Consider the following 50,638-nt stretch of genomic DNA (forward strand, 5'->3'; position numbering starts at 1 on the left):
CCCGCCGGCGGCGCGCCCGGGGGGCCGGGCCCCCCCCCCCGGCCCCCCCCGCCCCCGGGGGGGGGGGGGGGGCGGGGGGGGGGGGCCGGGTCCCCCCCCCCCCCCCCCCCGCCGTGCATGATCACGGGAGCGCGGGGACCGCACCCCGCGACGACCTCAGGAGGCCCCGTGCCCGAGCCGCAGTCCCCGTCCGAATTCCCCGGAGGGCGCGCCCTCTTCCGGCTCTCGACCGAGGTGTCCCACCTCAACCACGGCTCCTTCGGAGCCGTGCCGCTGCCCGTGCAGGAGGCACAGACCGCCTTCCGCGCCGAGCAGGACGCCGACCCCGACACCTTCTTCATCACCGCCCCCGACCGCGTGGCCGCCGCCCGCGCCCGCGTCGCGGCCCACCTCGGCGCGGACCCCGAGGGCCTGGCCTTCGTCGCCAACGCCACCGAGGGCGCCAACACCGTCATGAACTCCCTCGCCCTCGCCGAGGGCGACGAGATCCTGGTCACCGACCACGGCTACGGCACCGTCAGCGCCGCGGCCGCCCGCCGCGCCCCGCTCCGGACCGTCACCCTGGACCCGCTGCTGCCCGACGAGGACGCCGTCCGCGAGACCGTCCTCGCCGCCGTCACCCCGCGCACCCGGGTCGCCGTACTGGACCACATCAGCTCGCCCACCGCCCGCCTGGTCGCCGGACCCCGGCTGCTGGCCGAGCTGGCCGAACGCGGCGTGACCACCGTCGTCGACGGCGCCCACGCCCCCGGGATGCTCCCCGACCCCCTCGCCGGCGGCGCGGACTTCTGGTTCGGCAACCTCCACAAGTGGGCCTACGCCCCGCCCGGCAGCGCCGTCCTCGCCGTCGCCCCCGCGCACCGCGCCGCCATCCGGCCGCTCGTGCCCTCCTGGGAGGACCACCACGGCTTCCCCCGCTCCGTGGAGTGGCGCGCCACCGACGAGTACACCTCCTGGCTGGCCGCCCCCGAGGGCCTGGACCTGCTGCAACGCCTCGACGCGGCCAAGGTGCGGGCGCACAACACGGCGCTGGCCGCCCACGGCAGCGCGCTGCTCGCCGAACGCCTCGGGCTGCGGCCGCTCCCGTACACCGAGGGCCTGGCCATGCGCTCGCTGCTGCTCCCGGCCGGCACCGCGCGGACCGTGGAGGAGGCCCGCGCACTGCGGGAGGAGATCGCGGCCCGGCTGCGCACCCGCGTGTTGATCTGGCCCCGCGAGGGCGGCGGCGGGATCCGGCTGTGCGGTCAGATCTACAACCGCCCCGAGGAGTACGAGCGCCTCGCCGACGGACTCGGTGAGCTCCTGGGCCGCTGACACGCGGGAGGAACGGCACAGGGCCCCCGCGCGGCGGCGCAACCGGGGGCCCTGTGCAATGTCACCGTGCAGTGTCACATGTCGGATTGAAGCGTCACGGGCGGCGCAGCAGGTACGTGTCCATGATCCAGCCCTTGCGGGTGCGCGCCTCGGTCCGCAGCTCCTCGATCCGCCCGGACACCTCGGCGAGCGGCCCGGACACCAGGATCTCGTCCGGCGTCCCGACGTAGGCCCCCCAGTAGATGAACAGGTCCTGGTCGAGGTACTTCGTGAACGCGTGCCGGGCGTCCAGCATCACCACCACGTCGTCCACGTCCTCCGGCCAGCCCTCCGCCAGCCGCCGCCCGGTGGTGATCTGCACCGGCCGGCCGACCCGGTTCAGGTTGGTCCGGTGCCGGGCCAGCAGCGCGGACACGCTGCTGATGCCGGGCACCACCTCGTGCTCGAACTCCACCCGGCCGTGCCCGTGCACCTCGTCGAGGATCGCGAGCGTGGAGTCGTACAGCGACGGGTCGCCCCACACCAGGAACGCGCCCGTCTCGCCCTCCGCGAGGTCCTCCGCGATGAACCGCTCGAAGATCCCGGCCCGCGCGCTGCGCCAGCCGTCCACGGTCGGCGCGTACTCGGCCGGAGTGCGGTCCCGGTCGGGGTCCCGCCCCTCCACCAGCCGGTGCCCCGGCCGGGCGTGCGCGGCGAGCATCTCCCGCCGCAGGTCCGTGAGGTCCGCCTTCTCCTCACCCTTCTCCAGGATGAGGAACGCGTCCGCCGCCCCGATCGCCTTGACCGCCTGGAGGGTCAGGTGGTCGGGGTCGCCCGCCCCGATGCCAATCACAGAGAACTTCTTCACCCGGCCGAGTCTGCCCCATGCACCCCCGGCCCCGGACACCCGGGGCAACCCCCGCCGGACATCCGGGCGACCCCCGGCGGGTCCCCGCAGGGTCCCCGCCGGCCCCCCGCACGGCATCCGCCCGCGGACACCCCCGCATCCGGCCCGTGGACACCCCGGCCCGCCGCACGCCCGCTCGCTATGCTCCGGCCCATGCGCGTCGCCCTCTTCGTCACCTGCGTCAACGACGCGCTGCACCCCGGCACCGGCACCGCCGTCGTCCGGCTCCTGGAGCGGCTCGGCGTCGTTGTCGACTTCCCGGCCGCGCAGAGCTGCTGCGGACAGCCGCAGTACAACACCGGCTACCGGCACGAGACGGAACCCCTGCTCCGCCGCACCGCGCACGCCTTCGCCGGCTACGACCACGTCGTCACCCCCTCCGGATCCTGCGCGGCCATGCTCCGCGAGCACTACCCCCGCATCGGCCGCCGGGCCGCCGAGGAGGGCCGCGGCACCGAACTGGCGGAACTGGCCGCGGACCTGGCGCCCCGCACGTACGAGCTGACCGAGTTCCTGGTCGACGTGCTCGGCACGGTCGACGTCGGCGCGTACTACCCGTACACCGTCACCTACCACCCGTCCTGCCACGGCCTCCGGAGCCTCGGCCTGGGCGACCGGCCCCGGCGGCTGCTGGCCGCGGTGGAGGGCCTGGACCTGCGGGAGCTGCCCGGCGCCGCGGAATGCTGCGGCTTCGGCGGCACGTTCGCCGTCAAGAACCCCGACGTCTCCGCCGCCATGGCCGCCGACAAGGTACGCGCGGCCCTCTCCACCGGCGCCGACGTCCTCTGCGGCGCGGACAACTCCTGCCTCGCCCACCTCGGCGGCACCCTGCGCCGCCAGGGCGCCCCACTGCGCACCCTGCACCTGGCAGAGATCCTGGCGAGCACCCGGAAGGACCACCGATGAACGGCGGCACGTACCTCGGCATGCCGGCCTTCCCCGACGCCGCCCGCGAGGCCGTCCGGGACACCACCCTGCGGGCCAACCTCCGGCACGCCACCCACACCATCCGCGACAAACGGGCCCGGGCCGTCGCCGAACTCGCCGACTGGGAACGGCTCCGCGCCGCCGGCCGGGCCGTCAAGGACCACACACTCCGCCACCTCGACCACTACCTGCTCCAGCTGGAGGAGGCGGTGACCGCGGCCGGCGGCACCGTCCACTGGGCCGCCGACGCCGACGAGGCCAACCGCATCGTCACCGGCCTCGTCCTCGCCACCGGCGAGCGCGAGGTGGTGAAGGTCAAGTCGATGGCCACCCAGGAGACCGGGCTCAACGAAGCCCTCGAGGCCGCCGGCATCGCCGCGTACGAGACCGACCTCGCCGAACTCATCGTGCAGCTCGGCCACGACCGGCCCTCCCACATCCTGGTCCCCGCCATCCACCGCAACCGCGCCGAGATCCGGGACGTCTTCCGCGCCGAAATGGGCCACTGGGGCCGCCCGGCCCCCGAAGGCCTCGGCGACACCCCCGCCGAACTCGCCGAGGCCGCCCGGCTGCACCTGCGCGAGAAGTTCCTCCGGGCCAAGGTGGGCGTCTCCGGCGCCAACTTCATGGTCGCCGAGACCGGCACCCTCGTGGTCTTCGAGTCCGAGGGCAACGGCCGGATGTGCCTCACCCTCCCCGAGACCCTCATCTCGGTGGTCGGCATCGAGAAGGTGGTCCCCACCTTCCGCGACCTGGAGATCTTCCTCCAGACCCTGCCCCGCTCGTCCACCGCCGAGCGGATGAACCCGTACACCACCATGTGGACCGGCACCACGGACGACGACGGCCCCCGCGCCTTCCACCTGGTCCTGCTCGACAACGGCCGCACCGACACCCTCGCCGACCCCGTGGGCCGCCAGGCGCTGCGCTGCATCCGCTGCTCGGCCTGCCTCAACGTCTGCCCCGTGTACGAGCGCGCCGGCGGCCACGCGTACGGATCCGTCTACCCCGGCCCCATCGGAGCCATCCTCAGCCCCCAACTGCGCGGCACCGGCAGCGAGATCGACGCCTCGCTGCCCTACGCCTCCACCCTGTGCGGGGCCTGCTACGAGGTCTGCCCGGTCGCCATCGACATCCCCGAGGTCCTGGTGCACCTGCGCGAGCGCGTGGTCCAGGGCGGCAATGTCACACGTGACGGTGTACGGGTACAAATCCGCCCCGCCCGCGGCCACGCCGCCGAACGCGCCGCCATGCGCGCGGCCCGCTGGACCTTCGACCACCCCGGGGCCCTCCGCGCCGGCGAACGCCTGCTCGCCCGCACCCGCCGGTTCCACCCCCGCCGCCTGCCGGGCCCCGGCCGCGCCTGGACCGACACCCGCGAGCTCCCGGAACTCCCGCCCGAGTCCTTCCGCGACTGGTGGCGCCGGCACGACCACGGGGGAGGGGACGCATGAGCACCCGGGAACGCATCCTCGCGCGCATCCGCCGCGCCCAGGGCGAGACCGGCCCGCCCGGCCCCGCGTACGCGGCGGACGTCCCCCGCGACTACCTGCGCGTCCACGGCACCCGCACCCCGGCCGGGACGGCGGACCTGCTCGCCCGGAACCTCGCCGACTACCGCGCCCTCGTCCACCGCACCGACGAGGACGGCGTGGCACTCCTGCTGGCGCGACTGCTCGCCGCCCACGGCACGGAACAGGTCCTCGTGCCGGCCGGCCTCCCGGCCCACTGGCTGGCGGCCGCCGACGCGACCCGCGTCCACGAACGCCCCGCGCTGACCCTGCACGACCTCGACCGGATCGACAGCGTCGTCACCGGCTGCGCCCTCGCCGTCGCCGAGACCGGCACGCTCGTCCTCGACGGCGGCCCCGGCCAGGGCCGCCGCCGCAGCACCCTCGTCCCCGACCACCACGTCTGCGTGGTGCGCGTACCCGGCCAGGTCGTCGACTCCGTCCCGCAGGCCCTGGAACGCCTCGACCCCACCCGGCCGCTCACCTGGATCTCCGGCCCCTCCGCCACGAGTGACATCGAACTGGACCGAGTGGAGGGCGTACACGGCCCCCGGACCCTGGAAGTCGTCCTGCTTGCGACAGACTGACCCCATGTCCGCACATATCGCCCTGACGGCCCTCGTCGTCCTCGACTACGACGAGGCCATCGACTTCTACACCCGCGCGCTGAACTTCGAGCTGGTCGAGGACACACCGCGCCCCGACGGCTCCCGCTGGGTGGTGGTCCGCCCGCGCGGCGCCACCGAGGCCGCCCTCCTGCTGGCCCGCGCCAAGAACGACGAACAGCGCGCCCGCGTCGGCGACCAGACCGGCGGCCGGGTCGGCTTCTTCCTGCACACCGACGACTTCGCGACCGACCACGCCCGGATGACCGCCGCGGGCGTCCACTTCCTGGAGCAGCCGCGGCACGAGCCGTACGGCTCCGTCGTCGTCTTCGAGGACCTCTACGGCAACCGCTGGGACCTGCTCCAGCCCACGAACTAACGCCCGAGCCCCCGGGGCGGCCCCCCGCCGCCCCGCAACCGCGGAGCCTCGGCCGCCGCATCCACCACCCCGGCGCCCGAGGCCCCGGCGACCGCATCAGCGTGACCGGCGGCCGGGGCCACCCGCGCCGCCAACTCCCGCGCCCACCCGACGAGCCCGTCCAGATCCAGCCCGTACGGCCATCGCTCGCCCGGCAGCTCCGCCAGCCCCGCGGCACCCCGCAGCAGCAGCCGGGCCCCGCCGGTGGCGTTGCCCCGGGCGGCGTGGGTCAGCCCCACCGCCAGCTGGGCCAGCGCCCGCCACAGCCCGGCCTCGTCCGCCGGCCCCGACTTCCAGGCGTCCTCGAACACCTCGTGGGCGTGGAACGGCATCCCGGCGTCCAGCAGCCGCTGCGCCTCCCGCACCGTCTCCTCCGGGGCCCGCACCACCCCTTCGGGCCCCCGCGGCACCCCCTCCGCCCCGTACGGCAGCGGCCTGCCCAGCCCGTCCCGCGGCCGCGCGCTCCGCGCCCGCCCCTCACCGTCCCGGTCCCGCCCGTCGCTCCGCTCCACACCCCCATCCTGCCCCGCCGGGCAAACCGGTGCTGGCGCACCCCCCGACGTGCGGTAATGTTCTTCCTGCACGCCGCACCAGGGGGAAGCCCCAGGTCAGCGAGCATCGGGACGTGGCGCAGCTTGGTAGCGCACTTGACTGGGGGTCAAGGGGTCGCAGGTTCAAATCCTGTCGTCCCGACTCGAAAGAGTCGTGGGCCGAGGGGCCGTTTCAGAGTCATCTGGAACGGCCCCTCGGTCATTCTCGGGGACCAGTGCGCCCAACGCCCCGGCCGCCGCCCGGACGCTGCCGCGGCCGCCCCTGAGGGCGACGGCGGTCAGCGGGACAACTGCGGTCTAGGAGGGGGCACTGCCGGCGGCGGGCAGGACCTGTTCGGCCCAGATGACCTTGCCTTCCGGTGTGTACCGGGTGCCCCAGTGCTCGCTGAGCTGGGCCACCAGGAACAGTCCGCGGCCTCCCTCGTCCGTGGTTGCGGCGTATCGCAGATGCGGGGCGGTACTGCTGCCGTCCCACACCTCGCAGGTCAGAGTGCGATCGCGCAACAGACGAACGCGAACTGGCGCGGCGGCGTACCGTATGGCATTGGTGATGAGCTCACTGAGGATCAGTTCCGTCGTGAAGGCGAGTTCCTGCAGGCCCCACTCCTCGAGTTGCCCGGCCGCGTGGGCGCGTATGGCACCGACCTCGCTCGGGTCGAACGGTACGTCCCACTCTGCGACCCGGCCGGGGCCCAGCGTCCGCGTCCGGGCGATGAGCAGCGCGATGTCGTCGGCCGGCCTGCCGGGGAGAAGGGCGTCGAGCACGGCGCGGCGGCTGGCCTGCGGGTCCCGGACGGGGTGGCTCAGCGCCGTGCGCAGCTTTTCCACACCCACTGAAATGTCCCGGCTCCGCTCCTCGACCAGCCCGTCGGTGTACAGGACGAGCTGACTGCCTTCCGCCAGGTGCAGGTCCATGGCCTCGAACGGCATGCCTCCCAACCCCAGCGGGGGGCCGGCCGGCAGTTCCGAGATCGTCGTCGTGCCGTCCGGCGCGACCACAAGCGGTGGCATGTGCCCCGCCCGCGCCATGGTGCAGTTCTGGGAGACCGGGTCGTAGACGGCGTACAGGCAGGTCGCGCCCAGCACACCGCCGTCGTCCGAGGGCGTGCTGTCGCCTTCCTGGTCCATGCGCTGGACGAGGTTGTCGAGACGGGCGAGGAGTTCGTCGGGCGGCAGATCCAAGGAGGAGAAGTTGTGCACGGCCGTGCGCAGCCGCCCCATGGTGGCCGCGGCGTGCAGGCCGTGCCCGACGACGTCTCCGACGACGAGCCCGACGCGGCTGCCCGGCAGCGGGATCACGTCGAACCAGTCCCCGCCTACTCCGGACTGGGCGGGCTGGTAGAAGTGCGCGACGTCCACCGCGCTCTGCTCGGGCAGATCCTGCGGCAGCAGGCTGCGCTGGAGCGTCACGGCGAGATGGTGTTCGCGGGTGTAGCGGCGGGCGTTGTCCATGGTGACCGCGGCGCGGCCGACCAGCTCCTCGGCCAGGGACAGGTCGTCCTCGTCGAACGGTTCCGGCTTCTGCGACCGCCAGAAGTTGACCACCCCGAGCACGACGCCCCTGGCCTTCAGCGGAGCCGCGATCAGCGAGTGGATCCCGTAGTCCACGATCGCCGATGTCCGCGGCGCGTCCTGGGCGTGCCAGCCCGGCGCGTCATGGAGATCGGGCACGAGTTCGGCTGTGCCCGTGCCGTATCCGCGGGCCTGCGGCGTGGACGGCAGGAACTCGATCAGGCTACCGAGTGGATACAGCGGGTGATCGGAGCGGATGCCGCTGACCGCCGTGCGCCGCATGTCGGCGCCCGGGCCGGGCTCGTCGCCCTTCAGCACCGGGTCGGCCAGGTCGACCGTGACGAAGTCCGCGAACTGGGGAACGGCGACGTCGGCCAATTCCTCCGCGGTGTGGACCACGTCGAGGGTGCTGCCGATGTCACCCCCGGCGTCGTACAGCAGCTTGAGCCGCTTGCGGGCCGTCTCCGCCCGGCTGCTCAGGAGCTGCATCTCGGTGGAGTCGCGGATGGTGACCGCCGAGCCCTGCGGGCGCGTGGGCCGCTGATTGACCACGAGCAGCCGGTCCCCGGCCTCCAGCACCTCGTCGGTGGCCACCCGGCCGGACAGCAGCAGTTCCGCCATCCGGCGATCCATGCCGACCTCGTCGACGGGGCGTCCTTCGGCGTCGTCCGGCAGGCCGAGCAGCCGTCCGGCCTCGTCGTTCGCCAAGAGCAGTCGTCCTTCGCCGTCCGTGATCAGCACCCCTTCGCGGACGGAGTGGAGCACCGCGTCGTGGTGCTCGTACATGCGGGTCATCTCCTGCGTGCCGAGCCCATGGGTCTGGCGGCGCAGTCTGCGGCTGATCAGCGCCGTGCCGACGGTGGCCAGGGCCAGACCGATGGCGATGACCAGGAGGATGACCGGAAGCTGACTGTCGGCGATGCCGGTCACGCTCTCCACCGTCAGACCGGCCGAGACCAGGGCGACGACCTCGCCCTCGGGCGAGGTGACCGGGACGATCGCCTGGATCTCCTTGCCGAGCGGCCCGTCCACGCTCTCGGTGTGCACCTGGCCGGCGAGTGAGGGCTCGATCGTGCCGACGAATCGCTCGCCGATACGGTCGGGCTGGGGGTGGCTGTAGCGGATGCCGTTCGTGTCCATCACCACGATGAAGTCCACGCCTGCGTCCTTGCGGGTCTCCTCGGCGAGGGGCTGCAGGATCGCGGACGGGTCCGGCGACCTCAGCGCATCCTGCAGGCCCAGGGAGTTCGCGAAGGTCTGAGCCACGGACACCGACCGGTTGCGCGCTTCACGGTCGATGTCGTACCGCGACTGCAGCACCAGGGCCAGCAGGGCCCCGGCGGCAAGCAGCACCACGATCGCCACCTGGAGGACGAAGACCTGTCCGGCGACGCTTCCGAATCTTCTGCCTAGGTTCGACCGCACCGGCACGCCGGGCACGAGAGACGAGACGGGCTCACAACCCCAGTTGTAACACCTCCTTGCGGCCACGGCCCCCGGCGTTCACGCTACGCATCAGGGCCGCGACACAAGGTTCCCACCGCTGCGGGTCAAGAAGATGGGCGAGTTCCGCGCCCCGGCCGCCACCCCGCGCACGGACAACGGCACCCGGCTTCTCATCCCTCAGGCCTCACCGGTCCCTCTTTCGTCGCCCGGCAGGATGCTGACGAACGGCACCCCGGTGCGGGGATGCGCCATGACTTCGGCTTCGACCTCGTACACGTCGGACAGCAGCGGGGCCGTGAGGACCTCCTCGGGCCTGCCGGTGGCGATGATCCGGCCGCCGGTCATCACGCCGATGCGGTCGCAGAAGGCCGCGGCGAGGTTCAGGTCGTGCAGGGCGACGACGGCCGTGACGCCGAGCCGCCGGACGAGCCGGAGGGCGTCCAGCTGGTGGCGCAGGTCGAGGTGGTTGGTCGGTTCGTCCAGGACCATGGTCCCCGCGCGCTGCGCGAGCGCGCGGGCGATCAGGACCCGCTGCTTCTCCCCGCCGGAGAGCCGGTCGAAGGGTGCGTGGGCGAGTGCGTCGACGTGGAGTTCGGCCAGGGACCGCGTGATGATGGCGCGGTCGTCCGCGTCATCGCCGGCGAAGGCCCGCTTGTGCGGGGTGCGGCCCATGGCCACGACGTCGTACACGGTCAGCTCGAAGTCCCCGGAGGTTTCCTGCAGTACGGCCGCGAGCCGCCGGGCGAGCCGCTTGCCGGGCATCCGCCGGACGTCCTCGCCGTCGAGCAGCACCCGGCCCGCCGAGGGGCGCACGGCCCGGTAGAAGGTGCGCAGCAGGGTGGACTTGCCGGCGCCGTTGGGGCCGACCAGGCCGACCACCTCGCCGGGTGCCACGTGCAGGGATGCCCCGTCCACGAGGGTCCTGCCGTTCACGCGGACGCTGACGCCCTCCGCGTCGAGACGACCGGGTCCCCCGGTCGGTCGCTTCGTCACCGTGCCGCCTTCCGTCGCATCAGCCAGAGGAAGAAGGGGCCGCCGACCAGTGCGGTGAGGATGCCGACGGGTACCTCCTCGGGGCTCATGAGCGTGCGCGCGGCCAGGTCGGCGGAGATCAGGAAGGCAGCCCCCAGGAGGGCCGCTGCGGGCAGGGCGCGGCGGTGGTCGGCGCCCACGAGGAGCCGTACGACGTGCGGCATGATCAGTCCGACGAATCCGATCTGCCCGCTGACCGCGACGATCGTGCCGATCATCAGGGCCACGAGCGTGAACAGGGCGCCGCGGAAGCGGTGGACGTCGAGTCCGAGCGCCGCGGCAGCCTCCTCCCCGGCCAGCAGGAGGTTGAGCGGACGGCAGACGCCGAGGAGGACGGCCGTACCGAGCAGGACCGCACCGGCGGGGATCCACACCGTGGTCCAGGTGGTGCCGGCCAGTCCGCCGAGCATCCAGCGCAGCGCGGACTGCGTCTTGTGCGGGTCGTTGGAGGTCACGATCAGGAAGCTCGCCAGCGCCGACAGCACCTCGGCCGTGGCCACGCCGGCCAGGACCAGCCGGACCGTCGTCATCCGCCCGCCGGAACGGGCGAGGAAGTAGACGGCGACGAGAGCGGCCAGGGCGCCGCAGAACGCGGCCACCGGCAGGGTGAACAGCCCGAACGTGGTCAGGCCCAGGACCAGGACGAGCACCGCACCGACCGACGCGCCGGACGACACGCCGAGCAGCATCGGATCGGCCAGCGGATTGCGGACCAGGGCCTGGAGCGCCATGCCGGCCACCGACAGGCCCGCGCCGACGGCTCCGGCCGGCAGGACCCGGGGCAGCCGGACGTCGACGACGATCGTCTCGCGGACCGGGGTCCACGTGGGCTCGGCGAGGGCGGGGTGCACGCGGTGCAGCAGGATGCCCCACACCTGACCGGCGGGGACGCTGATCGAACCCGCGGCGATGCCGGCCGTGACGGTACCGGCCACCAGGACGCCCAGGAGGCCCAGCACGATGCCGTAGGGGATTCCGGGGCGCCGCGCGGAAGGCGGCCGGCCCTCCTCGCGAAGGCCGGCCTCCCCGGCCGCCGGGGCCTTCACCTTGGTCACCGGACGCGGCCCGGGTGCAGCTGCTTCGCCAGGGACTCCACCGCCGCCGGCATCCGGACGCCGAGCACCGTGGAGGCCAGGGGGAGGACCGCGAACCGACGGTTCTTGATCGCAGGCACGTCCTTCAGCGCGGGATGCGCCAGCAGGAACTTCTTCTTGTCCTCGACGGACTGGTCGCCGTAGTCGTAGATGACGACGGCGTCGGGAGCCCGCTGCGCGACCTGCTCGAACGACACGTCGGCGAAGGCCTTGTCGAGGTCGGAGAAGAGGTTCACCCCGCCCGCCCGCCGGATCATCTCGTTGCCGATGCCCTTGCCGCCCGCGGTGAACGCGCTCTTGTCGCCGCTGTCGTACACGAACAGCTTCACCGGGATGACCCCGGCGAGCCGGGCCTCCACCCGGTCGAGGGTGGCGTGCAGCTTCCCCAGCCGCGCCTCGGCCCGCTCGGGCACACCGAAGATCCTGGCGAGGGTGCGGATCTCCTCGTCCATGGAGGACGCGTCCACCGGGCCGGTGGGGCATTCCTCCGTGTTGAGGTGGGTGTTGATCCCCGCCTTGGTGAAGGCGGCCCGGCTGCGGCCCTCCTTCTCGTCGAAGGTGGAGGACCACCCGCCGTAGACGAAGTCGGGCTCGGCCGCCAGGAGCGCTTCGAAGGAGGGGTACTCCTTCGAGAGGACCTTCACGCCGCCGTACGCGGCCCGGTACTCGGGGAGGATGCTGTCGTCCAGGTAGCCCGTGCCCACCATCGACCTCTCCAGGCCGAGGGACAGCAGGACCTCGGTCGCGTGCTGGTTCAGCGAGACGGCGCGCTGCGGCGGCCGCCGGTACGTGGTCTTCACCCCGCAGTTGTCGATGGTGACCGGGAAGCCCTTGGCGGGCGGACCCGCCGGCGACGCTGCGGAGGGCGTGGCGCCGCCCCCGCAGCCTGACACCAACAGAGCCAGGGCAAGGGCGGAGAGTGCAGGTTTGGCGTGGTTGCGGGGCATGGATGGTCCTCTCACCGCAGATGGATCGGGCAAGCCGCCCAGGGGTGCAACGGGCCGGCACGGGGCGGGGAGGGCTCGCGGGGTGCACGCGAGGGGGCACGGCGAACCGGCGCAGCGCCCCGTGGGGCGGCGCGCGGCGTCCCCGCCCGACCGTGGGAACGGCGTGTGGGCCGGCCGCTGCACCGCCGGTGGAACGGCGGGGGGAGCGGCCGGTCGCCTACGCGGGGACCGGCCCCGGTACGTCGAGGGCCGGGACGGGGCGCGGTCTGCCGTCCGAGTCGACCGCGACGAAGGTCAGGCGCGCGGTGGCCACTTCGGAGGCGGGGCCGGAAGCGTTCCAGCGTTCCGCCCGGACGGTGACGGCGACCGTCATCGAGGTCCGCCCGGCGCGCTCCAGCCCGGCGTCGACGCCGAGCAGGTCACCGGCGCGCACCGGTGCCAGGAAGGACATGCGGTCCACGGCCACGGTGACGGCGGGGCCGTCGGCGTGGCGGCCGGCCGCGGCGGCGGCCGCGTCGTCGATGAGCTTCATCACCACGCCGCCGTGGATGGTGCCGTACAGGTTGGTGTCGTGCTCGCTCATGATGTGGGCGAGCGTCACCCGGGAAGCGTCCGGGCTCTTGGAAGCGCACTCCACGGCGCCGGCGGTCCGGTCGGCCACGTCAACTCTCCTTCGCGAGTCGCGGCAGAAAGGCCCGGGAGGTCGTCCTCCGGGACCCCGCGCACGGCATCGGCCGGGCACGGGCAACGGGCAGGTCTTCGGACTCGCGGGCACGCCTGCCGGTCTCCCGGCGGGCACCTACTGGCCGTCGCTTCCCAGGACCTTGCGGTCCCAGTGCGTATCACGGCGGTCGTTCCCGCTCACCGCTGCGGGGCAGTCCCGGATTCCCACCGGGTTCCCTCTTACGACGCGTCCCGCCACGGAGGGCGGGGGCGAACCAGCTGCGCTCACACCCTACCCGTGACGGGACGGGCAGCGTTCCCGCCGGCCATCGGGTGGAGTCCTGTCGTTCCGGCCCTGCGGAAGCGCAGGTCGGAGGCCGGTCTCTCACAACGGCCGGGACGGCTTCTGAGAGGGAAAGCCGGTCGGGGCGGGGGGGGGGGGTCACGGCGGCACCGGGCCCGGGGGGAGCGGGGGCCGGGGGGGTTGATACACCCCCCCCCTGGGGTGGGGGTGTGGGGGGGGGGGTGCCGGTACCCCCCCCCGGGGGGGGCGGTTTTTTGTGTGGAACGGCGGGCGGGCCGGTTAACTCTCACCCCTCCCCCGGGGCCCCACGTCTCTCACGGGAGCAGTGGATAGACCTCCCGCCACCTTGTGAGCTGCTTGGCCGTCGTGTCATCGGGCGGGATGAATTCGAGCAGCCCGAGCGCCGGCTTCAAGATCTCCTTGATCCTACGGAGAGCGGCGATCTCCCGCAGCTCGCGGTGCTGCCACCCGCGGGACATGCTCTCGGCCTCGTCAGGCGTCACGGTGATCTCACCGAGGCCGCCGGCCGCCTGCATCCGTGCATCGACCAAGGGGACCCCGGATACCTGCGGCACGCGGTGCAACAGAGCAAGCGTCAGGTTCATGCCTCGCAGCAGCGTCTCGCGGGGTGGGATCTTCCCGGACCTGTCGGCCGCGTGCCATGCCGATTCGACGGCATTCGAGTAGAACTCCCATTTCCGTGGATCGATTTCCACCGCATGCTCGATCAGCCCGTCGGCCAGTCGTCCCATGACGGCGAGCCACGTGTGCACGTCGAGTTCGGCGAACCGCGGGGAACCGTCGGAGAACCGGATGGCCAGTTCGTCCAGATCCAGCGCACAGAGTTCGTCGGCGTAGGTCACGGGAAGACGATCCCATGGTTGGCGAAGGCCCGGCGCCCGATCTCCAGGCTTCCCAGGGACGGCCTGAAGTGCCCGCTGTGGTTGTTCAGCTCGGTTCCGAAGTAGGTACCGCTGAAGCCCACGACCATGGCCTCTCCCGCAGCCAGCACGGGCTCTCCCCGGCTGAGAACGGAGTGGTAGATCTCCTGCCCCTGGACCCTCTTCGGCACCACGACGAGCGTTCCGTCCTGAAGGACGGCCCACTTGATCATCTCGCCGTCGTCGATCGCCCTGTCGAAAGCGGCGGTTCCGGGGACCGAGGGTGTCACGCCGAGCCTCTCCGCACTGCGCAGCTCCGCGGCCAGGGCGTCGGGCATCTGGTTGGGGAACGGACCGCACAGCTCATCGTCGTTGTGGACGAGGACCGGCGTGCGGCCGGCCAGCACGTAGTACGTGTGGAGGTCGTTGACCGTGAGGTTGTAGGCGGGCTGGAGGCCCTTCCAGTGGCTGACCTTGCCGATCTGGACGGTGGTGCCGACGGGGGTGCGCAGGGCGTCGCCGACGCGGAGGTCGGCGGCGTCGGTCCAGCGCTTGCGGTTCTCCACCCAGTACGGGTGGTGGTCGGTCGAGGTGAGCGGGGCGGCCGACGCGTTGCCGGCGAGTTCGATGTCCGTGAAGTCGCGGTCGTCGGGCGTGTGGATGGTGGCTTCGACGGTGCGCGGACCGGTGGTGCCCGTGAGCGGATCCGTGGCCGTCACGAGGTCGCCGATCACGACCTGCTCGATGGGCTTGGTGGTGCCGTCGCCCATCAGGACGGGCGTGCCGGCGGGGAAGCTGTTCTTGCGTCCGCAGGCGGGCGCCTTCTTCCACAGGCTGGACAGCTTGTCGAAGAGGTCCTTGGCCTTCGGGCCGTACTTCTCCGACCAGCGGGCGGCCTTGATCGGGGCGGCGCCCCAGCCGAGGACCGGGATCGCGGAGGCGCAGGAGAGGGCCGCGTCGACCCACATGCCCTCGCGGCCGCTGGGCGCGAAGTGCTCGATGGTGCCCTCGATCGCGTACAGGCCGCAGTTGGCCAGGTCCGCGATCTCGCCGAGGCCGGGGAAGAGGCCGAGGATGTCGAGGCTGATGTGGAGGACGTCCATGGGGTGGACGCCGAACTCGGGGGCGAGGACCATGACGGGTCCCAGGGGGCCCTGGACGACGAAGCTGAGGGCGGCCATCCCGTAGGTGAGCCACTTCTGCTTCTTCTTGGCGGCCTCGGCGCGCTGCCGCTCCTGCTCGGCCTTGACGTACTGGTCGTGCATGTAGCGCTGGACCGTCGCCTCGTACTTGCCGCGCGCGTCCTGGGCGCTCATGCCCGCGTTGCGGGCCGAGTCGTAGGCCTGCTGGGCGGCCTGGTACGCGCTCACCGCGTACTCGGCCGCGGTCTCGGCGGAGGCCTGCGCGGACGCCGCGGAGTTCGTGGCGCGCTGGGCGCTGCGGGCCGCGTCGGCCTCCGCGGTGCGGGCCTTGGCCGCGGATGCCGCTGCCGCCGAGGCGGAGGCGGAGGCGCGGTCGGCCGCGTCCTGGGCGTCCTTGGCGAAGCCGGCGGCCTTGTCGGCGTAGCCGGCGGCGGTCTGGGCGTGTCCCTTGGCCTCGTCGGCGTAGCCCTGGGCGTTGGACGCGGCCTGGGCCGCTTCGTAGGCGTCCTGGTAGGCCTTGGCCTCGATCTTGGCGGCGTCGGCGATGATGCCCTGGATCTGCGCGACGTGGGCCGCGTTGAGCTCGTCGCGCCGCTTGGCCCGGAACTGGCCCGAGACGATGAAGGTGCGCAGCTCGGTGTCGGGGCTGGCCAGTGCGGTCTCGGCGGCCGCCTTGACCTCCGGGGTGCCGCCCTCGGCCAGGCCGGCGGCCTTGACGCGGTCGTCCTCGATGCGGGCCTGGTGCTGGCCGGAGAGCAGGAACGCGGCCAGGGCCTTGGGGTCGGCGCTGTCCAGGGCTGCCTTGGCGGCCTCCTTGACGCCCGTGCCGCCGGCCTCGGCGATCCGGGCGACCTCGATGCGGTTGTCCGCGGCCGCGGCCTGGTACTGGCCGGTGGTCACGAAGGCGTGGATGGCTGCCGCGTCGCCCGCGAGGGCGGTGGTCGCGGCGGTGCGGACGTCGTCGAGGGGGGAGTTGACGGAGAGCTGGAAGGCCGTCTCGCGGTCGTCCTGCTCGTCGGCCTTCTTCCAGCCCGTCGCCGCGTACTCGACCACCGTCGCGTCGTCGCCCGCCAGGGCGGTTTCGGCGGCGGAGCGGCCCCACGGGCCGCGGATGTCCAGCGCGGTCAGCGCCAGCTTCCGGCCGGTCTCCACGATCTGCTCCGTGCCGGCGCCCGGCTGGGCGGCCTGCTCGGCCAGGGTCTTGAACTGGGCGTCGAGCTTCGCCGTCTCCTGCTGGATCCGGGCGGCCTCGGCCTTTCCGGCGTCGTACTTCGCCTTGGCGTCCCGGGCGTGGTTGACCTGCGTCCTGGTACGGGCGGCGACCTCCTCGGCCTCGGTGGCGCGGGCCGCGGCCTGGACCTCCCCGGCCTTCTTCACCGCGGCGCCGGCGGCCTGGGCCGCCTTCATGGCCTGCTCGGCGTTGAGCTTCGCCTGCGTCGCGGCCTTCTGCGCGTCGTTGGCGTACTGCGCGGCGTTGCGCGCTGCGGTGGCCGCGTTGCGGGCGTGCGTGGCAGCCGACCGCGCCGCGGTCACGGCCTCGCGCGCCTGCGTGGCCGCCGCCGCCGCGTTCTGCTGCGCGACCTGGGAGGAACGCCTGGCCTCGGCGGCGTGGCGCCGCGCGGAGTCCGCGGCGGCCTTGGCCTCCTGGGCGCTCAGCCCGGCCTGCTGTGCCCACTCGCCGGTCGTCTCCGCGTTGGTGGCGGCCGTGGTCATGTCGTCCACGGCGCCGAGCGCGGCCTGCAGGGCGGCGTTGGCCTGGGTGAGCGTCTTCTGCAGCGCCTCGGCGGAGTCGGCGATCTTCTCGGCCTGGACCGCCGCGGCGTCGGCGTCGGCGGCGGCCTTCTCGTTGACCTTGCCGGAGGCCGCCGCACTCCATGCGCGGCCCGCGGCCTCGGACGCGTACAGGGCGGCCGTCGAGGCGTTGTGGGCGGCGATCGCCGCGGTCTGCGCGGCCGCGTTCGCGGCCCGGGCCGAGGCGATGGCGGACCGGGCGGCCGATGCGGCGCGCCGGGCGGACTCGGCCGCCCGGCGTGCCGCGTTCTTCGCCCTGACGGAGTCCTTCTCGGCGGCCCGCATCTCCTCGGCCGCCTTGGCGGTCTCCTCCTTCGCCAGACGAGCGGCGTTCTTGGCCTTCTCGGCCTCCTCCTGCGCGCTCTTCTTGGCCTTCTCCGCCGCCACGCCCGCGTCCGCGGTCTGCTTGGCCAGCTCCGTGATGGTGGCGTGTTCCTGGTCCTGCGCCCCGGCGATGTACTGCCCGTACGCGAGGAAGTCACGGACGTCGTCGATCGTGCCCTTCAGGGCCGCCGCGGCGGCACGCCTGGTCGCCGGGCCCCCGGCCGCCTCCAGCTGCGCGACGCGCACCCGGGCGTCGTCGTCGCGCTGGCGGAACTGTCCCTCGGCCAGGAACGCGCGGATGTCCTCGGCGGACCCGCGCATCGCCTTGTCACCGGCCTCGCGCAGACCCGCGCCACCGCCCTCGGTGATCCGGGCCGCCTCGACCTGCTCGTCCTGCGCCAGCGGCGCCTTCCAGCCGTCCTTCATGAAGGCGGCCAGGTCCTCCGGAGTGCCGGCCAGCGCCTGCTGGGCCGCCTCCCGCAGACCCGGACCCGCATCCGTGACCAGCTTGAGCGCGGCCTCCCGCAGGTCGAGGTCCTCGGCGACCTTCTGACCCGTACGCAGGTACTCGGCCACCTGCTCGTCCTTGCCGGCGAGCGCGGCACCCGCGGCGGTCCGCACCGCCGGGCCGCCCGACTTCCATGCCTGCAACACCTGCTGACGCGGGGTCAGCTGCGGCACGGACTCCTCCGCGACGGCGGGGGCCGCGGAGACCAGTCCGGCGAGCAGGGAGAGGGGCAACAGGACGCGGGCGGCCGTGCCGGTCGCCGTGAACGTACTCCCCCTCAACGCGCCGCGTCGGCTTCTTCTCTGACGCACGATTGGAGACTTCCCTTGGTCGGTGGCGGCGCAGTTCTGCGGGCAGCAGGCGGTGGCCACGGCCGTGACCGGCGTGGCTGCGTCCGTTCCGTGCGGCAGGACTGCGGGGCCCGCCCGCCGCCCCTGACCTCCCCAGGCAGGGCGGTGGCGAGCCGGAAAGTTCGAGACTGAACAGGCCCCCATGCTCCCGGCGTTGACAGGGGTCCACACCGGGCGAGGCCCAAGAGTGGCACATGTGCGCTGAGTTGTCGCCCCTGGCTGGGATCCACTTTAGTGAAAACAGCAGCTATGCTCGGGGCATCCCCAGGCCAACACTGCATCCGTAGCGATGCAGATGTGCCCAGTTTCAGCTGCTCAGGCTCTCTCCGGACTCCATCTCGCCCCGCGCTCGGCGCGACGGTGAATTTCAGGAAAGTGAAATCTCAGTGCGCATACACAGATGGCTGGCCGCTGCCACCGCGACCGCCGCGGTCGTCCTGGGGGCGCCCGTGCAGACCGCCTCCGCCGAGACCGTCCCGCCGGCCAACGCCGGTGCCGCGTTCGCGGTCGAGGACGGCGCGTACCCCTTCCGCTCGGCCGTCCTCGCCGCCACCGGCGCCGACCTCATCGCGGGTGACGGCAACATCACCCACACCTCGTGCTCCGGCCCGTACCAGATCATGGTCTGGGCGCGGAACCTGCTGACCAGCGACTCCAGGATCTGCTTCCGGGCCGGCCGGACCGGCTCCCTGACGGTGAGCATCCCGCGGGCCTACCGCATCGAGACCGTCGGGCGCGACCTCAACGCCAACATCTCCATCGACGGCGAGACCTCGAACCTCACCGTCCCCCGCGACACCACCAAGGGCTTCGGCGAGGCGGACCCGGCCGACCCCAAGCGGGCCGTGCTGCTCCAGCTGAACGTCACCGGCTCGTCCGCCCCGGTCGGAGCCGGCCAGCCGATCGGCACCGACGCGATCGCGTACCACGCGCAGCTGAACGTCGGCGGCGGCAAGCGCTTCTGCTCCGCCGCGCTCGTCGACCCGAGCTGGGTGATCGCGGCCAAGAGCTGCTTCGCCGACAAGCCGGCGGAGAGCAACACCGTCTCCGACGGCGCGCCCAAGGACGACACGACCGTGACCGTCGGCCGGAAGCTGCTCACCGTCCTCGGCGGCCACACCTCCAAGATCACCAAGCTGGTCACGCGTGCGGACCGCGACCTGGTGATGGCCCAGCTGGAGAAGCCCGCCACCGGCATCGCCCCGCTCGCGCTGTCCCGCACCGCGCCCGCGGCCGGGGAGACGCTGACCGTCGGTGGCTACGGCCGCACGGCGTCGGAGTGGGCCCCGCACGAGCTCCACACCGCCGAGTTCACCGCCGGCACCGCCTCCGCGACCGGCTTCGACATCACGCCCAAGGCCGCCGAGAGCACCCTCTGCAAGGGCGACGCCGGCGGACCGGCCGTCCGTACCGAGAACGGCAAGCCCGCCCTGGCCGGCATCACCAGCCTCACCTGGCACACCGACTGCCTCGACGGCCCCGCCGATGAGACCCGTACCGGCGGGTTCGACGCCCGGGTGGACGACATCCGCGACTGGATCCAGCAGACCCGTGCGCTCACCACCGGCTGGAAGACCGAGGCCGTGGTCCAGGGCGGCACCAAGCTGTACCAGGCGATCCGCCTGGCCGACGGCACCTGGACCGACGCCGCCGACGTCGAGGCGAAGGCCGGCACCATCGGCGGCGTCCGCGCCTCCGCCGTCGCCGGCATCAACGGCGACACCCACGTCGTCGCGCTCGGCGGTGACGGCAAGGTGCACCACACCGTCCGCAAGGCCGACGGCACCTGGGGCTCCTTCGGCGACGTGAACCAGGCCGCGAGCCCGCTGTCGAACGTCACCCAGCTGTCCGCCGTCTCCATCGGCTACGAGCTGCACGTCGTGGCCGTCGCCAACGGGCGGCCGTACCACACCGTCCGCCGCCAGGACGGCACGTGGACCGTGTTCGGTGACGTCACCGGCGCCGCCGGTCCCATCGGCACCGTGACCGCCGTGGCCACGGCCCACACGGCCGGCCAGCTCCAGGTCATCGCGGTCAGCGGCGGCAAGGCGTACCACACGCTGCGTGCCACGAACGGTACGTGGACCAAGTGGGGCGACGTCGCGGGCGCGGCCGGCGCCACCGGGCCGGTCACCGCGGTCGCCATGGCCGGCACCGGCAGCGACGCGCACGTCGTGATCGCCACCGACAACGGCACCCAGCAGTACCACTCCCTGCGCAAGGGCGACGGCACCTGGACGCCCTTCGGCAACCTGACCCCGTACCTGGGCCAGATCACGGTCAAGTCCCTCGGCGCCGGCTCGGTCGACGGTGAGCTCCAGCTCGCCGCCACCACCGCGGACGGCAAGGTGCTGCACACCACCCGGCGCGCCAACGGCACATGGGCCACGACCGCGCCGGTCGCCCTCGACGGGCTGACGGGGACCCTCGGCGGGATCGCGCTCGCGGGCACGCTGTAGGACCCCGGGACGGGTCATCGGCCCGCGGGGCGGGGGACGGCCGGCACGGCGTCCCCCGCACCCGGGCGGTGGCCCGTACCCGCCCCTGCTTCCGTGCCCGCCGCGGCTTCCGTGCCCGCCTGGGCTTCCGTGCCCGCCTCCGTGCACAGGCGGCCGGCCACCTCGGCCGCCGCGGGGGCGGAGACGGCGGCGGCGACCCTGCCCAGCCACTCGGCCTCGGTCTCCAGGTCGGCACCCTCCTGCACCAGGGCGTGCTCCGGGAACCGGGGCCGCACGCCTGCGTGTTCGGCCCGGGCCGCGAGCAGCAGGACGACCGCCTCCGCGGTCGCCTCGCGCTGCGCCGGGGAGACGGCGCCGTGGCCGGCCACGGCACGGCGCACCGCCTCGCGCTGCCCGGCCGACACGTGGCCGGACAACGCCAGCGCGCTGTCCCGGACTTCGATCACGTAGCGGTACCGGACCAGCTCGACGTCCCGCTTCAGCCCGCCGGCCAGCGGCAGGACGACCTCGGGCGTGGCCTCGGTGAGCAGCCGCCACAACGGGCGGATCGCCCGCACCTGGCGGCGCAGCCGGGCCCGCCGCGCGGTCTCGGCCAGCGAGGGCCACAGCACGCCGGTGACGAGCAGCAGCATCGTGCAGGCCAGCAGGACCTGCGTGGTGACGACGACGCCGGCGGTGCCGGGGCCCGGCCATCCGGCCGCACCGGCCAGCAGGTGGACCAGCCGGTGCACGGCGTACAGGAGGCCGCAGCTGCAGGCCAGGCCGAGCAGCCGCATGGAGGTCCGCGACGGGCCGGGCGAGGCGTGCCGCCCGTACCGGCGGCACAGCCGGATCCCGCTCACGACGGCGTGCAGGACGTACCCGAGGAAGATCGTCCAGTACGCGGTCATCGACGGTGACCGGACCGCGAGCAGGTACGCCTCACCGTCCGGCAGGGGCGTCGCGGCGAAGGCCACCACCAGACCGGCCTCCGCCAGTCCCAACAGGAACCACGGCGAACGCACTTGACGCCGCCCCCGGTGTCCGGACAGTTCCCTGATGAACGCGCCGAGCACCCCCATCGCGGCGAGCGACAGCATGTGGACCGGCAGGTTCGTGAAGCTCTGCACGCCGACCGCGTGGTCGATGTGGCGGCGCACGGCGGGCGAGCCGATGGTGAACGCGAGGGCGAAGACGGCCCACATGACCCACATGACGCGGTGCTGCCGCGGGGCCGCCCGCAGGCTCGGCGCCTTGCAGAGCACGAGCAGCCACAGCGGCGGCAGCACGCACCACTCGAAGACCCTCACCGGAACCTCGGCGTGGTCCGCGGGGAGAAGGCGCGCAGTACGCGCCGCAGTGCGTCCGCGGCGTCGCGGCCGGCCGTCGGCAGGGCCGCGGGCGCCGCGTCGAAGTGCTGCCACATGAGGGAGGCCAGGAGTTCGGCCTCCTGCTCCTGCCGCGTCGTGGCCTTCGTCCGGGTGCGGCCCAGCAGTCGAGCGGCCATCGCGGGGTCGAGGTCCGGGAAGAGCTGCGCGAGCATCGCGGGCTCCGGAGCCGTCTGCTCCCGGTGGTCGAGCAGGATGTGCGCGAGCTCGTGCAGGATGATGTGCGTCTGGTGGGGCCGGCTGGTCACCACGTTGTAGTAGACGTGGTCCGCCGTCCCGAAGGCCACCCACATGCCGCACGCCCCCGTGGCCGCCGGCATCGCCGCGGGCATCGGGAGGAGCCGCAGCGGCCGGCCGCGCTCCGCGGCGACGGCCTCACAGAGGTGCTCCACCTCGAACGGATGTGGCAGATCGAAGCGTTGGACGATCCTCCGGCACCTCGTCCTCAGCTCGCGCCCGTCGTGCACCGTGCTGGTCATTGTGTTCCGTGCCCCCCGATACCGCTCCCGGCACAGCCGTGCCCGGTCAGACTTCCCCGGGCTGCACGCTAGAGATCCAGACGCGTCCAGAACAAGTCGGGCCGGAGTGCGAGACGTCCCGGACCGTCCCACGGGAAGCCCTGGGACACCCCGGAACGCCCGGCTCCGCGGCGTCCGGGGCCGTCCGCGCCGGGGAAACACGGGGTACGGGATCCCGGGGCAGCCGCAGCCGCGAGAGGCGTTCCCCCCGACCCGGGGCGTTCCGCATCCGGGACGGCGGGACGGCATGGAGCTGCCCGACGGCGGGCAGGGGCGGCCACGCCGTTCCGCCGGTGGGTCAGGGCGCCGTCGGCGCCGGCCCCTCCGCACTCCGGCTCCCCGGCCGGGCGTCGCCCTGCTCGATGAGGGACCGTACGGCCTCGATCCCCTGGGTCGACATGGTCGCCACCGCCGCCGCACGCAGCGCGACGGAGCGCACGTCGTTGGCCCGCATCGCGGCGATCAGTGCGAGCTGCGCGGAGACGCGGGCCTCGACCTCGTCGTCGATGAAGTAGGCGAGCGGCACGCCGAAGAACTCGCCGAGCACGCGCAGCGTCCCGACGGTGGGGTTGTCCGCCTTCCCCTTGGCCAGGGCCCACAGCCGGCCCACCGACAGCTTCGGATCGCCCGGCCCCGCGGCGTCCTTGATGCCGTCGACGACCTCCTGGAGGGTGTACCGCCTCCCCAGCGGCTGCACGTACGCGAAGAGGTACTCGATCCGCCGGGCGAGCAGCGCCACCGCCGCGTCGGGCGAGCCTTCCGCGACCGCGTCCGCGGACGACTCCTGTGCCTCGTCGATCATGACCTGCTCTCCTCATACCGTCTGGTGGCACGATATCCCGCGGAAGCCCGCCGGACACCGGTCCGGCCACCCCTCTGATGCGGAGCCCGAGGCGACCCCGAGCCCGGCCGGCATCGGCGTGCACCGTCCTGGTGGCGGTGTCCCGGACGTCGTTGCCGAACGGTCCGGTCGCCTGGCGCGGCGGCAGCGCGGCGCACGCCGGGCATGCTGGAGGCCCGCATAACGGTGGAGCACCTCAAGACCAGGTGCTCCCCCTGCCATGGAGACGAAGAGCATGACCGACTACGGATTCGCCCGGGCCTCCGATGAAACCCTCGGCATCCGGAACGACCTGGCACAGCAGGTGATCCGGGCACTGGGGGACGCCGGCCTGCCTGCCTTCCGTGAAGGGGAGGCCGGCAGTGCCGACCGGGCCGGCGCGGTGATCCACGTCGAACCGGACGCCGAGACGATGTCGGCTGCCGTGTCCGTCACGTGGCGATGTGATTCCGGCAAGCTGCAATCGGCTGTGGAGGATCTCGCGTCGGGCCGTGCCGATACCCCGGCCACCCGCTACCCGGGCGTGATCGGCGCGCACATGCAGCTGCCACTCGTCAGGATTTTGCTGGCGGCAGGAATCATCGCCACCCCGACCCACGACTGTACGGACCCGAATCACGTCCTCGTGTTCGGCCGGGTATCCGACCTTCCACCCGCTCTGAGGCCCGGCGCGGGACCCCTCCGGTCAAGAGCGAGCGGGTGAGCCCCACCGTCACCCCGGCGGCCGTCCTCGTGGTGCCCGGTCAGGGAGCCAGGGTGATGCCGGAAGGGGGAGGCGGTCTGGGCGGCCGGCGAGGTGGGGTGGCGGGTTCAGGCGGTGGACGCCGGGCGGGACGATCCGGGTGCGGAGGGCGCGGACGACGTGGGCGGCCACCAGGCCCTTCGCGCGGCTCTGGCGCGGCCGTTCAACGTCGGGCGGCGTGCGTCAGGCCGCTGTGGCCGGTGGAGGGCTCGGGGCCGGTTTGACGTGGGCGAAGGCGCTCTTCGCGTTCCATGTGGGGAAGGCCCGTACCAGCCGCGAGGGGCCGTGGAGGCGGATGCGGCCGTCGCGGGTGGCCTCGGCCCAGGCGAGCCGGCCGGCGTGCCACTTCACGAAGGCCTCCGCCTCCGCGGTGACGTACAGGTCCTCGTCGACGCCCGGGTACGTCCTGCAGATCTCGGTCTCCGCGTGCTCGATCAGCAGCCAGTACCGCTCCGGTCCCCGGGGGCCGGTGAAGTCGAAGCGGATGACCACCCGCCGGTCCGGGAGCCGGTCCCGGCGGAGCGCGTTGCACATCGACCACAGGGCCACGAAGGGATCGAGGTGCTCGGGGGCGATCTCCAGCCAGCGGGCGCCCCATTCGCCGAGCGACCCGCAGACCTTGAACAGGTCGCGGCCCGCGGGCGTCAGCTCGTAGTGGCGTCCGTGCCCGTCGGACTTGGGCGCCGACGCGACGATCCCGAGCCGCTCGAGCTGCTTGAGCCGCTGCGAGAGCAGGGTGCGGGAGAGCCCGGGGGCGCCTTCGAGGATCTCGCCGAAGCTCCCGCAGCCCAGGTGCAGGTTGCGGATGATCACCGGGGTCCAGCGCTCGGCGAAGATCTCGGCCCCACGGGCGATGGGGCAGTACTGGCCGTAGCTCCGCACGGGAACAGTGTCCCGCGTCCGGCTTCGGGCGGGAAGTCCAGATTCGTGACTTCACGGCCAGCGCCCGCCGGTGTGCGATGGAGTCCTCCGGAAGGGGAGCGCACCGGCGAGGAGGCGACCACGATGGAGATCAACGGAATCAGGGGAAACAAGGGACTCGGGGGACTCGGGGGACTCGGGGGATTCCGGGGCCGGCTGATCACCGCCGGCGACCCCGGCTACGACACGGCCCGCGCCGTGTGGAACGGCGCCGTCGACCGCCGCCCCCGGCTGATCGCCCGGTGCGCCGGGACCGCCGACGTCGCCGCGGCCGTACGGTACGCCCGCGACCGGGGTCTGGAGATCTCCGTACGCGGCGGGGGCCACAACGTGGGCGGCACGGCGGTGTGCGACGGCGGGGTCGTCGTCGACCTCTCGGACATGCGGGCCGTGTCCGTCGACCCCGCCGGCCGGACGGCGTCCGTGCGCGGCGGCGCCCTGTGGGGTGACGTCGACCGCGCGACCGGGGCCCACGGGCTGGCCACCACCGGCGGCATCGTGAGCCACACCGGTGTCGGCGGGCTCACCCTCGGCGGGGGCATCGGTTTCCTGATGCGCAGGTACGGGATGGCCGTCGACAACCTGCTGGCCGCCGAGGTGGTGACCGCGGAGGGCGACACCGTCCGGGCCTCCGCGGAGGAGAACCCGGACCTCTTCTGGGCGCTGCGCGGTGGCGGCGGGAACTTCGGTGCCGTCACCGGGTTCCGCTTCGCCCTGCACCCCCTCGGCCCGGCCGTGATGGCCGGAGCCGTGTTCTGGGCGGCCGACGACACGGCGGAAGTCCTGCGGTTCTACCGGGACTTCGCCGCCGCGGCACCCGACGAACTCGGCACCGTCGTCAGGCTCGGCACCGTCCCTCCGCTGCCCGCCGTCCCGGCGCACCTGCACGGACGACCGGCCGTCGCCGTTGCCTGCTGCCACGCCGGCACGGTCGAGGAAGGTGAACGGGCGGTACGGGAACTCCGCTGCTTCGGAAGGCCGTTGGCGGACCTGCTCGCGCCCGTGCCGTACGCCGACTTCCAGGCCGGCTTCGACGACACCGTCCCCCACGGGTGGCACTACCACTGGAAGTCCACGCACCTCACGGGCCTCTCCGACGACGTCGTCGCAGCCCTCGCCGGCCACGCGTACCGCGCCGGCTCGCCCCGTTCGTACGCGGCGCTGTTCCACCTGGGGGGCGCCGTCGCCCGCGTGCCCGCCGACGCCACCGCGTACGCCGCCCGCGACGTGACCCACACCATCGTGATCGACGGCGCCTGGCTGCCCGGGGAGGCGGCCGCGCACGCCGCGGCCGAGACGGCCTGGGTACGGAGCTTCCTCCACGCCCTCGCGCCGCACCGGGCCGGCGGTGTCTACGTCAACTTCCTCGACGCCGACGACGACGCCCCGCGCGTCCGGGAGGCCTACGGCGAGCCCGCCTACCGCCGCCTCGCCCAGGTCAAGGCCAAGTACGACCCGGACAACGCCTTCCACCACAACAAGAACATCCGCCCCGAGTGACCGGCAGCCATGCCCTGCCCCGACGGTGAGGAGCCGTCAGCCCCTGCCCGTCAGGGACTGGAGCGCCACGTTCAGCCGGAGGACGTTGACGCGGGGCTCGCCCATGAAGCCGAGGGTGCGGCCTTCCGTGTGGGCCGCGACGAGCTGCTCCACCCGGGCCACCGGCAGGCCGTTCCGCTCCGCGACGCGGTGCACCTGGAGTTCGGCGTAGGCGGGGGAGATGTGCGGGTCGAGGCCGGAGCCGGACGAGGTCACGGCGTCGGCCGGCACGTCGGACGGCTGCACCGCGTACGTCGCCGTGGTGTTGTCGGCGACCACCGCCGCCTTCGCCGCCTCGACCGCCTTCACGAGGTCCCGGTTGTCGGCGGCCTTGTTGGTGGCGCCGGACACGAGGAGCGCGTACTGGGTGTTGACGCTGTTGGAGCCCAGACCGGCGGACGGGCGCGGCTGGAACCATCTGAGGTCCGGCCGCGCGGGCTCGTCGGCGTCGTCCGGGTCCTTCTTCGGCAGGTCGTAGCGCTGGCCGATCAGCGAGGAGCCGACGACCTCGCCGCCCGCGCCGGTGATCTCGGAGCCGTTGGCCTGGCCGTTGAAGAGGGTCTGGGCGATGCCGGTGACGGCGAGCGGGTAGAGCACGCCGCAGACCACGGTCAGGACGAGGAGGGCGCGCAGGCCGGCGCCGAGCAGCCGCGCCGTGGTGGGGACGGAGTTGTTCACAGCAGATCAGCCGATTCCGGGGATGAGGGAGAGAGCCAGGTCGATGAGCTTGATGCCGATGAACGGGGCGACCAGGCCGCCGAGTCCGTACAGGCCGAGGTTGCGGCGGAGCATCCGGTCCGCGCTGGTCGGCTTGTACTGCACGCCCCTCAGGGCGAGCGGCACCAGTGCGACGATGATCAGCGCGTTGAAGACGACGGCGGAGAGGATCGCGGACTCGGGGGAGGCCAGGCCCATGATGTTGAGCTTGTCCAGGCCCGGGTAGACCACCGCGAACATCGCGGGGATGATCGCGAAGTACTTCGCCACGTCGTTGGCGATGGAGAAGGTCGTCAGCGCGCCGCGGGTGATCAGGAGCTGCTTGCCGATCTCGACGATCTCGATCAGCTTGGTGGGGTCGGAGTCCAGGTCCACCATGTTCCCGGCCTCCTTGGCGGCCGAGGTGCCGGTGTTCATCGCCACGCCGACGTCCGCCTGGGCCAGCGCCGGGGCGTCGTTCGTGCCGTCGCCGGTCATCGCGACGAGCTTGCCGCCGGCCTGCTCGCGCTTGATGAGGGCCATCTTGTCCTCGGGGGTGGCCTCGGCGAGGAAGTCGTCGACGCCCGCCTCCTCGGCGATGGCCTTCGCGGTCAGCGGGTTGTCGCCCGTGATCATGACCGTCCTGATGCCCATCCGGCGCAGCTCCTCGAACCGCTCCCGCATGCCGGGCTTGACCACGTCCTTGAGGTGGATGACGCCCAGGATCCGGGCGCCGCGGTCGTCCTCGACCGCCACGAGGAGCGGGGTGCCGCCGGACTCGGAGACGCTGTCGGCGAGGGGGCCGGCGTCGTCCGCGACGGTGCCGCCGCGCTCCCGTACCCAGGCGATGACCGACCCGGCCGCGCCCTTGCGGATCCTCCGGCCGTCGACGTCGACGCCGGACATGCGGGTCTGGGCGGTGAACCCGATCCACTCCGCGTGGGCGAGCTCGCCCCGGTGGCGCTCGCGCAGCCCGTACGCCTCCTTCGCCAGGACCACGACCGAGCGGCCCTCGGGGGTCTCGTCGGCCAGGGAGGAGAGCTGGGCGGCGTCGGCGACCTCGGCCCGGGTGGTGCCCCGCACGGGGACGAAGCCGGCGGCCTGGCGGTTGCCGAGGGTGATGGTGCCGGTCTTGTCGAGCAGCAGCGTGGACACGTCGCCCGCGGCCTCGACGGCGCGGCCGGACATGGCCAGGACGTTGCGCTGGACCAGCCGGTCCATGCCGGCGATGCCGATCGCGGACAGCAGGGCGCCGATGGTGGTGGGGATCAGGCAGACCAGCAGGGCGGCGAGCACGATCATCGACTGCTCGGCGCCCGCGTAGATCGCGAAGGGCTGCAGGGTGACGACGGCCAGCAGGAAGACGACGGTGAGGGACGCCAGCAGGATGTTGAGGGCGATCTCGTTCGGGGTCTTCTGCCGCGCCGCGCCCTCGACCAGGTTGATCATCCGGTCGATGAACGTCTCACCGGGCCTCGTCGTGATCTTGATGACGATCCGGTCGGACAGCACCTTCGTGCCGCCGGTGACCGCGCTGCGGTCGCCGCCGGACTCGCGGATGACGGGCGCCGACTCGCCGGTGATCGCGGACTCGTCGACGGAGGCGACGCCCTCGACGACGTCGCCGTCGCCGGGTATGACGTCGCCCGCCTCGCACACGACCAGGTCGCCGATGCGCAGCTCGGTGCCGGGTACGGACTCCTCGTCGCCGGCGGACGTCAGGCGGCGGGCGACGGTGTCGGTCTTGGCCTTCCGCAGCGTGTCGGCCTGGGCCTTGCCGCGGCCCTCGGCGACCGCCTCGGCCAGGTTCGCGAAGATCGTGGTCAGCCACAGCCAGGCCGCGATGGCCCAGCCGAACCAGTCGCCCGGGTCGGTGAAGGCCAGGACGGTGGTGAGGACCGAGCCGATCTCGACGACGAACATGACCGGCGACCTGACCATGACGCGCGGGTCGAGCTTGCGCACCGCGTCCGGGAGGGACCTGAGCAGCTGCGCGGGGTCGAAGAGACCGCCGCCCACCCGCCCTTCGCCCGGCCGGTGGCCGGCGGGCACGTCCCGGTGCGGGGCACGGGCGGCAGTGGCCGCGCCGGTGCCGGTGGCCGGGCCGGTGGCGGTGGCGGTGGCTGTGCCGGTGCCGGTGGTGCCGGCCAGGCCGGTCGAGGTGGAGGTGGCGGTGGAGGTGTCCTTGGCCGGGGGCATGGCGTCCTGCTTCTCTACGTCCGTGGTCATGACGCCAGCCCTTCGGCGAGCGGACCCAGCGCGAGCGCCGGGAAGTAGGTCAGACCGGTGATGATCATGATGGAGCCGACCAGCAGGCCGGTGAACAGCGGCTTCTCGGTGCGCAGCGTGCCTGCCGTCGCGGGGACGGGGCGCTGCTCGGCGAGCGAGCCGGCGAGCGCGAGGACGAACACCATGGGGAGGAAGCGGCCCAGGAGCATCGCCAGGCCCATCGTGGTGTTGTACCACTGGGTGTCGGCGTTGAGGCCGCCGAAGGCCGAGCCGTTGTTGTTGGCGCCCGACGTGTACGCGTACAGCACCTCGGAGAAGCCGTGCGCCCCGGAGTTGAGCATCGAGTGCGGCGGGGTGGGCAGGGCCATCGCGGCGGCGGTGAAGCACAGCACCAGGGCCGGGGTGACCAGGAGGTAGCAGGCCGCGAACTTGATCTCGCGGGTGCCGATCTTCTTGCCGAGGTACTCGGGGGTGCGGCCGACCATCAGGCCGGCGATGAACACCGCGATGACCGCCATGACGAGCATCCCGTACAGGCCGGACCCCACGCCGCCGGGCGCGATCTCGCCGAGCTGCATGCCGAGCAGCTGGATGCCGCCGCCGAAGCCGGTGTACGAGGAGTGGAAGGAGTTGACGGCGCCGGTGGACGTCAGCGTCGTCGCGACCGAGAAGACCGCCGAGGCGCCGACGCCGAACCGGGTCTCCTTGCCCTCCAGCGCGCCGCCCGCCGCCTGGAGCGCGGGACCGTGGTGCGCGAACTCCGTCCACATCATCAGGGCGGTGAAGCCGAGCCAGATCGTGGCCATCGTGGCGAGGATGGCGTAGCCCTGCTTCGGGCTGCCGACCATCCGGCCGAAGGTGCGGGTCAGCGCGAACGGGATGACCAGGATCAGGAAGACCTCGAAGAGGTTGGAGAACGGGGTCGGGTTCTCGAAGGGGTGGGCGGAGTTGGCGTTGAAGTAGCCGCCGCCGTTGGTGCCCAGCTCCTTGATGACCTCCTGCGACGCGACCGCGCCGCCGTTCCACTGCTGGGTTCCCCCGGTGAACTGGCCGACCTCGTGGATCCCGGCGAAGTTCTGGATCGCGCCGCACGCGACCAGCACGACCGCGCCGATCACCGACAGGGGCAGCAGGATCCGTATGGTGCCGCGCACCAGGTCGGCCCAGAAGTTGCCGAGCTCGCCGGTGCGGGACCGCGCGAAGCCGCGTACGAGCGCCACGGCGACGGCCATGCCGACCGCGGCGGACACGAAGTTCTGCACCGCCAGGCCGCCGGTCTGCACGACGTGGCCCATGGCCTGCTCGCCCGCGTACGACTGCCAGTTGGTGTTGGCCACGAAGGAGGCGGCCGTGTCGAAGGCCTGGTCCGGGTCGATGGCCCGGAAGCCGAGTGAGCCGGGCAGGACGCCCTGGGCCCGCTGGAGGACGTACAGGAAGAGGACGCCGACCGCGGAGAACGCGAGGACACCGCGCAGGTACGCGGGCCAGCGCATCCCGCTGTCCGGGTCGGCGCCGATGGCCTTGTAGAGCCACCGTTCGGGTGCGTAGTGCTTCTCGGAGGAGTAGACCCCGGCCATGTGGTCGCCGAGCGGCCGGTAGGCCAGGGCGAGCGCGGCCATGAGGGCGAGGAGCTGGAGCACGCCAGCCGTCTGGGAACTCATGGGTGTGCTCAGAACCTCTCCGGCTTGACGAGGGCGAGGACGAGGTAACCCAGCAGGGCGACGGCCACGAGCAGGCCGACGATGTTCTCGGTGGTCACAGCTTGGTCACCCCCTTGGCGACGAGACCCACCAGCGCGAAGACCGCGATCGTGGTGAGGACGAAGGCCAGATCGGCCATCGCGAGCTCCTGTGGACGAAGTGATGAAGTGCTTTCCGGCCTCACTGGCCTGGACCGATCACACCCCACACCGGGAGCGGTGCCGACGGCCTTGACGCCCTCCATACGGCCCGCGGGGATCCCTTGACGCGTTTCTGACGCCTCTGGCGGGAGCCCGGCGGGCGTGGTGTGATGAAAGTGGCGGAAAGAGCCGGAGTGAGGATGCGGAGGAGCGGCCGGCGGCCGTGCACCGCACAATCAGGACCCGCGAGAAGTGGGCGGACTCTTTCCGTCCTCACGTGGTGGGCCCGCAGGGGCACGCAGAGGACCGCGCCGCGACGAGGTGAGCACTCATGGAATCGACATCGTGGACCACGCCCGGGGTGTTCGCCGGGCCCGGAGGCGTCCTCACCGAGGACGGCGGGACCCTGACCGGCGAACTCACCGTGCACACCGAATGGGAGCAGGGCCGGGCTCGCGTGGCCGTCCAGTACCAGGACGGCGGGGAGTGGTACGCCCTGGCGGGCAGCCCGGTGGCCTGTCCCGATCCGGGGGTGAGCCGGACGGTTCACCAGAGCGCGGTCGAGGCCGTGCGGGCGGGCGGCGCGGTGCGTTTCGCGCCCCGGGTGATCCCCGCGGCCTGAAGCAGATCGTTTCCGGCAGCCGATTCCGTTAACATGTTCGAACTTCTCATTCGATCATTTTGAATTGTAAACAAATCGGCTGAAAATTGATATCTCACACAGGGCGAACTCTTTCACACGGGGACGCCGCGAACGCCGCTGCCGCCAAGGCCACCGGAAGCTCCGCCGCGGAGGGCCCCGGCGGCGACCCCGCCCCCGGCGGGCGGAGACGGCTCGCGCTGTGGGCCGCCGCGGGTGCGGTGGGCCTCGGGTTCCTCGTCGCGCTGGAGATCGCGGCGCGCCACTACGGCGTGCCCGGACCGATCACCACCCAGGCACGCGAGGTGATCTTCGCGCCCCGGTCCGCGCCGCTGCTCTACGGCAGCATGGCGCTGATGATGGTGGTGCTCACCTGGCGGCAGCGGTTCATCGCGGCCGGTGCGGCGATCGCCATCGACCTCGTCTTCTTCCTGGTGCGCTGGGGGGTCGGTGCCGAGCAGATGCCGGGCAACGGCCCCCTGCTGGTGGTGCTGGCCCACGTGGTCGTCGCCCTCACCCGCCGCACCGGCCGTGACCGCGTCCTGCTGCTGAAGGGCGTCGGACTCGCCCTGCTCCTGGTGGCCGGCCGCAAGACCGGCTACACCTGGCTGATGATCACGTCGAAGACCCGTCCCACGGTCCTCGACCAGTACGTCGCCACCGCCGACCACGCACTCGGCAACCCCTCCTGGGTGGTGGGCCGGATCGTCGAGGCCACCGGCTCCGTCGGCGCCCACGTCCTCGACTGGGTCTACATCCAGCTCGCCGTCGCCGCGATCGTCGTGGCCGTGTACCAGCTGCGCAACGTGGCGGCCGACCGCCGCTTCCCCGGTCACCACCTGGTGCGCACGTTCCTGGTCATCGGCCTGCTCGGTCCCGGCATCTACATGATCTACCCGGTGGTCGGGCCGATCTTCGCGTACGGCGCCGACGGCGGGCACTGGGCGGTGGCGAACCTGTGGCCGCACACCCCGCCGGCCCTCACCACCCCGCAGCCGATGCCCTTCGACGAGGTCACCCCGCGCAACTGCATGCCCAGCCTGCACACCGCCTGGGCCACGGCGATCTTCATCCACTCCCGCAAGGGGCCACTGGCCCTGCGGCTGCTGGGCGTCTTCTGGCTGGTCACCACGCTCGGCGCCACGCTGGGCTTCGGCTACCACTACGGCGCCGACATCATCGCCGGCGTGGTGTTCACCCTCACCATCGAGGCCGCCCTCCGCGCGCTCGACCGCGGCTGGGACCGGCGCGGCGTCCTGCTCGTCGGACACGGCACCGTGGTCTTCGCCGCGCTGCTCGCCTCGTACCGCTACCTCCCGGTGGAGATGGCCGGTCTGCCCTGGCTCTACGGGCCGCTCCTCGTCCTGGCGACCGGCTCGGTGGTGTACGGCTACGTACGCACCACCCGGCACTGGGACCGGCAGCCGACGGCCGTACGCGTGCCGGAACAGCGGCGCGAACCGCAGCCGGAACGGGTCTGACCGGAGCAGGTCCGGCCCGGTGAGGTCCGGTCCGGCCCGGTGAGGTCCGAGAGAACACACGGCGAGGGGCCGTTCCGGAGCGATCCGGAACGGCCCCTCGGCCGTCGGCGGCCCGGAAGCCGTCAGAGGGTGCCGGCGAGGTCGACCGGACCCGGGGTGCCCGGCAGGCCCTGCAGGGTCACCGGAAGGGTCTTCGCCCACGTGCGGTCGGCGTGCCGCACGGTGTGCAGGACACGGCCGTCGGCGGTGGTGACCGCCACCTGGAGCTCGCCGTCCACGCCGGCCGCGGCGACGGAGCCCGCGGTGACGTTCCCGAGGACGCCCGCGAGGTCGCCGAAGGAGTCCCAGCGGCCGTCCGCCTTGCGGATGGCGTGGTACTGGCGGGTGCCGCCGTCGGTGGAGACGACCACGTGCGCGTCACCACCGGTGCCGGCCATCGCCACCGAGGTGACCGGACCGGTCGGGCCGGCCGCCTGCGCGACGTTCCCCCACGCCGTCCAGTGCCCGGTCGGGGCGCGGAGCGCGTGCAGGGCCTTGCCGCCGCTGACGGCGATCACCTGGAGCGCGCCGCCCGCACTGGCCGTGGCCACCTGGGTGACGGCGCCGACCGGGCCGGTGGCCGCCTCGACGTCGCCGAACGGGGTCCAGTGGCCGGTGGCGTTCCGCACGGTGTGGAACACCCGGCCGCCCGCGACGGCGACGACGTGCAGGTCGGCGCCGACGGAGACGGTGGACACCTGGGTGACGTTCTCCAGGGTGCCCGCCACCGCGCCGATGTGCCCGAAGGAGCCCCACCGGCCGTCCGCCGTGCGGATGGTGTGGTGCAGGCGCCCGTCGGCGGCCAGGACCACCACGTGCGTGTCGCCGTTGATGCCGGCGACGGAGGCCGCGCGGACGCCGCCGACGCTGCCCGCCGCGGCCTGGACGTCGGTGGAGCCGGTCCAGGTGCCGTCCGCCAGCCGGACGGCCTGGTGGAGACCGCCGCCGCTCTGCACGAGGGCCTCCGTCTTCCAGCCCGGGGCCAGCGCGCGGGTCTGCGCGATCCAGCCGGCCAGGCCGTCGGCGCGCACCGCGACGGCGTCCGTACGGGTCTCCGCCGGGTCCGTGCCGAGGCAGCCCGCACCCCAGGAACGGCTGCTCAGCGCGACCAGCGTGCCGTCCGCGGCCAGTACGGGACCGCCCGCGTCGCCCTTGCAGACACCCGCCCCGGACCTGCCCTTGAGCCTCAGGGTGACGGCGTCCGAGGCGACGGCGTCGAAGGAGCCGGAGTGTGCCCTGCCGGGCACCCAGTCGGCCTTGGTACGGCCGAAGCCGGCCGCGGTGACGGTGGTGCCGGCGGCGGGACCGGAGGCGGCGAGCCGGACCGGGGTGACGCCGGTGACCGGCCGGGCGAGCTGCGCGAGCACCAGCTGCCGGTCCTCGCGGGGCGCGAGGGCGGTCAGCTCGACGGTCTGGGTGCCGAGGACGGCGGTGGACTTCCGGGCCGGCTTGCCGGCCGCCACCCGCTCGCCGGGCCGGCCCGCGAAGCAGTCGGCCGCGGTGAGCAGGGCGTCGGCGGCGACGAGGACGGCGGAGCAGGCGCGGGCGGTGTCGCCCTCGCCGATGGTGAGGCGGGCGGTGTGGGCGAGCGCGCCGTCGGCGGCGGGCGTGCCCGTCAGGGCCGAGGCGGGGACGGCCAGCAGGCCGGCGGCGACGGCGGCGACGGCGGTGGCCGTCACGGCCGTCGTGGCCGTACGGGCGGACCGCTTGCGGGAGTCGGACACGGTCAGACCTTCTTCCAGAGGTTGTTGGGCCTGCCGTTGCACCACCACAGACCGATCGGCGAGGCGTTCTCCGTCTTCTCGCCGTTGACGTTGAGGCACAGGCCGTTCGCGGCGTCGGTGATGGTGCCGTCCGCGTTGACGTTCCACTTCTGGGCCGCCTCGCCGTTGCACGGCCAGGAGATGAGCCGGGCCCCCGCCTTCGCCACGCCGCCGGACGGGGTGACGCACATGTCGCCGAAGACCCGGAGCTCCTTGGCGTCGGTGTACGTGAACTGCTGGTTCGGGCCGCCCCAGGCGTCCCAGATCTGGACCGGCGCGTCCCACGCGGGACCCGCCACGTCCAGGGCGCGGTTCGAGCCGGCGCCGATCAGGGCGAAGGTCGAGGCGATGGTCTTCTCGATCCACGGCCTGATGTCGTCCGTGCGGGCGGCGACGGCTCCCGTACGGGTCTCCGTCGGCGCGGTGCCGAGGCACCCGCCCTGCCAGGAGAGGCTGGAGACGCCCGCGAGCTCGGCGCCGGCGCCGGTGCCGCGCAGCAGCGGGCCGCCGGTGTCGCCCTTGCAGATCGCGTCGCCGGCGGTGCCGTTGCCGGTGACGGAGACGGTCGTCGCGGAGGTGCCGGTGACGCCGAAGCGGCCGGTGTGGAGCTTGCCGGGCACCCACGCGGTCTTGGTGCGGCCGAAGCCGGCGGCCGTGACGCCTTCGCCCTGGGCCGGGGCCGACGCGGCCGTCTTGACAGGCGTGATGCCGGTGACAGGGCGCTCGAGCCGGGCCAGCACCAGGTCGCGGTCGTCCCGGGGCCTCAGCTCGGTGACGGGCAGCACCTGGCCGTTGGCGAAGGTGGCGGTGGCCTTGCGGGCCGGCTTGCCGGCGGGCACCGGCGCGCCGGGGCGGTCGGCGAAGCAGCTGGCGGCGGTGGCCAGCCACAGGTCGTCGACCAGGGTGGCGGTGCAGGCCCGGCTCGCGGTGTCCTCGCCGACGGCGAGCTTCGCGGTGAAGGCGTACTGGCCGTCGGCGGCCGGGGTGCCGACCACCGCCTGGGCGGTGCCGGTGGAGATCATCGAGGTGAGGGTGACGGCGGTGAGCGTCGCACCCGTCCACGCACGTGCGCGGATCTTGGACATGTCGTTCCTCTGGTGCCTCGTGCGGAGGCGGAAGTTCTCGGAAGGCGGCCGCACCCGGGGCCCGGACGGGGTGTCCGGGCGCGGGAGGGTGCGGCCGCCGGGGATCGGCGGACCGGGACGCGGTCCCGTGCCGTGAGGGGCCGGCGGCGTCTGGTGCCGTCGGTTCAAGTACGCGCGGCCCGGGAGTCGTCGGCCCGGACACCGGCGGTGCCGGGTGCCGGGTGCCGGCGGCTCAGGGCGGCGGTGGCGGCGGAAGGCCCGTGGCTCAGGCGCCGGTGGCTCAGGCGCCGGTGGCGACCTTGCCGACGTTGGTCCAGCCGGCGGCGCCGGCCGGATCGCCGCCGTTCCAGCCGTAGACGGTGGCGCCGCTGTCGGTGCCGCTGCCGCCGAGGACGTAGTCGGCGTGGGTGTCGCCGGTGAAGTCGGCGAACTGGACGCGGTGGTGGTCGGTGGTCACGCCCGTCGCGATCCGGCCCACGGCCTTCCAGCCGTTGGCGACCACGTCGCCGCCCCGGTTGAGGTACAGGTCGACGGCCCCGCTCGCCTTGATCACGAGGTAGTCGGCCTTGCCGTCCCCGTCGACGTCGGCGAAGCGGACCCGGCTGCGGTCGCTCGTCACGCCCGTCGCGACGCGGCCGACGTGCTGCCAGGGCGCGACCCGGTCGCCGCCGCGGTTGAGGTACACGTCGACGGCTCCGCTGTCGCCGAGGGCGAGGTAGTCGGTCCTGCCGTCGCCGTCCCAGTCCGCGAACCGGACCTTGCTCTGGTCGGTGGTGACGCCGGAGGCGACCTGGCCGACGGCCTGCCAGCCGTCGGGGCCGCTGACGTCGCCGCCGCGGTTGAGCCAGACGTCGACCGACCCGTTGGGGTTGACGACGAGGTAGTCGAACCGGCCGTCGCCGTCGAAGTCCGCCAGCCGCACCCGGCTCCGGTCGGTGGTGGTGCCGGTGGCCACCCGGCCGACGGCCGCCCAGCCGCCGGCGCCCGCCGGGTCGCCGCCGTGGTTGAGCCACACCTTGACCTCGCCGTTGTCCGCGACGGTCACGTAGTCGGGCCGACGGTCCCCGTCGAAGTCCGCCCAGCGGACCCGGCCGGTCCCGCCTGCCTCGTGGGAGGAGGCCGAGCGGCGCGGCGCGGTGGTCCGGGCGATCCAGTCGGCCAGGTCGTCGGTGCGGGTGGCGACGGCTCCCGTACGGGTCTCGGCCGGGTCAGCACCGAGGCAACCACCCTGCCAGGAGCGGGTGTTGACGCCCACGAGCTCGCCCGCGGCGGTCAGCAGCGGCCCTCCCGTGTCCCCCTTGCACAGGACGTCGCCGCCCTTGCCGGTGACGGACAGCGTGCCGGCGTCGCTCGCGTTGACGGTGAACGTGCCGGTGTGCGCCCGGCCCGGCACCCACTGGGTCCGCGTACGGCCGTGGCCGACGGCCGTCAGCTCGGCGCCCACGGCCGGCGCGGCGGACCCGGTCCGCACCGTCGGCACGTCGGTGACCGGGGTGGCGAGCCTGGCCAGCACGAGGTCGCGGTCGGCGCGCGGGGCGAGCTCGGCGATCCGTACGGTCCTGCCGCCGGCGAACGCGGCCGTGGCCTTGACCGCGGGTTCGCCGGCCCGCACCGCGCCGCCCGGCGTGCCGCCGAAGCAACTGGCCGCCGTGGCCAGCCAGTACGAGTCGATCAGGGTGCCGGAGCAGCCCCGGGTGTTCTCCCCGTCGCCCAGGGTCAGGCCGACGACGGAGGTGTGGTGGCCCGCGGGTGCCCCGGGGCCCTCCAGGGCGTGCGCGGTGCCGGCCGAGGCCAGGCCGGCCGCCACCGTGGCAGTGGCCAGCGCGAGGCCGGCCGCCCGCCGGGCGCGCGGGTGTGGAGCGGACATGATGTTCCCCCTCATGTTCGTGCGGTGGTGCGCGCCGTCGCTACTTCGAGGCGGTGAGGGCCACGAGGGCGTGGTCGCGCTTCTGGGGGTCGGTGGTCTTGCCGACGCCCACCCACTCGTTCTTCGGCACGTCGAAGGAGACCTCGGACTTCTCGACGGTCATGTCGACGTGGACCTTGTAGTCGCCCGCGCGGACGGCGTAGACCCGCGGCAGTTCGAGGACCAGGGAGCCGGCGGCGCCGGTCACGCGGAAGCAGAACGGCTTGTTCGGCTCCGTGTGGCTGTAGACCTCGATGCGGCTCGGGTCGTCGACGGCGGTGCACGCCGCGTACATGATGTGCCCGTCGCCGCTCTTGAGCTTGATGCCCCGGGCCTTGAGGGCCGCGTCGGCGTCGGCCTGCGGGTACGCGAAGTCCTCCACGGCGGACGGCGGGAGCTCCGCGGCGGCCTGGGCGACGGTCTCGCCGGCGCGGCCGTCCACGGCCACGGCGACGCCGCCCATGGTGACGACTCCGGCCAGAGAGGCGGCAAGGATTACGGCAGGGGAAAGCTTCACGAGCTTCCTCTTTTCACGGTCTTGCGACGGAGAGGCAGGCGAATGCCTGCGGTAGGCCGTCCGGCTGGCACCAGGCTCCCCGTCGTTCCCCCCTGGTTGCCCCAGCCCGCCACGCACATTGGTCAGTTGTGGTCCGGGACGGCGTTGGCATTTGTATCAAGTGACCCCCGGTAAACCGGAATCAAGAGCTTGTGACATGGCTAACAAAGATCCACTTCGCTCGATTATCCCTCCCTGCAAACGTATTTGACGTTCAGTCAATCCGCTTGTCCGGTAAGCCAGTTGACTGAGACTGTCCGGTATCCGGAACGTCATATTCCCTGTTCGACGGTGCGTCAGGGCGGATCGGGGCACCTCTTGGCGGGTGCGAGCATGGCCGTTCATCCATTGCGGTGATCGGCCACTGACCAAAGGCCGACTTTGCTTTGCGTAATTGGGGGAATACGAAGTGTTGGGAAGCGACAAACGCTTTCGAGCAAGGCCGTTGCGGGGCGGGACAATGGTCCGCGCGGCGGTCGCGGGGGCGTTGTCCCTCGCCATGGGCGCAGGTGCCCTGGGCACCACGGCGGCATCGGCCGCCCCGGCCGCGCCGCGCGCCGCGGCCCTCCCGTCGAACGAGCGGGCCCAGCTGTTCCAGCTCTGGCTGACCGGCGGCGACGAGACCAGGGACGCGGCCGAGAAGGTCCTCACGGCCGGCGACACCGCGGTGCACGACTTCCTGGTGAAACAGGCGCCGGACCTCGTCCAGACCGACAACCAGGTCAAGGCGCTCCAGCTCATGAACGAGAGCGGGCCCTCGGTCCGCAAGGGCCTCAACGAGGCCCTCAGCGGCACGCCCGCACAGCTCGCCGCCTACCTCGCCTCGGGGTGGCGCGAGGCGCTGGTCGAGGACCAGCGCATGGCCGTCCTGCAGACCATGAACGCCGCCGGGGACTCCGTACGCGCCGCCGGCACCCGGGCCATCGACAAGGGCACCGCCGACGCCCTGATGAACTACCTCGCCAAGGGCTACCCGGCAGCCCGCGAGGAGGACCAGCGCATGGAGATCCTGCAGATCTCCGCCTCCGCCGGACCGGCCCTCAAGAAGGCCGCGCAGGAGGCGCTGGGCGGCACCCCGGCCGACATGACCGAGTTCCTGGTGAACGGGCAGCAGGTGGCCCGCGCACGTGACCAGGAGACCCTGACGGTCACGCAGCTCGCCGACCTCGCGACCAAGGCCGGCGAGACCGCCAAGGCCGAGACGGAAGCGGCGAAGGCGACGGCCAAGAAGGCCGAGGAGGCCGCTGAGAAGGCGAAGGTCGCCGCCGAGACCGCGAAGCGCGAGATGGGGCAGGCCAAGGAGGCCTCGCAGGAGGCCGCCCGCAAGGCCCGCGCCGCGGCCAGCGCCGCCGGCCAGGCCGCCGCGGCGGCCCGTACGGCGATCCGCGCTTCCAACACCGCGATCTCCGCGGCCCGTACGGCGGCCAGCGCGGCCGCCTCGGCGGCGTCGGCCGCGGCCGCGGCCGGCAACGCCGCCGCCCGCGCGTACGACTCCGCCACCGCGGCCTGGCGCGACGCCGGCCAGACGAAGGCCGCCAGCCAGGCCTCGCAGCAGGCGCGCGACGCCGCGGCGGGTGCCGAGTCGGCCGTGGCCGCCGTCGCCAACGCCATCGAGGCGCTGTCGGGCGCGCTCACCGCCGCCCGCTCCGCGGCCAGCGCCGGCCGGAACGCGGCCGCCGCCGCGACCGCCGCGGCCGACGCCAGTGCCATGAAGGGCCTCGCGGCCGACGACGCCCGCCGGGCGTCCGAGGCGGCCGCCCGCGCCCGCAGCGCCGCGGCCACCGCCACCAACGCCGCCAACGCGGCCGAGAACCTCGCCGACACGGCGGCCACCGCCGCCCGCGGCGCGCACAAGGCGGCCACGGACGCCGCCCGGCACGCCCGGAACGCGGCGAAGGCCGCCGACGAGGCGGTGGCCCAGGCCGGCAAGTCCGTCGACTACGCCAACGCCTCCGCCCGGCACGCCACGGCCGCCGTCGCGGCGGCGAAGACCGCCTCCGACGCCGTGGCCAAGGCGCAGGAGGTCTTCAAGGCCGCCCGCGCGACCGAGAAGGCCCAGCTGGAGGCCCAGAAGGGCGAGTTCGCCCGGGCCGCGGCCGAGCTGAAGGAACAGCAGCGGGAGCGGGCGCAGCAGGCGGCCGACAACCGCGTCGAGGCCACCCGCCGCGACGCCGAGACCACCAAGCTGCTGGCCGACGCGGTCGCTCCGGGCGTCGCCCCGGCCACCGCCGTCACCAAGGGCCGTACGGCCGCACTGCGCCTCGTCACCACCGGCGGCCCGTGGACCAAGTCGGCCGCCGAAGCCGCGCTGACCGGCACCGACGCCGAGGTCCAGGCCTGGCTCAAGGGCCTGCGCAAGAAGTCCGAGGAACAGGACGACTGGGCCCGGGTCAGCAACCTCGCCGACATCGGCTCCACGCCCGGCGTGCGCAAGGCCGCGGCCACCGCGCTGAAGGGCTCGTACGCCGGCGTCACCACGTTCCTCAAGACGGGCCAGCACGACGCCCAGACGGAGGAGTACCGGATGAAGGTCCTCCAGATCGCCTCCACCGGCGGCCCGCGGGTCAAGGAGGCCGCCACGGCCGCCGTCGACGCCCGCACCTCCGAGGCCCTGCGCGCCTTCCTCGACACCGGCTGGAACGCGGCCCGCGAGGAGGACGACCGGGCCACCGCCCTGCAGCTCAAGGCGGCCGGCGGCGACCAGGTCAAGGCGGCCGCGTTCGTCGCGCTGGAAGGCCCGGCGGACATGCTGCACGAGTTCGTGACGGTCGGCCGCTACAAGGCGGCCAAGCTGGACCAGGACGCCGCGGCCCACGCCGCGAGCATCGAGGCCCTGATCGCCGGCGCGGCCAGGACCGCCTCCATCGCCCACCAGAACGCCCAGCAGGCCGTGGAGGCCGCCGCCAACGCGCGGAAGGCGTCCGAAGAGGCCCTGAAGGCGGCCAACGAGGCCGTGGCGGCGAAGAAGGAGGCCGAGAAGTACGCGGCCTCCGCCAAGGCCTCCGCAGAGGCGGCCTCCGAGTCGGCGCGCCAGGCGGCCGACTCCGCCAAGCTGGCGCGCAACGCGGCCGCCAAGGCCCAGTCCGCGGCCCGGGACGCCAGCGCCTCGGCGGCCTCCGCCCGCCAGTCGGCCGCGCAGGCCGCCGCGTACGCCGCGGACGCCCAGGGCTCGGCCCTCTCGGCCCGCGCCGCCGCGTACCAGGCGGGCAAGGACTCCGCCGCGGCGGCCACCGCGGCCCTCGAGGCGGCGGGCATCGCCCTCCAGAAGTTCCTGGACGGCTACCGCAACACCGCCCCGGCCGACATCAAGGTCAGCGCGGAGGACGGCGGCGACGGGCCGGACTCCGACCAGGACGAGCACCCCGAGTACGACTCGGCCGCCCTCTGGGAGTACATCACCATCCAGAAGCAGCTGGGCTTCATGGCCGCCGGCCACCTCGCCACCTGCTACAAGGGTCCGCTGGCCTGCGAGCTGTACGGCCACTGGACCAGCCGGCCCGACAGCCCGTACAACCTCTCCAGCAGCCAGATGGACCGTCTCCTCGGCGAGGAGAAGTGGTCGGAGAACCGCTCCCTGCTGATGCGCGGCTACCTGCAGAGGGCGGCGCGGAACTGTCTCGGCGGCCCCGGCACGACCTGCAGCGTCTCCGTCGACGGCAGGTGGCGCACCGGTGAGTTCGGCACGAACGACGACGACCTGAACTTCGCCCTGCGCGGGTTCCAGTACCGCCAGAGCGGCACCCTCACCATGACCAAGCAGGCCGACGGCAAGTTCCGCGTCACCGGTGAGACCCGCGTCGACGTGTTCAAGGACTACAACTTCGACTACGGCGAGGTCCTCAAGGGCGTGGACCTGGGGCACTTCGCCGAACTGCACAGGTTCGGGCTCGCCAGGGACTACATGGTCCAGGGCAGCAAGAGCGAGAAGATCGACGAGACGGTTACCTGACCGGGGACCCACCGCACCACGGCCGAACCACGTCACGGAGGGACGCATGCAGAACAAGGCCAGGACACGATCCGGGGCCGGCCGGCGGCCGGGGGCCCTCTGGGGCCTCCTCGCCGCGTCCGTCCTCGCCGCACCGCTCGTCACCGGGTGCGCGGCCGAGAGCCGGGAGGACCTGCTCAAGGCCTTCGCGCTGGACCTGCCGGCGTGCCAGACCGAGGTCCTCACCTTCTCGGGGACCACGTCCTGGCCGGACACCCGGCTGGTGACGAGCTTCACGGTCCCGAAGGACTGCGTCGACGGGTACCTGAAGGACCACGGAGTGGACCTGACGAACCCGGTGCCGTGGCCGGCCCCGGCACCGAGCCGGGTCGGCGACCGCATCATCCCGCCGACCGAACCGCCGTTCGAGGAGGAGGCGATGGAGCAGTTCGGCCTCAAGCTCGACCCGAGCAGGAAGTACGACGTGTTCCCCGGCTTCACCACGCCGAAGAAGGCCGAGTTCCTCGTCCTGCTCGTCCCCCAGGGCGACCGGACGGCCGTCTACATGGAGTCCGGAGCCACCGGCGACGTGAAGCGCGGCTGACCACGGCCCCCAGGTGAAGTGCCCCGGACCGGCCACGGTCCGGGGCACTTCCCATTTCATCCCCCGTACATGGAACCGGGGTTCCGGTTCACCTACCCTCGTCGCCATGGCAGCAGGAATCCTCACTGCGCGCCGCCACGTCGACCAAGGGCGCCTGGCGAGCGCCCTCTGTACGGTCGCCCAGGCGCGCTGACCGCGCCCCTCGGCCGGGCGCAGCGTCCGCGCCCCGGACCCGGCGCGCCCACCGCGCCGTGAGCCCCACGGGATCCCCACCTGGCGCCCCGCCTGACTCCCGTCTCTTCCCCTTCACCGCACCGCACCGCACCGCACCGCACCGCGGCCCGGCGGCCCGTCCGCCCGTCCGCCGTGCCCCCATGTGCCGACGCACCCAGGAGGAACGGACTACATGAGCGACAACCGACGACCCCCGGTGAGCCGCCGCGGCTTCCTCGGCGCCGCCACCGCCGTGGCCGCCGCCACCGCCGTACCCGCGCTCGCGCAGGCCGCCGGAGCCGGCCCCGCCGCTGCCGCCGGCCGGCCGAACATCCTGCTGATCGTCACCGACGACCAGCCGAAGCACACCGAGTGGGCCCTGCCCAAGACCGTCGCCTGGCTCGCCGGCCAGGGTGTGAAGTTCACCAACGGCCACGTCACCACCCCGCTGTGCTCGCCCTCGCGCTCCAGCGTGTTCTCCGGCCGCCACGCCCACAACCACGGCGTGCGGAACAACAAGGCCTCGTACGCGCTCGACCAGAGCACCACCCTGCAGAAGTACCTCAAGCAGGCGGGCTACCGCACCGGCCTGTTCGGCAAGTACCTCAACTCCTGGACGCTCGCCCAGAACCCACCGCACTTCGAGGAGTTCGCCCTCCTCCAGCCCGGCTACGTCGACGCCCAGTGGAACGTCAACGGCACCGTCCAGACCATCAACGGCTACACCACCAACATCATCAAGAACCGCACGCTGAACTTCCTCGACAAGGCCGCCACCGACACCCGGCCCTGGTTCGCCTACGTCACCCCGTACGCCTCCCACGGCCCGCGCACCCCCGAGGCCAAGTACGCGGGCACCGCCGTGCCGGACTGGAACGGCCGCCCCTCCGTCCCCGAGAACGACCGCAGCGACAAGCCGGCCTACGTCAGGAACGCCACCGGCACCCTCGCCGACGGCAAGGCCATCCGCGCCGAGCAGCTGCGCACCCTGCTCTCCGTCGACGACGCCGTCCAGGCCTTCAAGGACAGGCTCCAGGCCCTCGGCCAGCTGGACAACACCCTCGTCATCTACATCGGCGACAACGGCTTCAGCTGGGGGGACCACGGCTGGACCGCCAAGTCCGTGCCCTACCGGCCGGCCCACGAGGTGCCGTTCTACCTCTCCTGGCCGGCCGGCGGACTCGGCGCGGGAACCGTGGACAGCCGCATCGTCGCCAACATCGACATCGCGCCCACCGTCCTCGACGCGGCGGGCATCACCCCCACCGCCCCGCAGGACGGCACGTCCCTGCTCTCCTCCGCCGCCCGCGACCACCTGCTGGTCGAGTGGTGGAAGCAGGGCACGGCCGCCGGCGGGGTGCCGACCTGGTCCTCGTACGTCGCCAAGGACCGGCAGTACACCGAGTACTACGACCTGACCACCGACGGCAACGGCACCGTCTCGGGCACCGGCCAGGTCACGTTCCGCGAGTACTACGACCTGACGAACGACCCGTACCAGCTGACCAACAGGCTCCACCAGGCCACGCCCGCCGAGGAACAGGCCCTCGGCATCCCCGCCCTGGCCGCCCGACTGGCCGCCGACCGCACGGCCTGACCCCCCGCGCGGAGCCAGCTGCCCGCCCGCCCGGCGGGCCGGCCCGGCCCGCACCGGCGAACCACCCCGGGCCGGGCCCCGGTGCCACCGCGCACCGGGGCCCGGCCGCCGCCCGAACGCCCCACGGAGCCGACATGCACGAGTGCTGCACCCCCGCCCACGCCCAGGGGCCCGCCCCGGCGCCCCTCCTCACCCTCGCGCCGCCGGCCCCCGCCCCGCCGTCCTCCCGCGTGGCCCGGCAGCTGCTGACCCTGCCCGGCGGCCGCTTCCTGATGGGCACGGACGACCCGGACGGCTTCCCGGCGGACGCGGAGGGCCCCGTCCGGGCGGTGACCGTGGCGCCCTTCCGCATCGCGGCCACCACCGTGACCAACGCCCAGTTCGCCACCTTCGCCAAGGCCACCGGCCACGTCACCGAGGCCGAACGCTTCGGCTTCTCCTTCACGTTCGGCGCCTTCCTCAGCGACGCCGTCGCCGCGGTCTCCCCGCCCGTCGACGCCGTCCCCTGGTGGCGCGCGGTGGAGGGGGCCAGCTGGCGCCGGCCCGAAGGGCCCGGCTCGCACGTCACCGACCGGCAGAACCACCCCGTCGTCCACGTCTCCTGGAACGACGCCCAGGCCTACTGCACCTGGTCCGGCACCCGGCTGCCCACCGAGGCCGAGTGGGAGTACGCGGCCCGCGGCGGCCTGGAGCGGCGCCGCTACCCGTGGGGCGACGAACTGACGCCCGGCGGACGGCACATGTGCAACATCTGGCAGGGCGAGTTCCCCGTCCTCGACACCGCGGAGGACGGGTACGCGGGCACCGCGCCCGTGAAGTCGTACCGGCCCAACGGGCACGGCCTCTACAACGCCGTGGGCAACGTGTGGGAGTGGTGCGCGGACCGGTTCGCCCCCGGCCCGGGGACCGCCCGCGCGATGCGCGGCGGTTCGTACCTCTGCCACGACTCGTACTGCAACCGCTACCGGGTCGCCGCCCGCAGCTCCAACACCCCGGACAGCTCGACGGGCAACATCGGCTTCCGGGTGGCGGCGGACCCGGTGTGACGGCGGGCCCGGTGTGACGGCGGACCCGGTGTGACGGCACCGGGTCCGCGGGAGTCAGGAGACGGTCACCCGGGCCAGGGCCCAGGAGGTGTGGTCGAAGGAGGTACGGGCGTTGGCGTCCTCCACCACCAGCCGCAGCACGCGCACCCCGCGGACGTCGAGGTCGACCGGCACCGGCCCGGTCGCCGCGGTCAGGGTGGGCGTGGTGAGCAGCAGCCGGCCGTCGCCGTACACCCGGGCCCGGGTGGCACCGGCCGCACTCTGCTTCGCGGAGAAGTCGTCGATGCCGACCAGTGAGGTGAACCGCACGGCGACGGCGCCCAGGTGGTAGGCGATCTCGCTGGGCGCGTGCACGCCGAGGCCCTTGGCGTACGTCGTACCGCCGAAGGCGATCGGCGTCCCGTCCCCGGCCGCGCTCTTGCCGTTGGAGGTGTCGCGCTCCACCGGCCCCCACCCGTTGGTGGCGCTGATCCAGTCGAGGTCGGAGAGGTAGGAGTCGCGGGTGGGAGCGGGCGGCGGGGTCGGTACGGTGCCCGACGCCGGGTACCGCACCGGGCCGGCCGACGTCAGGGCGGAGCCCTCCGCGGTGAACGCCCACGCGGTCGCGGGCGTGGCGCCGGCGGGTGGCGTGACCTGCCAGGACGCGGTGAGCCGGGCGCCCGCGGCGAGCCGGTCGGCCGTCGTGGCGGTGGTGGCGGAGACGGCCCAGCCGGCCGGGGCGTCCAGGGTGAGCACGGCGGAGGTCCAGGGACGCGCGGAGCCGTTGTCGAGGGTCGCGGTGACCGTGAACGCCTCGCCGGGCACCGCGAGGCCGGGCAGCGCCAGCCGGGTGCCGAACGGCCTGCGCGGGTACGCGTCCTGCCAGGACGCACGCATCAGCGCCACCAGCTCGGCCGCCTTCGAGGGGTGCTTGTCGGCCACGTTGCGGGTCTCGCCGAGGTCGGTGGCCAGGTCGTACAGCTCCACCTGCCACTTGTCGTCGGGCAGGGCGCGGTCCCGCTCGGGCGCGAAGCGCACGGCCTTCCAGTTGTCGCGGCGCAGCGCCTCGGCGAGCCAGGTCGCGCGCTTGGCGTCCTGGGCGTTGGCCCGGCTGGTGACGCCCCATTCGTCGCGGAACCAGTACAGGTGGCCGTGGCGCGCCGCGTCGGTGCCGCCGGCCAGCAGGGGCGCGGCGGACAGTCCGTCCACGTCGGTGGGGGCCGGGGCGCCGCCGAGCTCCGCGAGGGTGGGCAGCACGTCGGTGAGCGGGGTGGGCCGGTCGCTGGTGCCCTGCCGGACCCGGCCCGGCCCCCAGGCGATCAACGGCACCCGGACGCCGCCCTCGTAGAGGTTGCGCTTGTAGCCGCGCAGCGGGCCGTTCGCGTCGAACAGGTCCGGGTTCACCCCGCCCTCCTCGTGCGGGCCGTTGTCGCTGGTGACCAGGACGACGGTGTCCTGCTCCAGGCCGTGGGCGCGGAGCCGGTCGACCACCCGGCCCACCAGCGCGTCGAACAGGCTGACCTGGGCCGCGTGGCCCTGGTTCGCCACGGTCCAGCCGCGGCCGGCGTAGGCGCTGGTGTCGGGTGCGTCGCTGGGGGCGTGCGGCAGGTTCGGGGTGAGCAGGAGCAGGAACGGTTCGTCCGCGTGCGCGTCGATGAACTCCAACGCGCGCCGCTCCAGGAGGTCCGGGGCGAACACCGCCTTCGTGCCGCCCGCGTTGGCCGGGATGGGCTCCTTGGCGTCGTTGCGCCACAGGTACTGGGGGTAGTACTCGTGCGCGTGGCTGTGGGTGAGGTACCCGTAGAACTCCTCGAACCCGCGCGCGGCCGGATGGCTCTCCTGGCCGGCCGTCTCCGGGCCGAAGCCCCACTTGCCGACCACGGCCGTGCGGTAGCCGCGGGCCCGCAGCACCTGGGCGAAGGTGGTGTCGCCGGCGGTGAGCGAACCCTGGCCGCCGGACGAGGGGTTGGCGCGGACCGTCGCGTGGCCGGTGTGCAGGCCGGTCAGCAGGGAGCACCGGGACGGGGCGCAGACGGCGGCGGTGGAGTAGGCGTCGGTGAAGCGCAGCCCTTCCGCCGCGAGCCGGTCGAGGCGGGGTGTGGTGATCGCCTTCTGCCCGTAGGCGCCGAGCTCGCCGTAACCCAGGTCGTCGGCGAGGACCACGACGAAGTTCGGCGGCCGGCTCCCGGAGGCGGCCGCCGCGGACCCGGCGGGCGCGGACCCGGCGGGCGCGGGTGCGGGTGCCGGGTCCGGTGCGGCGGTCGCGTGCGCGGCAGGGGCGGCGGCGAGCCCGAGCACGCCGGTCGAACCGGCCAGGAACGTACGACGGCTGGACATGTGGGAGGGCTCCTCGGGTGGGCGCGGGCACGACCCTGCCGATCATGAGCGCGCCCCCGCCCGAGGACCATGCACGGGGCATGAAGAACGTGTGACGCCGTACGGGGCCACGCCGGCGCCCCGCCCCGGCCCCCGCCAGGCAGGTGGGCGGGGCCCGGTGACGGGCCTGCCGGCCGGGCCTCAGGTGCTCCAGCGGAGGACCGCGCCCAGGCCGCCCGCGGGGCCCGGCATGCCCGCCGGGACCACCAGGACCTCGCTGCCGGCCGCGGCCGCCGACCGCAGCAGGGCGTCGTCCGCCCGCGCCGGAATCGGCTTGTCCACGCCGATCGCCTTCGCCTGGCCGCGCTGCACCGCCACGTCGTCCACGCCGGGCCCGATCCACACCGAGCGCCCGGCGTCCGCGCCCTCCGGCGCGAGCAGCAGGGTGGCCACCTGGTGGGTGCGTACCGCGTCCACGACGGCCGGCACCCCCTCGGCCGCCTCGCCGGGACCGGTGTCCACGCCGGTCTCCCGGTGTTCGCCCGGCCTGCCGCGGCCGATGCGGAACCGCTCCAGCGCGTTCGCGATCCGCTCGTGGGAGAACGTCTCGCAGGCCAGCGCCACCTCCCGGTCCAGTGCCTCGGCCGACGCCCCGGGGGACCGGCCGCCGACGGCCGTCTCCACGGCCGCCGCCCGCACCGGATCGGGCAGCCGGTTCAGCACCGCCCGCCGCTCGCGCTGGTCGCCGGCCAGCAGCACCAGCTCCGCGCCGCACTCCCGCGCCTGGCGGGCGACCTCGGCGGCGATGGTGCCGGCCGTCTCGTTCCAGGCGTTCTCCACCTTGTTCCGGTAGTGCCACTCGTGCCGGTCGTCCGGCATGCTCCGGTGCCCGCGCCCCTGCCACTCGGTGCCCTGGACCTGGCCCAGGGGCTCCCGGCGCAGACCGTTGCGCAGCTCCAGGTCGGCGCCCGTCCGGTCCACGGACGCGACCAGGCAGACCGGACCGTCGCCGCGCAGGCCCGCCAGCGGTGCGATGTGGGGCAGGAACGACCAGGTCGCCTCGGTGGCGGCCGGCGCCCGGCCGAGCGGGATGTCCAGCACCACCTCGGCGCCCGCGGCGAACAGCGCCCGCCCGGGCGGGGCGCCGCGCACCGGTTCCGCCATCAGCTGGTTGGCCACCGCCCGCACCGTGTACGCGTCGGCGCCCGCGTCGATCAGCTGGGCCGCCACGGCGCGCTCGCGCAGCGCCTGGATCTGCTGGGCGTCCTCCGTCGAGCGGCGGGTCTCCACGTACACCGAGGCCCAGGGCCCCTGCCGCGAGAAGAGGGGTTTCAGAAAGCCGAGTTCCATGACGTCCCCCAGGGGGTTCAGGAAGGCGCGAGGGGCGCGGCGGCCGCCGCGCACCACTCCAGTCCAGGATGCCCCGCCCCGCGGAGCCCTGCCCGTCGCCGGTCGCGGGGGTGCACGGCCGGCCGCCCGCCGCGAGGGTTCGGCGGCCGGTCGGGTGAACCGGGGGCCGGTCGGGTGGATCGCGGGCCGCGAGCGGTACGGGGAGGGGCGCGGGCGGGTAGGGCGGCGGCCGTGACCGGAATCCTGCTGACCAGTCCCGTCTTCGCCGACCACGCGGAGACCCCCGCCGGTACACCGGCGAGGGCGAGGACGTCTCACCGCCCCTGACCTGGACGGCGGCCCCCAAGGGCACCGCGGAGCTGCTCCTGCTCTGCGAGGACCCGGACGCCCCGGGCGGCTCCTTCCTGCACTGGCTGGTCACGGGCATCGACCCGTGGACCGGCGGGGTGGAGGAGGGCGCCGGGCCGCACGGCGGCCGGCCCTGGCCCAACGGCTTCGGCCGGGAGGGCTGGGGCGGCCCGATGCCGCCCGCGGGACACGGCCCGCACCGCTACTTCTTCCGCCTCCACGCCCTCGCGCAGCCGGTCCGCCTGCCGGAGCGGCCCGGCGTGGCCGACGTCCTGGCGGCGGTCCGGGACCTGACGCTGGCGTCCGGCACCCTCGTGGGCACGTACCAGCGGCTCTAGGTGTGTCGTCCTGGGACGTTGGTGACACGCGTGCTGGGTTCTTGAATGGGTGAGGGCCTCCGGGTTCGGTGTGGATTGCGACGTCTGCACC

The 50,638-nt window shown here is 73.6% G+C and carries 39 protein-coding genes, 1 tRNA gene and 1 riboswitch; of the genes, 16 read left to right on the forward strand and 24 right to left on the reverse strand.

The features are described from left to right. Nucleotides 1-168 precede the first annotated feature (168 nt). Nucleotides 169-1,314, forward strand: coding sequence for an aminotransferase class V-fold PLP-dependent enzyme (locus ACIQUQ_RS34260; RefSeq protein ID WP_403983915.1), 1,146 nt, complete (start codon nucleotides 169-171; stop codon nucleotides 1,312-1,314). A gap of 94 nt (nucleotides 1,315-1,408) precedes the next feature. On the opposite strand, the gene cobF is transcribed toward ACIQUQ_RS34260, so the two are convergent. Beyond that, nucleotides 1,409-2,161 carry a precorrin-6A synthase (deacetylating) gene (gene cobF / locus ACIQUQ_RS34265; RefSeq protein ID WP_403983917.1) on the reverse strand — a complete coding sequence of 251 codons (753 nt, stop codon included), beginning with the start codon at nucleotides 2,159-2,161 and terminating at the stop codon, nucleotides 1,409-1,411. A 192-nt stretch (nucleotides 2,162-2,353) separates the two neighbouring features. Between cobF and ACIQUQ_RS34270 the strand changes: the two genes are divergently transcribed. From ACIQUQ_RS34270 to ACIQUQ_RS34285, 4 genes are read left to right on the forward strand one after another with little or no spacing between them, the layout of a single operon-like run. Beyond that, nucleotides 2,354-3,106 carry a (Fe-S)-binding protein gene (locus tag ACIQUQ_RS34270; protein ID WP_403983919.1) on the forward strand — a complete coding sequence of 251 codons (753 nt, stop codon included), beginning with the start codon at nucleotides 2,354-2,356 and terminating at the stop codon, nucleotides 3,104-3,106. Next, entirely contained in the window at nucleotides 3,103-4,581 is a 1,479-nt protein-coding gene (locus ACIQUQ_RS34275) for a lactate utilization protein B (protein WP_403983921.1), read from the forward strand. The genes ACIQUQ_RS34270 and ACIQUQ_RS34275 overlap by 4 nt, the downstream gene beginning before the upstream one ends. Then, a complete protein-coding gene (locus ACIQUQ_RS34280; RefSeq protein WP_403983923.1) occupies nucleotides 4,578-5,225 on the forward strand; it encodes a lactate utilization protein C in 648 nt (215 codons plus the stop codon). The genes ACIQUQ_RS34275 and ACIQUQ_RS34280 overlap by 4 nt, the downstream gene beginning before the upstream one ends. Nucleotides 5,226-5,229: 4 nt before the next feature. After that, entirely contained in the window at nucleotides 5,230-5,622 is a 393-nt protein-coding gene (locus ACIQUQ_RS34285; RefSeq protein WP_403983925.1) for a VOC family protein, read from the forward strand. Here ACIQUQ_RS34285 and ACIQUQ_RS34290 read toward each other — a convergent pair. Then, a complete protein-coding gene (locus tag ACIQUQ_RS34290; RefSeq protein ID WP_403983927.1) occupies nucleotides 5,619-6,173 on the reverse strand; it encodes a DUF309 domain-containing protein in 555 nt (184 codons plus the stop codon). The genes ACIQUQ_RS34285 and ACIQUQ_RS34290 overlap by 4 nt on opposite strands. 107 nt (nucleotides 6,174-6,280) lie before the next feature. On the opposite strand from ACIQUQ_RS34290, the gene ACIQUQ_RS34295 reads away from it, so the two are divergent. After that, nucleotides 6,281-6,354, forward strand: a tRNA-Pro gene (locus ACIQUQ_RS34295). 155 nt (nucleotides 6,355-6,509) lie between these two features. On the opposite strand, the gene ACIQUQ_RS34300 is transcribed toward ACIQUQ_RS34295, so the two are convergent. From ACIQUQ_RS34300 to ACIQUQ_RS34330, 7 genes are all read right to left on the reverse strand, one after another. Then, entirely contained in the window at nucleotides 6,510-9,089 is a 2,580-nt protein-coding gene (locus tag ACIQUQ_RS34300; protein ID WP_403983929.1) for a SpoIIE family protein phosphatase, read from the reverse strand. A gap of 258 nt (nucleotides 9,090-9,347) precedes the next feature. Further along, complete coding sequence (locus ACIQUQ_RS34305; RefSeq protein ID WP_403983991.1) at nucleotides 9,348-10,190, reverse strand: ABC transporter ATP-binding protein; 843 nt, start codon at nucleotides 10,188-10,190, stop codon at nucleotides 9,348-9,350. Further along, nucleotides 10,160-11,257 carry a FecCD family ABC transporter permease gene (locus tag ACIQUQ_RS34310; protein ID WP_403983931.1) on the reverse strand — a complete coding sequence of 366 codons (1,098 nt, stop codon included), beginning with the start codon at nucleotides 11,255-11,257 and terminating at the stop codon, nucleotides 10,160-10,162. Before ACIQUQ_RS34310 ends, ACIQUQ_RS34305 begins: the two co-directional genes overlap by 31 nt. Then, nucleotides 11,254-12,243: an ABC transporter substrate-binding protein gene (locus ACIQUQ_RS34315; protein WP_403983933.1), complete on the reverse strand. Its 990-nt coding sequence runs from the start codon at nucleotides 12,241-12,243 to the stop codon at nucleotides 11,254-11,256. The genes ACIQUQ_RS34310 and ACIQUQ_RS34315 overlap by 4 nt, the downstream gene beginning before the upstream one ends. A gap of 217 nt (nucleotides 12,244-12,460) precedes the next feature. Beyond that, nucleotides 12,461-12,904 carry an acyl-CoA thioesterase gene (locus ACIQUQ_RS34320; protein WP_403983935.1) on the reverse strand — a complete coding sequence of 148 codons (444 nt, stop codon included), beginning with the start codon at nucleotides 12,902-12,904 and terminating at the stop codon, nucleotides 12,461-12,463. Between the two features lie 71 nt (nucleotides 12,905-12,975). After that, nucleotides 12,976-13,201, reverse strand: a riboswitch (cobalamin riboswitch). Between the two features lie 323 nt (nucleotides 13,202-13,524). Beyond that, nucleotides 13,525-14,073 (reverse strand): hypothetical protein, encoded by a 549-nt coding sequence (locus ACIQUQ_RS34325; protein WP_403983937.1) that lies wholly within the window; start codon nucleotides 14,071-14,073, stop codon nucleotides 13,525-13,527. Next, entirely contained in the window at nucleotides 14,070-18,137 is a 4,068-nt protein-coding gene (locus ACIQUQ_RS34330) for a polymorphic toxin-type HINT domain-containing protein (RefSeq protein WP_403983939.1), read from the reverse strand. The genes ACIQUQ_RS34325 and ACIQUQ_RS34330 overlap by 4 nt, the downstream gene beginning before the upstream one ends. Before the next feature lie 455 nt (nucleotides 18,138-18,592). Between ACIQUQ_RS34330 and ACIQUQ_RS34335 the strand changes: the two genes are divergently transcribed. After that, the gene (locus ACIQUQ_RS34335; protein ID WP_403983941.1) at nucleotides 18,593-20,665 is read left to right on the forward strand and encodes a trypsin-like serine protease; all 2,073 of its coding nucleotides are present in this window, start codon (nucleotides 18,593-18,595) and stop codon (nucleotides 20,663-20,665) included. 14 nt (nucleotides 20,666-20,679) lie between these two features. Here ACIQUQ_RS34335 and ACIQUQ_RS34340 read toward each other — a convergent pair whose 3' ends face one another. From ACIQUQ_RS34340 to ACIQUQ_RS34350, 3 genes are all read right to left on the reverse strand, one after another. Continuing rightward, the gene (locus ACIQUQ_RS34340) at nucleotides 20,680-21,954 is read right to left on the reverse strand and encodes an MAB_1171c family putative transporter (RefSeq protein WP_403983943.1); all 1,275 of its coding nucleotides are present in this window, start codon (nucleotides 21,952-21,954) and stop codon (nucleotides 20,680-20,682) included. Continuing rightward, entirely contained in the window at nucleotides 21,951-22,424 is a 474-nt protein-coding gene (locus tag ACIQUQ_RS34345; protein WP_403983945.1) for a hypothetical protein, read from the reverse strand. Before ACIQUQ_RS34345 ends, ACIQUQ_RS34340 begins: the two co-directional genes overlap by 4 nt. A 424-nt stretch (nucleotides 22,425-22,848) precedes the next feature. After that, a complete protein-coding gene (locus ACIQUQ_RS34350; RefSeq protein ID WP_403983947.1) occupies nucleotides 22,849-23,352 on the reverse strand; it encodes a hypothetical protein in 504 nt (167 codons plus the stop codon). Nucleotides 23,353-23,626: 274 nt separating this feature from the next. Between ACIQUQ_RS34350 and ACIQUQ_RS34355 the strand changes: the two genes are divergently transcribed. Further along, a complete protein-coding gene (locus tag ACIQUQ_RS34355) occupies nucleotides 23,627-24,094 on the forward strand; it encodes a hypothetical protein (RefSeq protein ID WP_403983949.1) in 468 nt (155 codons plus the stop codon). Between the two features lie 222 nt (nucleotides 24,095-24,316). On the opposite strand, the gene ACIQUQ_RS34360 is transcribed toward ACIQUQ_RS34355, so the two are convergent. Continuing rightward, nucleotides 24,317-25,015: a winged helix-turn-helix transcriptional regulator gene (locus ACIQUQ_RS34360; protein WP_403983951.1), complete on the reverse strand. Its 699-nt coding sequence runs from the start codon at nucleotides 25,013-25,015 to the stop codon at nucleotides 24,317-24,319. A gap of 123 nt (nucleotides 25,016-25,138) precedes the next feature. On the opposite strand from ACIQUQ_RS34360, the gene ACIQUQ_RS34365 reads away from it, so the two are divergent. Further along, a complete protein-coding gene (locus ACIQUQ_RS34365; RefSeq protein WP_403983953.1) occupies nucleotides 25,139-26,554 on the forward strand; it encodes an FAD-binding oxidoreductase in 1,416 nt (471 codons plus the stop codon). Nucleotides 26,555-26,590: 36 nt separating this feature from the next. On the opposite strand, the gene ACIQUQ_RS34370 is transcribed toward ACIQUQ_RS34365, so the two are convergent. Genes ACIQUQ_RS34370 through ACIQUQ_RS34390 form a run of 5 tightly spaced genes read right to left on the reverse strand, consistent with a single transcriptional unit; the run spans nucleotide 26,591 to nucleotide 31,402 of the window. Continuing rightward, nucleotides 26,591-27,271, reverse strand: a complete 681-nt coding sequence (locus tag ACIQUQ_RS34370; protein ID WP_403983955.1) for a potassium-transporting ATPase subunit C — start codon at nucleotides 27,269-27,271, stop codon at nucleotides 26,591-26,593. A gap of 6 nt (nucleotides 27,272-27,277) precedes the next feature. After that, entirely contained in the window at nucleotides 27,278-29,518 is a 2,241-nt protein-coding gene (gene kdpB, locus ACIQUQ_RS34375) for a potassium-transporting ATPase subunit KdpB (RefSeq protein ID WP_403983957.1), read from the reverse strand. Then, nucleotides 29,515-31,179 (reverse strand): potassium-transporting ATPase subunit KdpA, encoded by a 1,665-nt coding sequence (gene kdpA / locus ACIQUQ_RS34380; RefSeq protein ID WP_403983959.1) that lies wholly within the window; start codon nucleotides 31,177-31,179, stop codon nucleotides 29,515-29,517. Before kdpA ends, kdpB begins: the two co-directional genes overlap by 4 nt. Before the next feature lie 8 nt (nucleotides 31,180-31,187). Next, nucleotides 31,188-31,277, reverse strand: coding sequence for a K(+)-transporting ATPase subunit F (gene kdpF / locus ACIQUQ_RS34385; RefSeq protein WP_403983961.1), 90 nt, complete (start codon nucleotides 31,275-31,277; stop codon nucleotides 31,188-31,190). Beyond that, nucleotides 31,274-31,402 (reverse strand): hypothetical protein, encoded by a 129-nt coding sequence (locus tag ACIQUQ_RS34390; protein WP_403983963.1) that lies wholly within the window; start codon nucleotides 31,400-31,402, stop codon nucleotides 31,274-31,276. Before ACIQUQ_RS34390 ends, kdpF begins: the two co-directional genes overlap by 4 nt. 287 nt (nucleotides 31,403-31,689) lie before the next feature. Here ACIQUQ_RS34390 and ACIQUQ_RS34395 point away from each other — a divergent pair, with 287 nt between their 5' ends. Together ACIQUQ_RS34395 and ACIQUQ_RS34400 are read left to right on the forward strand one after the other, a co-directional pair. Continuing rightward, nucleotides 31,690-31,980, forward strand: a complete 291-nt coding sequence (locus ACIQUQ_RS34395) for a hypothetical protein (RefSeq protein ID WP_403983965.1) — start codon at nucleotides 31,690-31,692, stop codon at nucleotides 31,978-31,980. A 218-nt stretch (nucleotides 31,981-32,198) separates the two neighbouring features. Further along, complete coding sequence (locus ACIQUQ_RS34400; protein ID WP_403983993.1) at nucleotides 32,199-33,479, forward strand: phosphatase PAP2 family protein; 1,281 nt, start codon at nucleotides 32,199-32,201, stop codon at nucleotides 33,477-33,479. 122 nt (nucleotides 33,480-33,601) lie between these two features. On the opposite strand, the gene ACIQUQ_RS34405 is transcribed toward ACIQUQ_RS34400, so the two are convergent. From ACIQUQ_RS34405 to ACIQUQ_RS34420, 4 genes are all read right to left on the reverse strand, one after another. Further along, entirely contained in the window at nucleotides 33,602-35,242 is a 1,641-nt protein-coding gene (locus ACIQUQ_RS34405) for a trypsin-like serine protease (RefSeq protein WP_403983967.1), read from the reverse strand. Nucleotides 35,243-35,244: 2 nt separating this feature from the next. Then, nucleotides 35,245-36,366 (reverse strand): trypsin-like serine protease, encoded by a 1,122-nt coding sequence (locus tag ACIQUQ_RS34410; protein ID WP_403983969.1) that lies wholly within the window; start codon nucleotides 36,364-36,366, stop codon nucleotides 35,245-35,247. Nucleotides 36,367-36,646: 280 nt separating this feature from the next. Further along, nucleotides 36,647-38,233 (reverse strand): FG-GAP-like repeat-containing protein, encoded by a 1,587-nt coding sequence (locus ACIQUQ_RS34415; RefSeq protein WP_403983971.1) that lies wholly within the window; start codon nucleotides 38,231-38,233, stop codon nucleotides 36,647-36,649. 40 nt (nucleotides 38,234-38,273) lie between these two features. Beyond that, on the reverse strand, nucleotides 38,274-38,789 hold the full coding sequence (locus tag ACIQUQ_RS34420; protein ID WP_403983973.1) for a hypothetical protein: 516 nt from the start codon (nucleotides 38,787-38,789) through the stop codon (nucleotides 38,274-38,276). 499 nt (nucleotides 38,790-39,288) lie between these two features. Between ACIQUQ_RS34420 and ACIQUQ_RS34425 the strand changes: the two genes are divergently transcribed. The 4 genes from ACIQUQ_RS34425 (at nucleotide 39,289) to ACIQUQ_RS34440 (ending at nucleotide 46,216) form a co-directional block, all read left to right on the forward strand. Further along, nucleotides 39,289-42,777, forward strand: a complete 3,489-nt coding sequence (locus ACIQUQ_RS34425; protein WP_403983975.1) for a chemotaxis protein — start codon at nucleotides 39,289-39,291, stop codon at nucleotides 42,775-42,777. A gap of 46 nt (nucleotides 42,778-42,823) precedes the next feature. Next, entirely contained in the window at nucleotides 42,824-43,360 is a 537-nt protein-coding gene (locus ACIQUQ_RS34430; RefSeq protein ID WP_403983977.1) for a hypothetical protein, read from the forward strand. A 406-nt stretch (nucleotides 43,361-43,766) separates the two neighbouring features. Continuing rightward, complete coding sequence (locus tag ACIQUQ_RS34435) at nucleotides 43,767-45,170, forward strand: sulfatase (protein WP_403983979.1); 1,404 nt, start codon at nucleotides 43,767-43,769, stop codon at nucleotides 45,168-45,170. Between the two features lie 134 nt (nucleotides 45,171-45,304). Next, entirely contained in the window at nucleotides 45,305-46,216 is a 912-nt protein-coding gene (locus tag ACIQUQ_RS34440) for a formylglycine-generating enzyme family protein (RefSeq protein WP_403983981.1), read from the forward strand. A gap of 54 nt (nucleotides 46,217-46,270) precedes the next feature. On the opposite strand, the gene ACIQUQ_RS34445 is transcribed toward ACIQUQ_RS34440, so the two are convergent. Then, nucleotides 46,271-48,532, reverse strand: a complete 2,262-nt coding sequence (locus ACIQUQ_RS34445; RefSeq protein WP_403983983.1) for a sulfatase-like hydrolase/transferase — start codon at nucleotides 48,530-48,532, stop codon at nucleotides 46,271-46,273. Nucleotides 48,533-48,712: 180 nt separating this feature from the next. Further along, a complete protein-coding gene (locus ACIQUQ_RS34450) occupies nucleotides 48,713-49,861 on the reverse strand; it encodes a hypothetical protein (RefSeq protein ID WP_403983985.1) in 1,149 nt (382 codons plus the stop codon). Nucleotides 49,862-50,184: 323 nt separating this feature from the next. On the opposite strand from ACIQUQ_RS34450, the gene ACIQUQ_RS34455 reads away from it, so the two are divergent. Then, complete coding sequence (locus ACIQUQ_RS34455) at nucleotides 50,185-50,547, forward strand: YbhB/YbcL family Raf kinase inhibitor-like protein (RefSeq protein ID WP_403983995.1); 363 nt, start codon at nucleotides 50,185-50,187, stop codon at nucleotides 50,545-50,547. Nucleotides 50,548-50,638: the final 91 nt, after the last annotated feature.

Origin of the sequence: Streptomyces sp. NPDC101118 (assembly GCF_044759445.1) — a bacterium.
Classification (GTDB): domain Bacteria; phylum Actinomycetota; class Actinomycetes; order Streptomycetales; family Streptomycetaceae; genus Streptomyces.

Excerpts from the sequence above, each read along its gene's own strand:
- ACIQUQ_RS34270 (WP_403983919.1), top strand. The coding sequence starts at position 2,354 with ATGCGCGTCGCCCTCTTCGTCACCTGCGTCAACGACGCGCTGCACCCC.
- ACIQUQ_RS34275 (WP_403983921.1), top strand. The coding sequence starts at position 3,103 with ATGAACGGCGGCACGTACCTCGGCATGCCGGCCTTCCCCGACGCCGCC.
- ACIQUQ_RS34280 (WP_403983923.1), top strand. The coding sequence starts at position 4,578 with ATGAGCACCCGGGAACGCATCCTCGCGCGCATCCGCCGCGCCCAGGGC.
- ACIQUQ_RS34285 (WP_403983925.1), top strand. The coding sequence starts at position 5,230 with ATGTCCGCACATATCGCCCTGACGGCCCTCGTCGTCCTCGACTACGAC.
- ACIQUQ_RS34315 (WP_403983933.1), bottom strand. The coding sequence starts at position 12,243 with ATGCCCCGCAACCACGCCAAACCTGCACTCTCCGCCCTTGCCCTGGCT.
- ACIQUQ_RS34350 (WP_403983947.1), bottom strand. The coding sequence starts at position 23,352 with ATGATCGACGAGGCACAGGAGTCGTCCGCGGACGCGGTCGCGGAAGGC.
- ACIQUQ_RS34355 (WP_403983949.1), top strand. The coding sequence starts at position 23,627 with ATGACCGACTACGGATTCGCCCGGGCCTCCGATGAAACCCTCGGCATC.
- ACIQUQ_RS34365 (WP_403983953.1), top strand. The coding sequence starts at position 25,139 with ATGGAGATCAACGGAATCAGGGGAAACAAGGGACTCGGGGGACTCGGG.
- kdpB (WP_403983957.1), bottom strand. The coding sequence starts at position 29,518 with ATGACCACGGACGTAGAGAAGCAGGACGCCATGCCCCCGGCCAAGGAC.
- kdpA (WP_403983959.1), bottom strand. The coding sequence starts at position 31,179 with ATGAGTTCCCAGACGGCTGGCGTGCTCCAGCTCCTCGCCCTCATGGCC.
- ACIQUQ_RS34395 (WP_403983965.1), top strand. The coding sequence starts at position 31,690 with ATGGAATCGACATCGTGGACCACGCCCGGGGTGTTCGCCGGGCCCGGA.
- ACIQUQ_RS34410 (WP_403983969.1), bottom strand. The coding sequence starts at position 36,366 with ATGTCCAAGATCCGCGCACGTGCGTGGACGGGTGCGACGCTCACCGCC.
- ACIQUQ_RS34415 (WP_403983971.1), bottom strand. The coding sequence starts at position 38,233 with ATGTCCGCTCCACACCCGCGCGCCCGGCGGGCGGCCGGCCTCGCGCTG.
- ACIQUQ_RS34425 (WP_403983975.1), top strand. The coding sequence starts at position 39,289 with ATGGTCCGCGCGGCGGTCGCGGGGGCGTTGTCCCTCGCCATGGGCGCA.
- ACIQUQ_RS34430 (WP_403983977.1), top strand. The coding sequence starts at position 42,824 with ATGCAGAACAAGGCCAGGACACGATCCGGGGCCGGCCGGCGGCCGGGG.
- ACIQUQ_RS34435 (WP_403983979.1), top strand. The coding sequence starts at position 43,767 with ATGAGCGACAACCGACGACCCCCGGTGAGCCGCCGCGGCTTCCTCGGC.
- ACIQUQ_RS34440 (WP_403983981.1), top strand. The coding sequence starts at position 45,305 with ATGCACGAGTGCTGCACCCCCGCCCACGCCCAGGGGCCCGCCCCGGCG.
- ACIQUQ_RS34445 (WP_403983983.1), bottom strand. The coding sequence starts at position 48,532 with ATGTCCAGCCGTCGTACGTTCCTGGCCGGTTCGACCGGCGTGCTCGGG.
- ACIQUQ_RS34450 (WP_403983985.1), bottom strand. The coding sequence starts at position 49,861 with ATGGAACTCGGCTTTCTGAAACCCCTCTTCTCGCGGCAGGGGCCCTGG.